This window comes from Sphingomonas sp. DBB INV C78 (assembly GCF_042693015.1).
In the GTDB taxonomy this organism is placed as follows: domain Bacteria; phylum Pseudomonadota; class Alphaproteobacteria; order Sphingomonadales; family Sphingomonadaceae; genus Sphingomonas_E.
In genome coordinates this window covers 4,008,490-4,065,212 of sequence record NZ_CP170544.1, presented here as the reverse complement: position 1 = coordinate 4,065,212, position 56,723 = coordinate 4,008,490, and the positions used below count along the sequence as shown (strand labels likewise).

Below are 56,723 nucleotides of genomic sequence, written 5' to 3'. Positions count from 1 at the left end.
GAGGATAAGCCACAGCAAGCCGCGGAGCAGGTGGATGAAACGCATCGTGCCTAATAGCGTTCGCAAGCCTATCCTGTTGCAATGATTCGGAGTCGTTGATGCCCGCCACTCGCCTCACCACCAAGCGCGTCGAAAAGCCTTGGGGCCGCACCAAGCTGTGGCCGGGTTTCGACGATGTCGCGGCCGGTGACGATCCGGTCGGCGAAATCTGGTTCGAAACGCCGGGCGGCGGCGATCCCGAACTGCTCGTCAAATATCTCTTCACCAGCGAGAAATTGTCGATCCAGGTCCATCCCGACGATGCCGAGGCGCAGGCGCATGGCTATCCGCGCGGAAAGGACGAGGCCTGGGTGGTGCTGGCGGCCGAGCCACATGCGACGATCGCGATCGGCACGCGATCGCCGATGACACGCGAGGAACTGCGCGAATCGGCGCTTGATGGATCGATCGAGGACAAGGTGTTCTGGAAGCCGGTGATGGGCGGCGACGTCTTCTATTCGCCCGCCGGCACCGTCCACGCGATCGGCGAAGGGCTGACGCTGGTCGAGGTACAGCAGAATGTCGACTGCACCTATCGGCTCTATGATTATGGCCGCCCGCGGGAATTGCATCTGGAGGCCGGCGTCGCCGCGTCCGATCCGGTGCCTTATGTTGCGCCGCATATCCCGCGCGATATGGGCGGCGGCCGCACCGTGCTCGCTTATGGTCCTGCTTTCGTGCTCGAACGCTGGGCCGGCGCGCGACGGACCGCAGTGAAGGCGGGCGAGGGCCGGCCGATCTGGCTGATCCCGATCAGCGGCAAGGGCAGCGTCGATGGCGAGCCGCTGGAGCCGGGCGGGGTGTGGATGGTCGAGGACGATGCGACAATCGACGTCGACGCCGCCACCAATATCCTCGTCGCCTATCCCGGCGCGGAGATTATCGGTGCTTGATCCTTAGCGCCGAGCGATCGGCAGCGAGATCCACCACCAGATCGGCGCGATCCGGCATCTCGATGATGATGTGCCGCGTCAGCCGCTCATAATGCGCGATGAAGCGGCTGATCTCGGCATCGGACATGACGCCGGGGCCGTCGCCGACGCGGGCGCGCAGCTCTTGCTCCTGCTGGGTCCGCCAGACGCGAACGACGTCGAAACTGGGCGCAGCGAGCAGGATCAATCGGTCGATCCGGCCGAAGAGTTGCTGATAATCCCCGGCCAACGCCGTGTTGACGAAGCGCCGCCAGCGCCCGTCCGCATCCTCGCTCTGCTCCAGCGCGTTGATCGAATCGACGAGCGCCGCATCCGGCTCGGGCCGCGCGCCGACGCACCAGCCTTCGAGGATCAGGAGCGTCGTGCCCGGCTCGGCGCGATCCCATTCCGTTTCCGGTCGACGATCGTCGCGGGCCTTGTCGAAGCGCGGCAGTGGTGCCGCCTCGCCACGTTCCAGCGCCGCGATCAGGTTCAGGCCGAGCGCCACATCATGCGTCCCAGGCACGCCGCGGGTGCGAAGCAGGGGATGCACCTGCCGCGCCAGGCCCTCGCGCGCTGCACGGCCGAGATAGAGGTCGTCGAGCGAGAGGATCGCCGTGCGCGTCCCGCCTTGTTCGAAGCGCTCGGCCAAGGCCGCCGCCAGCGTCGATTTGCCGCTGCCCTGCGCGCCGCAAATGCCCACCACCAGCAGCCCGCCTGCCGTCTGGGCCAGGGCGTCGCGAACCAAATCCTCTGCTGCCTCCAGCGTCGCGGGGGCGGTTGCGTTGCTCACGCCGCGGTTTCCAGCTCCTCGCTGGCGGCCATCCAGTCGGCCTCGGCCGCTTCCAGCTTGGCTTCGACGTCGGCGCGGCGCTTCATCAAGGCGGTCATCGTCTGGTCGCAATCCTGCGGGTCGGCGCTGGCGGGATCGAACATCGCGCGATCGAGCGCGGAACGGCGGGCGCCCAAGGTCTTGATCGCGTCCTCGGCCGCCTTGATCCGCTTGCGCAGACCCGCCGAGCGTTCGCGCGCCTCGGCGGCCGCACGCCGATCATCCTTGCGGCTGGACTTGGGCTCTGCGGCGCTGCCTGCCCTGGCCTGCTCGCCGCGGCCCAGCACCATATCGGTATAGTCGTCGAGCGTGCCGGCAAATTCCCGCGCCGCGCCGGCATCGACCAGCACGAGGCGGTCGGCGGTCAGCTCCAGCATGTGGCGATCGTGGCTGACGACGACGACCGCGCCCTCATAATTGTTGAGCGCCTGCACCAGCGCCTCGCGCGCATCGACGTCGAGGTGGTTGGTCGGTTCGTCGAGGATCAGCATATGCGGCGCCTCGCGGGTGATGAGCGCGAGCGCGAGGCGCGCTCGTTCGCCGCCGGAAAGCTTGCCGACCTCGATCGTCGCCTTGTCGCCCGAGAAGCCGAAGCGGCCGAGCTGCGCGCGCACAGCCGCCGGCTTCGCATCGGGCATCAGCCGCGCCATGTGCTGGAGCGGCGTATCCTCGACGTCGAGTTCCTCGACCTGATATTGGGTGAAATAGCCGACCCGCATCCGGCCCGCGGTGGTGACCGTCCCGTCCATCGGCACGAGCTGCGCCGCCAGCAACCGCGCGAGCGTCGTCTTGCCATTGCCGTTGCGACCGAGGAGCGCGATGCGATCATCAGGATCGAGGCGGAGGTTGAGGCGCGAGAGCACCGGCGTCTCGCCATAGCCGACCGTCGCCATGTCGAGCGTGATCAGCGGCGGCTTCAGCGGATTTTCCGGGCTCGGGAAATCGAAGCTCATCGTCGGATCCTCGACCACCGCCGCGATCGGCTCCATCTTGGCAAGCGCCTTCAGGCGGCTCTGTGCTTGCTTGGCCTTGGTTGCCTTGGCACGCCAACGATCGACGAAGGCCTGCATCTTCTGGCGCTGGGCAAGCTGCTTCTCGCGCGCGCTGGCCTGCAGCGCCAGCCGTTCGGCCCGCTGACGTTCGAACGCATCATAGCCGCCAGGATAGAGCGTCACCCGCCCCTTATCGAGGTGGAGGATATGGTCGACGACATTGTTCAACAGGTCGCGTTCATGGCTGACGACCAGGATGGTCGCGCGATAGGTCTTGAGGAAATTCTCAAGCCACAACGTCGCTTCGAGATCGAGGTGGTTCGAAGGCTCGTCGAGCAGCAGCAGATCGGGCTCGGAAAACAGCAGCGCGGCCAGCGCCACGCGCATCCGCCAGCCGCCCGAGAAACTGTCGAGCGGGCGTTGCTGCATCTCCTCGTCAAAACCAAGGCCGATCAGGATCTTGGCGGCGCGCGCCGGTGCGGCATGGGCATCAATGGCGTTCAGCCGCTCATGGATCTCACCCAGCCGGTCGGGATCATGGCTGTGCTCAGCCTCCTCCAGCAGCGCCGCGCGTTCGAGATCGGCGGCGAGCACGGTTTCGAACGGCGTCGCCGCTCCGGCCGGCGCTTCCTGCGCGATATAGCCGAGCCGCGCGCCCCTGGGCATGTCGACCGAGCCGCTGTCCGCTTCGCCCTGGCCGGCGATCACGCGCATCAGCGTCGACTTGCCGGCGCCGTTGCGTCCGATCAGCCCCACCCGGCTGCGCGGGGGCAGCGCCGTGGTCGCGTTATCGAGGATGAGGCGGCCACCCAGCCGCACGGTGATTCCGGAAATCGTCAACATGGCGCGGCCGATAGCAGGCCGGGACCGCGGCGACAAAGGCAAAGCCTACTCCGTGGCGCCGCGGAAAACGCCGTTCATCTGCGCGAAAGTAACGGCGAGCCGAGTGGCGGGGTCCGACGAGCCGAAGCGATTGCAGGAACTGCAAGCCCCGCCGGCATGTTGTCGCGCCGTAGCAGCAAGGGAGTTTCCACTATGCGAGCCAATAGTATCAAGCGGGGGGCGTTGATCGGTCTGGCAATCATTGGCCTGACGCTTCCCGCGACCGCGATGGCGGGTGACGAGGATCGCGCGCGGGCGGCTGTCGCCGAAGCGCGCGGCAAGATCGAAGCGGCTGAAAAGGCCGGCGTCGGCGGCGAGGCGGCCGATGGCCTGGCGCGGGCGCGCGCTGCGCTCGAACGCGCCCAGAAGGCAGTGCGCGACGATAATGAGGACGCCGCCTATCATGACGCCAAGGAGGCCGACGCTTTGGCGGATCTAGCCAGCGCGACTTCCGAACTGCGGAAGCTCGAAACCGAGCGCCAGCAGCTCGCCGGCAAGTAAGCAGACTCATTTACAGGAGATAATGCGATGAAACGCATCAGTATGCGCCTGTTGGGCGCCACGGCACTGCTCGCCCTTTCGGCGCCGGCCTTTGCCGACAAGGTAGACCGTCTGCTGGTTGATCAGGAGCGTGAGAAGATTTCCGCGGCGCGCGCCGAGCCCGGAATAGCCCAATATGGCGCGGCAGAGCTCGACCAGGCCAACACTGCGCTAACCGATCTTGCGGACAATCTCGACGATAATGAAGCGGGCCAGGCCAAGGCGATCAGCGCGCGCATCGATGCGCTGATCGAGACGGCGCGCACCCGCGCCACGATCGCCCAGCTCAAGACCGAGACCGCTGACATGCGTTCGGAGGCCAAGACCGAGGTGGCGGATGCCCAGGCAGCCGCGCAGAATGCGCAGGCCGATGCCGCTTCGGCCCGCGCCGAGGCCGATCGGCTGAAGGCGCAGATGCGCGACTATCAGCTCAAGCAGACCCAGCTCGGCGCGACGCTGGTGTTGCAGGATGTCGTCTTCGAAACCGGCAAGGCGGACTTGAAGCCGGGGGCGGCGGAGCGCCTGCGTCCGCTCGCCAAATATCTGGCGGCCAACCCGCAGGTCCGCGTGCGGATCGACGGCCATACCGACTCGCAGGGTGCCGACGCCTATAACCAGACCTTGTCGAACCAGCGCGCCGAGGCGGTGCGGACGGCGCTGGCCGGCATGGGCGTCACCGCGGATCGCATCCAGGCGGTCGGCCATGGCGAGGCCCAGCCGGTTGCCAGCAACGCCAACCAGGCCGGCCGCCAGCAGAACCGTCGTGTCGAAGTGACGCTGATGGGCCAGCAGGCGTCCAGCTTCGCCGCGCTGCAATAAGCGCGCGGCGGACGGGGCGGCGGTCGGGCCGCCCCGTCACCCTTCCTATTGGGCCGCCTGCGGTATTGCCTCGGCGAGCGCGGCGGCGGCATCATGCCCGATCAGGCGATCATAATTCTGGTGCATGCGTAGCACATTCTGCTCGCGCCGCCCGAGGATGATCGACGGCACCGCGCCCGCTTCCATCATCACCTGCGAGTTGGACTGGATCTTCATATCCTCGTCCATCGCCACCTTGATCAGCATGTCGGCGACATAATCGTCGCGCGCGCGCTCCTCGTCGGTCGGGTTCTTGCCCCAGCCATAAAGGCGGAAGATGTAGTTGCACTCGCCGGGATTATCGGCCGGGTCGCTGCGCTGGAAGATCGCCATCGCCTCGCCCGCGATCACCACGCTGTTGGGGAAGATCGCGTTCGATACCGAGAAGTGGCAATATTCCGGCCATTCCTCCTCGGGCTTGTCCTTCAACTCCATGATCTGCGGCGTCACTGAAACCAGCGTGTGATGCAGCCCATGATCGAGATGGACGAACTGCTGCAGCGTCATCGGCCCCACCGTTTCGGGATGGAGGAAGGGCACATGATAGCCCTCGACCCCGCCGTCCACGGCATGCTTCCAGTTGATCCGCGCCTTGGTGCTGAACTCCTTCACCAGCCGCAGATTTTCGAAATGATAGCCGGCAAGCATGTCCTTGATCGAGCCAAAGAACTCGTCGACATGGATCGCACCCTCAGGTTGCGGATGAACGAGCAGGAAGCCCATCGTCTCGACGCAGGGCAGTTCGATCAGCCCGCGATCCTCAAGCAGGCCGTCGAACGCCTTGCGGTTCGGCACGCCGACCAGATCGCCGTTCAGCGCGAAGGTCCAGGCATGATAGGGGCAGACGAAGCTCGCCGCCTTGCCGCAGCCTTCGGCCAGTTGCACGCCGCGATGGCGGCAGGCGTTGAGGAAGGCGCGCGCCAAGCCATCGCGGCCGCGGGCGAGCAGGATGGGCTTGCCGGCGATCTCGGTCGCATAATAATCGCCCGGGTCGGGGATATCCGCGCTGTAGGCAAGCAGTTGCGCGCGGTTGTGGAAGAAGACGTCCCGTTCCTTCTCGAACCGATCGCGATCGACGAAGCGGCCGATATCGAGCTCGACCGCGGGCTCGTCACAATATTCCAGTTCATTATTGTCGACCATAGCGATGATGCGCTTGGCCAATTCGATCCGTTTGGCGCGATCCATTTTTTACCTCTCCGATTGCGCACAAGCCGATAGGGACCGGTCTTTTCGTGCGACTTCGCGAGGAAGGTGTCGGGCCCCGCGATTATGCGCAACCCTTAACTTAATACCCGTAACTAAATAGCTGACGGAGCGTTGAGGATCGGTGCAGCGGCAGCCAGGCCAGGCAACGGATTGCTACTCCACCAGTTCCGCCGCACGCTCGGCCTGCTGGCGCGCCCACATTTCGGCGTAGGTGCCGCGCGCTTCGAGCAAAGCGGCGTGGCTGCCGCGCTCCACCACCTGGCCCGCTTCCAGAACGACGATCTCGTCGGCGTGGACGACGGTGGAAAGGCGATGGGCGATAATGATCGTCGTGCGGCGTTCGGAAATATCGTCGAGCGTCGCCTGAATCTCATCCTCGGTGCGGCTGTCGAGCGCGCTGGTCGCTTCGTCGAGGATCAGGATCGGTGGGTTCTTGAGCAAGGTGCGGGCGATCGCTACGCGCTGCTTCTCGCCGCCGGAAAGCTTGAGGCCGCGTTCGCCGACGCGGGTGTCATAGCCCTGCGGCAATGATCGGATGAAGCCGTCGATCGCGGCGCCGCGGGCAGCGGCTTCCACCTCCGCCTGGCTCGAGCCGTCGCGGCCATAAGCGATGTTGTAGCCGATCGTGTCGTTGAACAGCACGGTATCCTGCGGGACGATGCCGATCTGACGGCGCAGGCTCGATTGGCTGACCTCACGCACATCCTGCCCATCAATGGTGATGCGCCCGCCGGTCACTTCGTAGAAGCGGTAGATCAGCCGCGCGAGCGTCGACTTCCCCGCCCCCGACGGGCCGACCACGGCGAGCGTGCCGCCCGCCGGGATCGCGAAGCTCACCCCCTTCAGGATCTGGCGATCGGGATCATAGGCGAAGCGGACATCCTCGAAGCGAAGCGCGCCGCCATTCACATGGAGATCGGGCGCGCCGGCCTTGTCGATCACCTCGGGCGGGGTGTCGATCAGCTTGAACATCGCCTCCATGTCGATCAGCCCCTGGCGGATCTCGCGATAGACCATGCCGAGCATGTCGAGCGGACGGAAAAGCTGGGCGAGCAATGTGTTGACCAGCACCACGTCGCCGGTGGTGAACAGGCCTGTGCTCCACCCCCAAACGGTATAGCCCATCGCGCCCGCCATCATCAGGTTGGTGATGAGCGACTGGCCGATGTTGAGAACCGCCAGCGAGGATTCCACCTTCACCGTCGTGTCGGTCAGCTTCTGGACGGCCTTGGCGTAGCGGCGCTGCTCCACCTCTTCGGCGTTGAAATATTTCACCGTCTCATAGTTGAGGAGCGAATCCACCGCGCGCTGGGTGGCATAGCCATCATGTTCGGCCCATTCGCGGCGCACCTTCATCCGCCATTCGGTGATGCGGCGGGTGAACAGGATATAGGCCGCGACCATGATGAGGGTTGCGGCGACCATTCCCCAGCCGAACTTGACGAGGAAGATTACGCAGACCGCGGTCAGCTCGATGATGGTGGGCGCGATGTTGAACAGGATGAAATAGAGCATCGTATCGATGCTCTTGGTGCCGCGCTCGACGATGCGGGTCAGCGCGCCGGTGCGCCGTTCGAGATGGTAGCGCAGCGACAGCGCATGGAGGTGGCGGAACACATCCTCGCTCAGGCGTCGCGCCGCATCCTGGCCGACGCGCTCGAAGATGGCGTTGCGGATATTGTCGAACAGGACGCCGCCGAAGCGTGCGCCGGCATAAGCGACGACCAAAGCGACCGCGAGCATCACCGCCGGCTCCAGCCCCGGCGCCATCCGGTCCACCGCGGCCTTGTAGGCGAAGGGCATGGCGAGCGTCAGCGCCTTGGCGAACAGGACGAGCGCGAGCGAGACGACGACGCGCAGGCGCAGCGCCGGATTATCCGCCGGCCACAGATAGGGCAGGAAACGGCGCAGCGCGGCGAAGCGGGCTTCGGGATGGGCGGTGTCGGATGGGCGATCGGGCGGCATGGAAGCGCCTAGATAGGCCCGGCTCCGCAAAACACCAATGCTGTGGCCGCGATCACAGCGGAACCGCCTTCACGCCCAAAGGTTGGATAATGAAAGGAGCGAGCGTCCGATGATGGGTGCGGCATTCTATGTGATGGCTATTCTGGGCTGTGCCGACGATGCGGCTACGTGCCAGGATGTGCGGCTGATCGAGACCCGCTACGCGACCGCGGACGCCTGTGCGGCGGCGACATCGGAAATGCTGCTGGCCAATAGCGACGCATCTTTCCCGACGCTGATGGCGCAATGCCGCCCCGGCAGCGCGATCATGGCCGACGCGAAGATGGCCAAGCCCGGCGGCTGATATCGAAAAATGGGAAGCCAGTTCCGGCTGCGGCCCTGTGGGGGTGGACCGCAGCCGGGAGAGCGAGCCGGTTGATGCGCTTGTCCGTTCCGTGGGGGCAGAACATTGGCCATGCGCTCGACCACTCTGGGGTGGTGACTTTCACCAATCGGCATCGGGACCAGAACCTAGCCAATCGGTGTCATGAAAGATCACCGGTGCCTCGGCGTTTCCACCTCGGCGCTGTCCTATGTGCCGAATCGCGCCGTTAAACTTAAGGTTGAGACCGCATTTTACCCCCGCGCCGGCCCCTTTGCTGCAGCGCCGCTAAGCCACGTGACACATTCGATTTTGCGGTTTATCCTTCGGCAACTCTCAAGGTGTTACCGTTACATTGAGCGCTGGAAGACCAGATCCAGTTGCAGATGAGCGCCGGGAAGTGGGGGATTGTGGCGGGCGATGATCCCGAAACAGTGACGCGCGAACGCGTGGAAGGGGAACGGGCGCGAATCAGTGCCGCGCCGGATTTCGTCCGTGCGCCTGTGATGCGTCGCTTGCTGGATTATCTGGTTGCGGAGACGTTGGCCGGTCGCGGCGACACGCTGAAGGCCTATGCCGTCGCGGTCGATGGCCTGGGCCGCGCCGAAGATTTCGATGCCCAGGCGGACAGCTATCCCCGGGTTCAGGTCGGCCGCCTGCGCCGCATGCTCGATGCCTTCTATGCGCGCGACGGCGTCGTCGACGACTTCCGTTTCAATATCCCGCCAGGCCAGTATCGGGTCTTCTTTGATCCGGCCGATGCATCGACAAATGTCGCGGCCGAGGTTGTGACAGGCTCGGAGACAGAACCAGGCGACGATTCGCCGAAGAGTTCGCTGTCCCGCTGGCCGTGGTTCGCAGTGCTGGTCGCGATCGTTGTCGTCATGCTGATCGGCGGGGCCTTGTCGCTGCGCGATGGCGGTGCCGACGCCACGACGTCGGAATTGACGTTGCCGCCGGTGCTGCGCCTCGCTGCGATCAAGACGACCCCGTCGATGCAGGCCACGGGTCAGGCGGTTGATGCCACACTGGTCGATGGTCTGCGCCGAAGCTGGCTGATCCGGCTGCATGACGAGCGGGACAGCAAGGTCAAGGAAATCGCCTTGCCGCGGGCGCGGCGTGACGCGCTACCTTCCTACCGCCTGACGGGCGAAATCGGCGGGACGACCAAGCCGCAATTACAGCTACGCCTGGCCAATGCCAGCACCGGACAGGTGCTGTGGAGCAGCCAGATAGACCTTCCGTCAGACCCGGCAGAGCTGCGCGAGACGCTGTCGCCGGCCATGTCCGAACTTGTCCAGGCCTATGGCGTTATCGCGACCGATGAACGCGCGGTGGAGGGCGACCGCTTTGCGCCCGGTCAGCGCTGCGTACTGGAGTTCGATCGCTACCGCCGGGACCGTTCCAAGCCGGTTTTTACGCTGCTCACCCGCTGCCTCGACAGGACATTGGAACTCGACCCGGGCCACGCCATGGCGCTGGCGGCCAAATCCTTTATCGAGTTGGACAAATCGCTCTATCGTTTCGAGCCGAATGCGCCTGACACGGCGCGGACGGCCTTTGCGCTTGCCCGGCGGGGCGTTGCGGCGGACCCCTATAATGCCTTCACCCAACTCGCCCTCGGCCGGGCGGCGCAGTATAGTGTTGGCTGCGGACTGACGGTGCGCAGCGTTCGGCAGGCGATCGGGCTCAATCCGTTCGACGCCGATTTGTTGGGTGTATCCGGTGTTCTCTTGTTGAATTGCGGTCAGCCCGATGGCGAAGCTTTGTTGCGCCGCTCGATTGCGCTGGACGCCAATGCTCCCACCCCAATTCGGTCCTGGCTCATCTATGCGGCGCTCGACCGTGGCGACGTGGCGGACGCGCAAGGGCAACTTGAAGACATGCCCGCACCCGCCGCTGCGGGCGAGGGACCGGCGGCGCTGCTACGGGCCACGGTTGCCGCCAGTGCCGGCAATGTTGGCGAAGCCCGCCAGATCTGGGCGCGTCTGTGGCAGCTCGATCCGCAAATAGCGCGCGATCCCAACAGCCTGTATGAGCGTCAGAACCTGCCCAAGGCCTATCGAGAAAGGAGCTTGGCCGCGTTGGTGCGCGCGGGGCTCATCCCGCCAGCCTCCCGGCCTGTCGCAACGCCCTGAACCTGCACGGCGCTGTCCGGTTCTCTCCTTGTCCCCGACAAGGAGAAGTGCATGACCGATCACCCTGCCGAGCCGATGATCCATGAAGATCCGTTGCCGGGCAGCGAGGCACGGCTTGATCCGCAACCCGAATGGATGCCCCGTTATCCCGGATCGGGCCGGCTCGATGGCAAGGTGGCGCTGATAACCGGTGCCGACAGCGGCATCGGCCGCGCGGTCGCGGCCCTGTTCGCGCGGGAGGGCGCCGATGTCGCCATCCTCTATCTCTGCGAGCATGAGGATGCCGAGCAGACTGCCAAGATCGTCCGCATCGAAGGGCGGCGGGTGATGACGATCGCCGGCGATGTCGGTGACAAACAATTCTGCGATCGCGCCGTGGGCGAGGTGATCGAATCGCTGGGCGGGATCGACATCCTGGTCAACAATGCGGGCGAGCAGCATCCCGATCAGGACATCACCGATATCAGTGAGGAGCAGCTTCGCCGGACATTCCAGACCAACATCTTCGGCATGTTCTTCATGACGCAGGCCGCACGCCCGCACCTGAAATCGGGCGCGACCATCATCAACTGCACGTCGGTGACGAGCTATCAGGGGTCGAAGGAGCTGCTCGATTACAGCTCGACCAAAGGGGCGATCACCGCCTTCACGCGGGCCTTGTCGGAAAATCTGGTGGGGGACGGGATACGCGTGAATGCGGTGGCGCCTGGCCCGATCTGGACGCCACTCAACCCCTGCGGCGGGGCTTCGCCGGAAAAGCTCGCCAATTTCGGTGAGGATACGCCGATGGGCCGGCCGGGTCAGCCCAACGAGGTAGCGCCATCCTTCCTGTTCCTGGCGTGCGAGGACGGCAGCTATATGTCCGGCCAGGTGCTCCACCCCAATGGCGGAACGATAGTAAACGGTTGACGGTAAGGGCCCCGAGGACGGGAGGGCGATCAGAAGGCGATGATCAGATCGGTGGAGAAAACGACGCCGTCGCCACCCACCGTCTGCGGAAGGGCGGTGCCGCCGACGGGCGAGTCGTTCAGGAACAGCAGTTGCGTGTTGAGGCGCACTTCCTTGCGGCGGAAGGGGAACCAATTCAGGCCCAGGCTGAACTCCGTCGGGTCACCATATTCGCCGTATATTTTGGACGCCGTTCCATATGCCTGCAAGACGTCGCGGACCACCATGGTCGACCCTTGGATGGTGAAGCCATTGTCATAGAGCTTATCCACCGGCAAGGGGCCGCTCGCCTTGAAGTTATCGACCCAGCGGAAATAATATTCCCCCTCCAGGTGCCAGCCTTTATATTTGAACCCGCCGTTCAGCGCGAGCATCTTGTACGTCGCTTTTTCTATGTTGACGCCGACGTTGAAGGGATCGGGGCTGAACAATCGGGTGCCATCCGAAAGCCTGATCTGTGAATTATCGAATACGTCCACATCGGGCTGCCCCTGGGCATCTTCCCGGCTGTGCGTGAAGTGGACCGAGAACAATGTCGCCAACTGCTTGTGATATTCATAATCGCCGATGCCGAAGGACGGTCCATATTCGTGGGTCGTCGGCATCCACCACAAGGCGATCGATTGGGTGTTGAGATCCGAATCGAGTTCCTTGGCGCTGACGCCCAGTGCGCTAAGATTATTGGCCAGCGACGCGCGATAGCGCAGGCCGGGCAGTATCTCGCCCGTCGCCTCGATGCCCTGCGTGTAGGAACCGCGGAAGAATTCGTCCGCCATCACGCGGTTGTCGTTCCTGAGCCAGTTGGGAAAGCTCCAGTTGGTGCTGTGGGTGGTGGGCAATGGGACGATGCCGACCGTCACGTTCAGCCATTTGGAGAATTCATACGCCACCCAGCCGCCGATCACGACCTGCGCGCCGTCGCCCTGCGCGGGATTGTTGGTCCAGAAGAACAGATAGTAACGGAACTTGGGGTCGAACAGCCAACCCTTCATGTTCATGCTGACTTTCTGGAACTCGATGTCGTTGCGTCGATCGATCGACTGGGTGCGCCCGAACGCATCGACATAGCTTTTGTTGAGATCCATCTGGTTGAGGTAACGCGCATAGGTATAGAGGCCGACGCCAAGCTCGCCCTCGTCATCGCGAACCAGCACGAAGCCGCGGCCAGGCTCATAGACCGAGGATTGCCCTTTGACCGGCGTCGGCACTTCCTGACCGGCAATCTCGACATCCTCACCGGAAATATCGGGCGCCTTGGAAGGAGCTTCTCTGGTCGCGGATACCGCCGGGACAGGGGCCACGTTGACCGGCCCGCCGGCGGGCGGCACCGCCCCCGACGGACTGGTCGCGCCAAGCCCGCTTTCCAGAGTCCGGATACGGCTGTCGAACTCACCCATCTGGCGCTGCAGATCCTGCCGCATCGCCCGCAGTTCCTGAAGCTCGCGGGTGACATCCTCACGCGGCGGAGCCGGAGCGGGAGCTGCGTCCTGCGCCAAAACCGGGGAAACGAGGAACGAGGTCAGCAATAGGCCGACGAGCGAAAGGCGCCGGTCAGCGCGAGTTCTTGGACGCAACATTCACTCGCTCCCACTGCCGCACCTTCACGCGGGCCGCGTCGAACAGCCGTTCATAATTGCCGCGGCGAACCGCCAGGCTGGCTTCCGGGCTCAACTGCCGGAAGACCGGGTCCCACAGGTGAAAGACGCGCAGTTGCGTGGCCTGATCAGCTGGTGCGACATTGTCGGTGCCGAACAGGAAGCGATCCGAATTGCGTTCAAGCGCAGCGGCTACCCGCTTTTCCACTTCCGGGGAGGAGATGGCGTATTTCGCCACCTCATCCCACGAGATATCGAAATAGACGTGGCGCAACGTCGGATCGGCCAGCATCTGCTCCAGGATCTCGAGATGGTTGGGGCTGCGCTCGGCTGTGTCGGAAGTCGCCTGCGACACCGCCGGATGCACCACCCGGCCAAGGCCGGTATGCGCCCAGATGATCACCGTCTTCGGATGGCGACGCAGCAGGTCTTTCATCTGCTTGAGATAGACCGGCTCGGTGTTCGCTTTGGCGAACGGCATGTCGATGTCGCTGTGCAGGATGACGACCAGGCCCACTTCGGCCGCGAAATCGAGGATGCGATCGAGCGCCGGATCGGTCAGGCTGGCGACGTCGCCGGCCACCTTCGACGATACGAACTCCTTGTGGATCGAGAATTCGCCGATGCCCGAAAAGACCCCGGGAAAGGTCTCCAGCACGCGGCGGATATGGTCCACCGCATACATGTCTGACGGGTTGAATCCGGTGATCATCGGATCGAGGCGCTGCCGCGACTCCGGTGGTAGCGAAAGATAGGCGCTGGCGATAAACGCGTCGGTGAAGGAATAATAATAAAGCGGCGCGTCGCTCTGCAGATAATAGGTCGGCGCATAGTCGCCCGAATTCTCATACGACCAAGTCTGCTGGAGCGGGATGCCGAACAGGGTCGAACGGCCGACCTTGTCGCCCATGATCTCCAGATAGGCGTTTATGTCCGTTCCCTTCTGGACATAGTTGGTCAGATGGAAATGGGAGTCATTGAACAGATAAGCTGTGCCCTGCTGCGTGGCCGCTGTTCGGGCTGCGGCGGGCGAGCAGACCAGGGCCGCCGCAATGAGGAGCAGTCCGCGCATCGCCCTGCTCAGCCGAACTGCGCATAAGGGTTGGCGTTGAGCGCCTGGACGATGTCGGTGATCGCGCGCTGCCCGCGAACGCTGTTGCCGGCGGCGTCGAGCGGCGGTGCGAAGGTGCCGATACCGAACTTGCCCGGCGCCGCACTGACGAGCCCGCCGCCGACGCCGCTCTTGGTCGGCAGGCCGGTGTGGAACAGCCATTTGCCGCTGTCGTCATACATGCCGGCGGTCGCCATGATCGCGAGCAGGCCGGGCACATGCTTGCTGTCGATGACCTGCTTCTTGGTGACCGGGTTGCGGCCGCCGAACGCCAAGGTCGCGCCCATCACTGCGAGATCGCGCGCCGAGACGTTGATCGAGCATTGCCGCGTATAGAGATCGACTGCGACCGCAGGGTCCCCCGGAAAGCGCTCATAAGCGGACATCAAAGCGCTGATCGCGCGATTGCGCTGGTTGGTGTCGCTTTCCGACTTGTAGACTGGCTGGTTCACGTCGAGCTGACGTCCGGCGAAATCGGAATGGATCTTCAGGATTTTGCCCCATACCTCATCGGGTGATCCGCCTTTGACATTGCCCACCGTGGCGATGGCGCCGGGGTTGACGAAGGGGTTCATCTCCTTGCCGCGATATTGTTCGACCGCGACGATCGAGTTGAACACCGCGCCGGTGGCATCGACGCCGACACTATCCTCGATCTTCTGGTCGCCGGATTCCTGCATCACAAGGGCGGCCGTGAAGACCTTGGAGATCGACTGGATCGAGAAAAGCTGCTGGGTGTCGCCGGCCTCGTGCAGCTTGCCGTCGGCCCCGACCAGCGCGATCCCGAAATATTGCGACGGCACCTCGGCGAGCGCCGGGATATAATCGGCATTCTTGCCTTCAGTGAGGCCGCGATATTTCGAATGGGCGGCATTGACCGCGGCATCGATCTGCGCGCCGCCGGGCGCACCGCCGCTCTTCTGGGCAAAGGCCGGGGCCACATCGGCCATCGCTCCCAGGCCGACGGCACCCGCGGCAAGGCCGGCGACAAGGCCGCGACGGCTCAGCGACACATCCTGCATTTCCGCTCTCCCCTGTTCGAATTTACTGGCCCCACACATCCTTGCTGGAGAAGGACACCTTGACGGTGAACTGCAGGCGCTTGTCCTCGCCGCTGTCGCCATCATTGTCGGTGCGCTTGCCCCACAGGAATTCGGCGCCCGTCAGCACGCGATCGACCGGCGACCAGAGCAGGTTGCCCGAGGCGTAGTCGCCCGCATGATAGGAATCCCCGGTCTGGAAATTGGTGTTGTCCACCTCCGTCCGGCTGTAGCCGAAGGAGGAGCTCAATTGCGGCGTCCATTGCAGATCGACATAAGCCGTGACGCCCCACAGCGGCACCGCCTTGGCTTCCAGAAGCTGGTTGAGCGGCGGAAGTGGAGGCGGCGCTGGCACCAGTTCCGCCTTCGGTGCCAGATCCATGCCGCCATCGTTCATATAGCTGGCAATGCCCTGGCCATAGACGCCGCCGATGCGGAAGGTCGCGAGCTCCCACTTGAAGACCGTGCCGAGCATCAGGCCCCAGCCGAACTCACTCCCGGTCGGCTCATTGTCCACCGTGCCGACGGTGTCGAAGCCGACCTTCCGGGCGATGCCGGAAAGCTGCACATGCCCCCAATCGCCGTCATAACGCACCATCGCGGTGAGATCCGGCAGCTCCTCGTCGCCCTTGATATTGGTCGCGAGATCCGGATCGATCAGGCGGAGGGCTCCAGCGTCGATATCGTTCGACGGAAGCTCCAGCGCCGCCGCTACCGTCCATCCGCCATTGTTCACGAAGGTGTAGCGGAGCTGCGGGGTGCGTACGAACACCATGCCCGTCGGCCCCCAATAGTCGATCGTGTTGGGGAAGAGATCGCCGTCCATGAACAGGCTGTTGGTCTGGCCTGCCAGGATCGGGCCCCAGCGGCCATAGGCATGGCGCAGCCGGAACGTCGTCTGCCCGGCATCGACGCCCACCCCGTAGAGATCGAACTCGAACTTGGCTTCATAATCCTTGCCGCCAAGTTCGCCACGCGCGACCGCACCGAGACGGGATTGGCGGACGCTGACGATCGACTGGCCGTCGCTCCCGAACTGCCCCTTGGTAGTGGGGATCTTTGAGGGACGCAGTGTCGCATCCCAGCTTGGATCGACCCGATCGAAATCCTGAACCACGTCGGCCTGCGCGAAGCCATACAACTCCATGGTGTGATTGCCGGAGTTCGCGGGCTTCTGGGCAGCGATCGTCGGTTCGGCCGCGGGTGCGGCAGCGGTGGCGGCAGGTGCGGGCGCAGCCTGGCCCGGCGTGCGACCAAGCTCTGCCTCAAGGCTTTCCAAGCGGCCGCGAAGCTCCTGAATTTCGCTCAGAATGCGTGCGCGCTGCGCCGCATCCGCGGGTGGCGCGGCATCCTGGGCAAAGGCGGGAGACGCTAACAATAGAACTGAAAGTGCCACGGCGCGGTCGTACATCGCTGGCTCCCCATATCAGCGGGTGGGTCCGCAATTTCGATCCTACACGCGGCTTTAGCGGGGTGAACTCGGGTTAAATCCGGAGACCGCGCCGGAATATTACTTAGGTGATCATCCGCGATTGGCAGCATTCATGTGCCGCTGCGTGGCAAGGCAACTGGCCTCAAGCTTCAAAGTTCTTAATTTTCATGGATATAGGGGGAGGGAATATCCCTGCTGTATCGCGGGTTCTCTTGGAAAATCGGATTGCCTTCAAATCCACCCATGAAACTACCGATACCGCGGGCCATTGGCCGATCCTATCCTTCGCCGTGAAGAGTTTGGGAGCGGTCGCCATGCCTCTCACCCCGGCCGAGGCCTTCGTCTATCTTTCGCCGCGCTGGATGATCGTCCTTACGGTCATCGTGCTCAGCCTATTGGCCTTTGTCGGTGGCCGGATGCTGGCGCGTCTGCACAACTCCGCCGACAAGGAAGCAGGCGCCCGCGGCATAGGGCAGTTCGGCATCGCGCCGTCGCTGGCCTTGTTCTCCCTTCTCGTCAGCTTCACGCTGTCGATGGCGGTGGATCGCTTCGATCGGCGCCGTTCGCTGCTGGTGGACGAATCCACGGCCATCACCCGCACCTACGTTGCCGGTCAATTCCTGCCGGCTGCGCGCCGGCACGCGCTGCGCCACGTGCTGATCGCTTATGCGGATGCCCGGCTGGGTGCGAAGCGTGTCGCCGAATCCGTCAGTGGCGTCGACGAAGGATTGCTCGCCAATGCAACGGCACGGCGGCGCATTCAGGATCAATTGTGGAAACTGGCACTGCTGCCCATGCCCGGCCACGAACGACAGAGCAGTGCGCTGCTCGACGCCGCCAACCAGTTGGACGACGTGTCGTCGCACCGGATCGCCGTGCGGCTCGCTCACGTGCCTTTGCAGGTGCACGGAGTGTTGCTTGCCGTATTGATGATCGCTGCGGCGCTGATGGGCTTTGCCTGTACGCGGCCACGCGACCGCACCGTGGCGTTCATGCTGTTGCTTGCCGCCAATCTGGCGCTGATCCTGACATGGGACATCGATCGCCCGGTCCGCAGCGCAATCGAAGAATCGCAGGCGCCGCTGGAATCCGTGCGACTCTATCTCCTGGCCGATCCGTTGGGGCACAGCTTGCAGCCGATCGGGCGATAAGCGGCCAATTGCTCCGGCCGTTTCCAATGTCGACGAAGCAGGCCGGGCGGCTGCCCGGCCTGTCCCCCCCCCGGGAAACCTATTTCAGAAGCAGTTCCTGGAACTGCATATAGCCAAGCACCTTGCGGAAGGAGCCGCGGTCTCCGGATTCCTTTTCCATCCGCCTGGAATCCTTCTGGACATAGGCCTCATATTCCTTCTGACGAGCGATCTGCTCGGCTGCGCTCGGCACGGTCTTGTAACGGGTCAGGACATAGATGTCGGCTTCGCCCGGGCGGCTATAGCCGTTGGCGAGGACGTGATATTCGACGATCCATCCCTTCGCTTTCGCGAAATCCTGGTTCTTCTTCCATTCGCCCGCGAGCCAATCGGTGTAAGTTTCCGACTGGCCGGGCGTCACCTGCACCATGGTGACGTCCCAATAGTCGCCGGGCGCGTAGGACGAAGCCTGGGCGGCCACGCTTGAAGGCAAGGCGGCCGCTGCCAGGGCCAGACTGGCCGAAACTGCAAGAAACTTCCCGATCATGATTTCCCCGCTGATGATCCCGATGGTCTGCCGGCCATGCAACCGGCTGGCATCGGATAGTGCGCGAGACGGACCCGCTGTCCAGCCGGCCCCGCCGCCGGAACGCGGATGAAATGCTGATGATTTGCGGATGATGGACCCGCGGGTGCGTGCGGGCGGCATCACCATTCGAAGCGCGCGATCGGGCCTTCCGCTTGACCTGCCGTTTCTTCCGCGGAATGATACTTCGGTCTTGGGGGGACGGTCATGTCATTGGATGTGTTGATGGGGTCCCTCGTGGGGGCTTGTTGACGTCATGAGCTCGTTCAGCGCTTCGACGTCTCCGGGGGATGCGTCGGAATGGCGACAGATCATCCTGCCGAAGCAGCCTCCCTTCCGCCTGGGCGAAGTGGAGGTCGAACCTGCCCTCCGCAGGATGCGGCATGATGACGGTCGCGAACTTGTGATCGAACCGCGGGTCATGGAGGTCATGGTCGCGCTCTGGCACGCGAACGGCGCGCTGGTGTCGCGCCAGGATCTGCTCGATTGCTGCTGGGCAGGCAGAACGGTCAGCAAGGATGCGGTGAACCGCGTCATCTCGCAAATTCGCGGTCTGGCGACAGGCATCGCCGCCGGCAGCTTTGAAATCATCACCGTCAACAAGGTGGGATATCGGTTGACGACAGCGGCCACGGCCATTCCGTCTGCTCGTTCGGCGCCACCGGAGCCAGGAGCAAACCGGCGACACGCTCTCTTGCTCGGCGCTGGCATGCTTGCGGCATCGGCGATGGCGGGCGGGATCGCCTATTTTCGTGGGCAGCCCACGGACCAGCGGCGAAAGATGCCGACAATCGCGGTGATGCCCTTCGATGAACGGGGCTCCGTTCCCGACTTTGCCGGGCCTGGAATGGCGCGCGAGGTCCGTCAGGCGCTTTCCCGAATTGGCGGCATAAGGGTGATCAGCGATGCTTCGTCGCTTCAACTCGCGCAGGACAAGCTTCAGCCGGCCGAACTCGGCAGACGGCTTGGCGCGGACATCATCATATTCGGAAGCCTGACCCGGGAAGGCGGCGGCCTTACGGGACGAGCCGAGCTTGTCGAAGCGAAGACGCAAACCCAGGAATTGAGTTTTGTAGAAGCCGTCGCTGGACCGGATGTGATGGCGCTCGCCGATGCGTTGGCCGGCCGCTTGGTCGAGGAGGCGATCACGCGACTGGTGCCTCTTGCATCACCTGCGCAACTGCCGCCGCGACGACGCCTCGATCCCAGAGCCTATCCCCACATGCTGAAGGCCGAGCAGGCGTTTTTGCTGACTCGATCGCTGCGGGTCGGCGGCAACGTCGCAGTGGCAGCGGCGCAGGCGGAAGAAGCCTTTGACCAGGCAATGGCGGCGCTGGCGATTGATCCGAATGATGTACGGTCGCTGTTGGTGCTCTGGCGGCTGGCGCGGAACGGGTGGTCGCAACGGTTATACGCCGTGCAACCGGCGGGTGCGGATCGCGCCTCCGCCGCTACCCATTATGTGCGGCGCGCGCTGGCCGCCGATCCCAATGATCCGGCGGCGCTCGCGGCCCTTGCGGATTGTTACCGCAGATATGAATGGCGATGGCAAGACGCTGAGGCGCTTCTCAAGCGCGCGATCGCCGCAGATCCGGGGCTGCTTGAGGCGCGATGGGCCTATGGCACCTTGCTGGGCGTGTTGAACCGGGCGCCGGAGGGAGTGTCGCACGCCGAGGAAATTCATCTGCTCGACCCGACGAATGCTACGCTCCGCGGTTATCTGCGGCCCCGGCTCACCTACGCGGCCGGCGTGAAGACGGTGGCGCTGCGGCAGTATGACGCGCTGTTGAACAGCGATCCCGCGGGCGCATTCATCACTCGCGAAATCTATATGACTCACTTGACCGCTGGAGATGCAAGCGGACTGGATCGGCTCCTTGGCACGGTCGGGAAGCAGCCAAGCGCGAAAGCCGATGCCCGCAATATCATGGGACGCATCCACGCGGCGGCAGAGGCGTTGCGAGGCAGGCCCGGCGGGTTTCGCGACTTGCTCGACGGCGAAATGCGGCGAACAACTGGAGAAAGCCCAACATCTGAAGGGCGTATCGACAACGACAGATTGTTTCTCGCTGCGCTCGAGTTCGGATGGGCCGGGGATGCCGTCGCGTCGATTGACCTTCTCGGCAGGGCTCTAAATGCGGGCTCTCTCAACTGGATCGCGTCCTTGCCATATGGCGTTAGCCCGTTACCACGCGCGGTGAAGGATGACGCTCGCTTCACCGCCCTGTGGCGGCGCGATCCTCGCCTGATGGAACTCATGTCCATCCGACGCGAAAATCTCGGGCGGGGGTTGGCCCGAACGATTGCCTGAAGCCGCGGAACTGGCGCTTTTCGGTGGAATTAGCTGAGGATCCGCATCGCATTCTTCAACATCTGCTTCTGCGAAGCGGGTGACAGCAGGTTGGGCGAGACGATTTCGGAGATGGCGATTCCCGCCACAGTCGCGATAATGCCGCGATAGAATTGGGTGAGGTTGATGCCTGTGCGCACGGCGCCCGCCGCTTGGGCCTGGCGTAGATCGCCCACCGCCTCGCGCACGGCGATGCCGACATGGCGGGCGATATATTCCTGCATCCGCGGGTTGAGCGCGGCGCGCACATAGAAGGCCATGCGGACGACCCATTCCTCGCGCATCGCGGGCGTCAGCGGCAGGATGGCGACGAGCCGCGCCTCGACCTTGGCCAACCCTTCCAGCCCCTCGACGACGGCCCGTTCGCGCGCAGCATATTGCTCCGTCACCCACAGGAGCGCGCCGAACAGCAGCTCCTCCTTGTCGGTGAAATAATGCTGCACCATGCCCTTGGAGCAGCCATGGGCGGCCGCGACATTGCGGAGCGACAGCGTCTCGATGCCGTTGCGGGCAATCCAGATGGCCGCCTGCGCCGCTATGCCGGCCCGCTGTTCGTCGACGTCGACTATCTTCGGCACGGTCTTACTCGATCCCCCTGGCTTGCCTGTCGCCTATCAGTCCCCAAGGACGGGTCAAGCCGGTGCCAGGGCGTGGCGCAGCGCTTCGTGGAAGCGGCGCCAGTCGTCCGGATACCAGGTGTCCTGAAGCTCGCCGATCCCAGAGCAGCCATCGGCCGTCCAATCGGCCAGGCAGGACCAATTGAACATGCCCGGATAGGGTTGATAGGCGAACCAGGTGGAGGAGGTGCCGACGGCGTGCATCGTCCGGCCAAGCTCATCCGTCGCGTCGATCGTGCAGGCGACGGGCCGCCCGTCCGCATCGCGGCCGAGCGCGGCGCTGCCTTCCGCCAGCGCCGACCAGGTGCCGTCGCGCAGCAGGTAGCCGTTGACGATCGGCGCGGCATCGCCCGTCGCCCGCGCGGCATCCGATACCGCGAGGAACGCATCGCCGGCCGTGAAGGTCGCGTGGAAATAGCCGACATGCATGCCGACATTGTTGGGCTGGCGCACACCCCAGGACCGGTCGCGCATCGAGAAGCAGTCGACGGCGATGCGTTCGCCGCGCAGCACGATATGCCCTTCCACCTTGCCGCACTGGTCGATCCGCCCCGCGAAGAGCTGCGACGCACCGACCGCGCGCGTCACGACATTGGCCGGCTGGGTGGCGGTGAAGTGGATGTCGATCGACAGCAGTTCATGGTCGTAGCGCACGCGATAGCGCGTGTCGGGCTCGATCGTGTCGATGCGGATGCCCTGCGGCAGTTCGAGCGTGGCACCATCGACATGCGCCGCGGGGTCGCGGAATGGCAGGTGCCAGGCATAATCATTGTGGACGATGTTCCAGGGTTCATAGGCGCCGCCGTCCCAGGCGACCACGCCGCCCCCGGCTAGGCCCATATTCGCCCGGAACCATGGGTAGATATAGACCATGAGCTGGCGTTCGGGGACGAAGAAGGAGAACCAGAAAGCTTCGAACCACCAGAGATCCGGCCCGGGCGCGTGGAACACGTCATGTTCGGATTGCAGCTCTACGCTCATCCTGCTTCCTTCCTTCAGATTTCGAGCCGGCGATCGAACATCGGCCCCAGCGCGTCGCGCATCAGCCGGTGCTTCTGCTCGGAGATGCCGAACAGCCGCGCCAGCATGTCGCGCCGGGCATTGTCGTCGGCCGCGGCGATCCACGCAGCGAAGTCCGCGGGCAGGTCGGTCGCGAAACCGGTCGGCGGGACGAGCGCTCGGTCGCGAAGGTAACGGAGCAGATCGGCAGCGCCGCGCATCCGGTGGGCGGTGAAGGCGTCGTCGGTGCCCTCCGCGCCGCTGCCCAGAACGCCGATGGCAAAGTCGTAGAGCATGGCGAGTTCGTCGTCCTGCGCGATTTCCTCTGGCTCGCCCTTGTGGCTCAGCCCCTCGGCCTCCATCAGCAGCGACACGAGCGCGTGCAGGTTGACCTGCCGGAACTTGACGAGGATCGGCACGTCGAGCGTCGTGCCGCCACGCGCCATGGCGATGGCGATCCCGATCGAGAAGCGGGCGAGGACGAGGATCAGGCAGTAGCGCAGCTCGCTCCGGTCCACGGCCATGCCGCTGGCCGCTGCATAATCGGCGATCAAGCTTTCCGGCGTGCCGAACGGGACGCCCAGGGTCCGCGCGATGATGCAGGCAACATCCTCCAGCGGGTGGCCGGGATGGGCGATCTCCCAATCGATCAATGCGGTGATGCCCGACTGGTCGAACATGAAATTTCCCGGCCCGATATCGCCATGGATGATGACAGGCCGGCGATCACCGCCCGGCGCGTGGCGCTCGAGCCAGTCGAGCGCGAACAGGATGAGCGGATCGGGATCGGGCACCTGCTGCTCCAACATCCCCCGCCAGGTCGCCAGATCGTCGCGCAGCACGTCGCCGATGGTCCCGGCAACATGGCCGCCAAAGGCCGCGCCGACATCCACGTCCAGGCCGTGCAGCGTCGCGAGCTGATCGATCAGCTCGCGTTCGATCTGCCGGCGTGCGGCGGGATCGGTGAGGCTGCCATAGTCGGAACTGCCGGCCACGCATTCCATCAGGATCGCATCGAGCTCGGCGCTTGCGGCGTGAATGTGGGCGACGCGCACCGCGGTGCCGGCCAGGCCTTCGAGCAGGCGGGCCTCGCGCTGGAGCGTGAAGATGGTGTCGGACATCGGCCCGCCGCCATGGTCGGATCGCAGGAACGCCGTGCCGCCGATCGCGGAGGGCTTGGCGAAAGTCAGGATATAACTCTGCCGCGAAGCGCCGCCCGGAATCGGCCGGACATGGGTGATGGCAGCGCCCGCCACGCCTTCCGCCCAGGCCACGACTTTGCCGTCCAGCTGACCTTGCACCGCGCCCACGCAACCTCCGATGTCATCCTCGTCTGGCTCTCAGCTTAAAATCCATTCGGAATGTAAAAACAAGCATCAAAGCGAAATTGGCTTTGTAGCCCTATGCAGATACGCGAATATATCGGCGCATTTCAGCCAATGTTGACGATCGCGCGAACGAGGCATATCGTTCTAAAAAGTCCAATTGGAATGTAATGGAGAGGATCAACCGTCTCCAGCATTGGGAAGGGGAGGTTGTTTTGATGGATCGCGTGATTCGCCGTGGCCTGGCGGCCAGTGCATTGCCGATGGTGCTGGCGGCGCTTTCGGGTGGCCCCGCCTTCGCCCAGTCCGCCGCGCCGGAAAATGAGACGGCGAGCCAGAGCGGGCTGGCGGACATCGTCGTCACCGCGCAGCGCCGCGAAGAGAAACTGATCGACACGCCGATCTCGGTCACTGCCTTCACCTCGGCGGACCTCGAGGCGCATGAGGCGGTCAATTTCGTCGACGTCGCCCAATATACGCCCAACTTCACCGCGCTGACGACGACGGGCAGCAACCATAATGTCGGCGCGGGCATCCGCGGCATATCCAGCCAGGAACCCGCGCTGGCGCAGGACCCGCGCGTCGGCTTCTATCTCGACGGCGTCTATCTCGCGAAGAATTCGGGCGCGGTCTTCTCGATCGCCGACCTTGAACGGATCGAGGTACTGCGCGGGCCGCAGGGCACGCTCTACGGCAAGAACACCACCGGCGGCGCGATCAACCTCGTCACTGCCAAGCCCTCGGGCGAGTTCGGCTTCGAGCAGAAATTCACCTTCGGCAATTATGATCGCTTCACGTCGCGCACGATCATCGACCTGCCGGAAACCGGCGGGTTCAGCCTGAAGCTCTCCTACCTCAAGAGCGATCGGGACGGTTTCTTCAAGAATGACAATCCCGGCACCCAGGTGCGCGAGATGGACGACGAGAATACCGATGCCGTCCGCGTGGCGTTGCGTTTCCAGCCGATCGACTGGTTCACCGCCGATTATGCGATGGACTGGACGCGGTCGAAGTCCGTCGCCAAGCCGCCGCAGATTTCGACGGTGATCCCCGGCTATGCCGATGTGCCGGTCGTCACCAGTTTCACGCCCTTCACGCTCGCGCCCGACAATCCCTTCCGCCAGCTGATCGCCGCGGGCGTGGTTTCACCGGACAAGCGCCTCAAGCATTTCAGCCTCGATGGCGTCCAGCCGGAGCTGGTCCATGTCTATGGCCATGCGCTCAACCTGAAGGCCGATCTCGGCAATGCCGAGCTGCGCTCGATCAGCGCATGGCGCGCCTACCGTTCGAAGGCCGAACCGGGCCTCAACGACGCCTTCGATTTCGACGGTGGCGCCTGGGTCGAGCCGATCTTCCACAACGGCACGGTCGCGTCGAACGGCATCCACAAGAAGCAGGACCAGTTCAGTCAGGAATTCCAGGTGCTCGGCACCGCCTTCGACGAGCGGCTGCAATATACCGCCGGCCTCTATTATTTCCGCGAGACCGGCCAGGAGCTCAGCAATCAGTGGAACGCGCTGATCTTCCTGCCGGCCAATACCATCCCCGGCCTCAATTTCGACGCGCTCTACCGCCAGGAACTCATCCTCGGTGGGCCGCCCGGTGGGCTTGGCGAGAATTATTCGATCCGCAACACATCGAAGGCGGCCTATGGCCAGCTGACCTACACGCCGCCCTGGCTCGACGGCCGGCTGAGTTTCACCGGCGGCCTGCGCTACACGAAGGACAAGCGCAAGGCATCGGTGCTCGATGCCGATCCGATCTGGACCACCAGCAAGAGCTTCGACAATCTTTCGCCGAGCTTCACCATGGCCTTTGCGCCGAACTCCGACCTGAACCTCTATGCGAAGATTTCCACCGGCTATAATGCCGGCAGCATCCCGGTGCGGGCATCGACGCAAGCCGCGTTCAATACGCCGGTCGGTGACGAGAAGCTGACGGCATATGAAATCGGCATCAAATCCGAATGGCTCGATCGCCGGCTGCGTCTGAACGCCGCGGCCTTCTATTATGATTATGACGATCTGCAGGTGAGCGATTTCCAGGAGGGATCGACGATCCTGACCAATGCCGGCAAGGCCCGCATCACCGGCTTCGAGGTCGAGTTCGCGGCGGTGCCCGTCGATGGTTTCACGGTCACCGCCAATTATGGCTACACCGATTTCAAATATCGCGAATTCATCGTCGGTGGCGTCGACGTGGCGGACATCGCCAAGCCGCCTTATGCGCCCAAGCATACGGCGAGCGGTGCGCTGGAATATGTGTTCCCCGCTTTCTCGATCGGGGAGCTTTCGGCGCGGCTCGACGCGTCCTACCGATCGAAGCTGACCTTCGATCCGTTCCAGTTCGTCAACACCGCCGCCGACGCCCGCACGCTGCTCGATGCGCGGGTGGCGCTGTCGAACATCGAGCTCGGCCGCACCCGGCTGGAGATCGCCGGCTGGGTGAAGAATCTGACAGACGAGGAATATCGCGATTTCGGCGTCGACTTCGGTTCGATCGGCATTGCGGTGAACACCTGGGGCGATCCGCGAACCTTCGGACTGGATCTCACCCTTGCCTTCTGATGCGCCGCTCGGCCGCGACGATCTGATTTTCTACAGCGCCACCCTTTTCGGGAGCCCGCTGGAAGAAAAATTGATCGCCGCGGAAAGCGGGGGCTTTGCCGGCATCGGCCTGTGGGCGAGCGACGTCACGGCCGCCCGCACCGCGGGGCTGTCAGATGGCGACGTTCGGCAGATGCTGGCTGATCGCAACCTGCACTGCGCCGGCATGGACTGCCTGTTCGGCTGGGCAGGCGGCGAGAGCCTGCCCCCCGACCCCGCATTCAACATCGGCGTCGAAGCGATCATCGATGCGGCGTCGGCATTAGGGGCGCCGGCCATCAATCTCGCCCATGCCTTCGGCGACCGGATCGACGCCGTGGCTGCACCCGAACGCCTAGCCCAAATCTGCGATCGCGCCGGCGCGGCGGGACTGGAGGTATTGATCGAACCGATCCCCTGGGGCGGCATCCCGACGATTCATGCCGCCCGCGCGCTGATCGTGGCGAGCGGAGCGACCAACGCGCGGCTGACGATCGACGCCTGGCATTTCTTCCGCGCCGGCTGGCAACCCGACGACATCGCCGCGCTACCACCCACCCTGTTCGGCGCGATCCAGTTCTGCGACGCCGCCAGCACGGCCGGTGTGGATCATTGGGCGGACACCAGCGACCGCAATCTGCCGATGCACGGCGAACTGGCGGTCGCGGAGCTCGCAACCATGCTGCGGCGGATCGGCTATGCCGGCCCCTTCGGCATCGAATGCCCGTCGCTTGCGTGGAATGATCTCGATGCCGCGACGGTCGGCCAGCGCTGCGGGGATGCCATGCGCCGGCTGTGCGATCATGCTACCGCGCGCTGAGTGACAGAAAGACGGGCGCATGGACCATCGCCGCCTCGGACATTCCGGCCTGCGCGTGCCCGCGCTCAGCTTCGGCACCGGCACCTTCGGTGGCGGCGATGATTTCTTCCGCGCCTGGGGTTCGACCGATGCGGCGGGCGCGGAGCGGCTGGTGGATATCTGCATCGATCATGGCGTCACCCTGTTCGACAGCGCCGACGTCTATTCGGGCGGGCTGGCAGAGATGATCCTGGGCGAGGCGATCAAGGGGAAGCGCGATCGCGTCCTGATTTCGACCAAGGCCAATCTGCCCCACGGCGATGGCCCCAATGATTATGGCTCGTCGCGCCAACATCTGATCGCCGCGGTCGATGCGGCGCTTACGCGCCTCAAGATCGACCATATCGACCTCTTCCAGTTGCACGGCCAGGACAGCAATGTGCCGGTGGAAGAGACACTCGCGACGCTCGATCAGCTCATGCGGGCGGGCAAGCTCCGTTATGTCGGCGTCTCCAACGCATCGGGCTGGCATTTGATGAAGTCGCTGGCGGCGAGCGACCGCCATGGCTGGGCGCGCTTCATCGCCCATCAGGTCCATTATTCGCTGCTCTGTCGCGATTATGAGTGGGAGCTGATGCCGCTCGGCCTGGATCAGGGCGTCGGCGCGATCGTGTGGAGCCCGCTGAGCTGGGGCCGCCTGTCGGGCAGGATCAGGTGCGACAATGCCGGTGCAGCGGGCACGCGGGCGCACGCGATGGCCGGCTCCGGCCCACCTTATGAGGAGGAGCGGCTGTACCGTATCGTCGACCAGCTCGACGCCATTGCCGGCGAAACCGGCCGTACCGTGCCCCAGATCGCGCTCAACTGGCTGCTCGCCAAGGCCAGCGTCTCAAGCGTCATAATCGGCGCCCGGAACGAGACCCAGCTTGTCGAGAATATCGGCGCGGTCGGATGGCGTCTGTCCGACGAGCATAGGACGGCGCTCGACGCGGCGAGCGCGACCGCGCCACCCTATCCCGTGTGGCATCAGCAGACTTTTCCGATGCTGCATGAAGAAAGAGGGCAGTTGGCGTAGCTCGGGAATCATTGCCTACCAGCGGAGCGGAGATCGCGCCAATATCGAAATCCCAGCCATCCCAATTACGCGATTCGCGGCGTGGAGGCAGGAAGCCACAGCGAAAATGCCGGCAAGAAATCCCGGCACGCCTGCGGACGTGCCGATCGGAATATTCGATGAATATGGGTCGCTCGGTTTCACAAGCTATTGAAAAGCTTGGTGACCCCTACGGGAATCGAACCCGTGTTTCAGCCGTGAAAGGGCCGCGTCCTAACCGCTAGACGAAGGGGCCGTCAGCGAGACCGCGCCCCTAAAGCAGGTCCGTTCGATGGTCAACCCGGCCGTGACGAAAATCAGCGAACGTCGGCCCAGGCGGCGTCTTCCAGATGCAGTTCGGCGGCCGGGCGGCTGCCCCAGTCGTCCAGCTTGGGGCGCCCGGCCACCCATAGCCGGCGGTCGGGGCCGGCGCTGAGCAGGGCCTGGCCGAGCGGGCTGTCCGCCTGGCGGAAGGCGATGGTCTTGATCGAACGGCCGTCGTCCCCCGCGACGATCGCGCGGACATGGCCCTGACCGACGACATCGGCCTTGATGATGCGCACCGGCCCCGCCGCCACCCGCGGCGCCGGCCAGCCCGCGCCATAAGGGCCGCCCGCGTCGAGCGCGCCGATCAGCGCCGGATTGACGCCGCCCGGGCTCAGCACCGCATCGAGCAGCAGGGCGCGATCGTCGCGCGCCTTCGTAATGTCCTCGCCCAACCGGGCGTCGAGAAACGCCGCCAGGGCGTCGACCTTGTCGGCGGCGATGGTGAGTCCTGCCGCCATGGCATGGCCGCCGCCGGCCACCAGCAGGCCCATATCCTTGGCCGCCAGCACCGCCGCGCCGAGATCGACGCCGCCGATCGAGCGGCCCGATCCCTTGCCGGTGCCGTCCTCGTCGATCGCGATGACGATGGCCGGTCGCCCCAGCCGTTCCTTCAGGCGGCCGGCGACGATGCCGATCACGCCGGGGTGCCAGCCGTGCCCGGCCACCACTGCGACCGCGCGATTGCCCTGGCCGGTGGCGGCGGCTTCGGCGGCCTCCGTCACCAGCATCTCGATCGCGCGGCGTTCCTCGTTCAGCCGGTCGAGTTCGGCGGCGATGGCGCGCGCTTCTTCGGCATCTTCGGTGGTGAGCAGGCGCACGCCGAGATCTGACTTGCCGACGCGCCCGCCGGCGTTGATGCGCGGGCCGAGCGCAAAACCCAGATCGGTGCAGGTCGGCGCGCGATCGAGGCGCGCCGCCTGGGTAAGCGCGGCGAGGCCGACATTGCGACGGTTCGCCATCACCTTCAGCCCCTGGGCGACGAAGGCGCGGTTGAGGCCCTTCAATGCAGCAACATCCGCCACGGTGCCGAGCGCCACGAGATCGAGCAGCTCGATCAGCCGCGGTTCCGCCCGATCGGCGAACCAGCCGCGCGCACGCAATGTCCTGAGCAGCGCCGCGCCCAGCAGGAAGGCGACGCCAACCGCCGCCAGATGGCCGTGCGCGGCGCCGTCGCCTTCGTCCAGGCGATTCGGATTGACCAGCGCCAGCGCCGGCGGCAGCGCGGCGGCGCATTTGTGATGATCGACGACGATCACGTCGACGCCGGCACCCTTGGCCATTTCCAGCGCCTCGAACGCCTGCGCGCCGCAATCGACGGTGACGATCAGTCGCGCCCCTCCGGCGGCGATCCGCACCAGCGCCTCGCCCGACGGGCCATAGCCTTCCATCAGTCGATCGGGGATATAGGCTTGCGGATCTAGGCTGAGATCGCGGAGCAGCCGGATCAGCAGCGCGGCCGATGTCGCGCCATCGACGTCATAATCGCCGAAGATGGTGACGGCTTCGCCCGCCGCCACGGCATCGGCCAGCCGCTCAGCCGCGCGATCCATGTCGCGGAAGATCGATGGATCGGGCATGAAACCGCGGATGGTGGGCTCGCGATGCGCCTCCACCTCGTCCCGCGCGACGCCGCGCGCCATCAGCAGCCCGGCCACCAGGTCGTCCGGCTGGAAACCGGGATCGCGGGCGTCGCTACCCGCCCCGCGCCAGCGCCAGGGCTGGCCGAGGATCGAGTGGGAGATGTTGAGGACGGCGGTCATGCCCCGGCTCTAGCCGATCGGGACACGCGCGTGAATCGTCTTCGCGAGCGAGCGGCCTCAGCCGCCCTTGTGATGTTCGCCCTTCACCCAGCGGACGGTGCCGGAGCTGGCGCGCATCACCACGCTTTCGGTGGTCATCACGCCATTCTTCCGGCGCTTCACGCCTTCGAGCAGCGATCCGTCGGTGACGCCGGTGGCGGCGAAGATGGCGTCGCCCTTCACCAGATCTTCCAGATCATAGATCCGGTCGAGATCGGTGACGCCCCACTTGCGGGCGCGGCCGCGTTCGTCGTCGTTGCGGAACAGCAGGCGGCCCTGGAACTGGCCGCCGACGCAGCGCAGCGCCGCCGCGGCAAGCACGCCTTCCGGCGCGCCGCCCGAACCCATATAGATGTCGATCGTGGTGTCGGGATCGGTGACGGCGATCACGCCGGCGACGTCGCCGTCCGGGATCAGGATGATGCCGCAGCCGATCTGGCGCAGTTCGGCGATCAGCTTTTCATGGCGCGGACGATCGAGCACGCAGGCCATGATCTCGCTCGGCTGCACGCCCTTGGCCTCGGCGAGAGCATTGATATTTTCGGTCGGGGTGCGATCGAGGTTGACCAGCCCCTTGGGATAGCCCGGCCCGATCGCCAGCTTGTCCATATAGACATCGGGCGCGTTGAGCAGGCCGCCTTCCTCGGCGATGGCGAGCACGGCAAGCGCATTGGGGCCGGCCTTGGCGGTGATGGTGGTGCCTTCGAGCGGATCGAGCGCGATGTCGATCTTGGGGCCGGTGCCGATCGCGGCGCCGACCTTCTCGCCGATATAGAGCATCGGCGCTTCGTCGCGCTCGCCCTCACCGATGACGACGGTGCCGTCGAACTCCAGGCCGTTGAAGGCAAGGCGCATCGCTTCGACCGCGGCGGCATCGGCTGCCTTCTCGTCGCCGCGGCCGATCAGCTTGGATGCGGCGATCGCCGCCGCTTCGGTGACACGCACCATTTCGAGAACGAGCACGCGATCGAGCGCCTTGCTTGCCTTCACCATCAATCCACGCCTTTCAAATTATTTGCGGCCGGATAGGCAATGCTGGTGACAAAGTCGAGAATCCATCGTCGGATCGCGCGCGATCGGCGCTGAATCCCCCGCTTTACCTTTGATTCATCGGTTGAAATTACCATGTCCAGCTTGAGGACGAGGTAGCGGGAGATCGACATGAGCCTCGCGGCCAAGCTGCGCCAGACATTTGACGACGAGGAACGCCGTTCGACGCGCACGCGTCTGCGCCTCGACGCGGGCGTGCGCCATGGGTCCGACAGCTTCTCCGACATTATAGTGCATGATTTGTCGGCAGACGGCTTTCGTGCCGAATCCATGATGGAATTGTCGCCCGGCACCACGGTCGAGGTGGAGCTTCCCGGCATCGGCGTCTGCGAAGCCGACGTGATGTGGGCCGGCCATCCCTATGCCGGTTGCGCCTTCGCCCACCCGTTGTTGCGCGAACAGGTGCGCGCGGCGCTGGCGCATAGCCCGGTCGTCTGGGGTGAGTTCGGCGATGAGCCGGCGTCGGCGCAGTCGCGCGGCCTCTATTTCGACGATTATGCGATCACCGCCGAAATCGAGGCGGCCGAGGCGCAGGCGGCTGCGCTTGCCATGCCGCCTTTGCCGCTCGGCAATCGCCTCCGTGCGATCTTCGGCATCAACACCCTGCTCTGGGCTGTCGTTGCCGGCCTCGCCTGGGCCGTGTTCGCCTGAATTCGCCGCCGGGCGCCTTCCGCCCGGTCAGATGTCCAGAATGTGCATCAGCATCGGCTCGCCCAGTAGGCTTGCCGATCCCTTGAGGCGATCGAGCGCGTCGGCGACCGCGGCTTCCGGGCAGTCATGCGTCACCATCACCAGCAGCACGCCGCCATCGGCGGCCGCGCCGCGCTGGATCAGGCTCTCGATCGACACGCCGGCATCGCGCATCGCGGCGGTGATCTCCGCCAGCACGCCCGGCCGGTCGGCGACGGTGAAGCGCAGATAGGCGCGGCCGCGGCGTTCGCCCGCGACCGCCGGCTTCAGCTTGGCAAGGCTCGCCACGGGCATGGCGAAGGCCGGGCCATATTCGCCACGGGCGATGTCGATCAGGTCGGCGACGACCGCCGATGCCGTCGGGCCTTCGCCGGCGCCGCGGCCCTCGAAGAACAAGCGGCCGACGAAATTGCCCTCGGCGACGACCGCGTTCAGCGATCCCACGACATGGGCGAGCGGGTGGCTCATCGGCACCAGGCAGGCGTGGACGCGCTGGAACAGGCCGCCCTCATTGGCTTCGGCCAGGCCGACCAGGCGGACGCGGAAGCCGAGGCCCGCCGCCTCCGCAATGTCCGCGGCGATGACATGGCGGATGCCGGAAATCGCCACCGCATCGAAATCGAGCGTGGTGCCGAAGGCGAGGCTCGCCAGGATCGACAATTTGTGCGCGGCGTCGACGCCGTCGATGTCGAAGCTCGGATCGGCCTCGGCATAGCCCAGCGTCTGCGCCTCGGCGAGCACGTCGGCGAAGTCGAGCTTCTCCTGCTCCATCTTGGTCAGGATATAATTGCAGGTGCCGTTCAGGATGCCATAGACATGGCCGATCTCATTGGCGGCAGCACCTTCGCGCAGCCCTTTGATGACCGGGATGCCGCCGGCGACCGCGGCTTCATATTTCAGCGCCGCATCCGCCGTTTCGGCCGCTTTCGCCAGTTCGACGCCATGATGCGCGATCATCGCCTTGTTGGCGGTGACGAAGGCCTTGCCCGCCGCCAGCGTGGCGCGCGCCAGGGTCAGCGCCGGGCCGTCGGCGCCGCCGATCAGTTCGACGACGACGTCGACATCGTCCCGCGTCGCGAGCGTGGTGGCATCGTCCACCCAAGCGAAGCCGGAAAGGTCGACGCCGCGATCGCACGTCCGGTCCCGCGCCGAAATCGCAGTGATCGCGATTGGGCGGCCGGCCCGCCGCTCGATAAGGGCGCGATTGACTTCGAGCAGCTTCACCACCCCGCCACCAACGGTGCCAAGCCCTGCGAGCGCGATACGCAACGGCTGCGTCATGAACCTATTCTCCAGGCAATATCCACGCAGCCTCCTAGTCGCGCGAGGGGGCGCTTGCCAAGCAGCGCTGCCTATCCGTGGCCAAGCAATTGCTTTGGTCCCCGAAAGCGGGCCGGGTCTTGCAAATGCGTCCCGTGCAATCGCGGCGCGGCACTACGCACTTGCCGAATTGCTGCGTTGCAACATAACTCGGTGTCAGGAGAGGGCCTGATCGAAACCCATCAGGAGTTCGTTCGATGCGCTTTCTCAAGATCGCGGCTATCTTTGCCGCCCTCGCCCCCGCAGTTTTTGGCGTCGCCCCGGCGTCCGCTCGGACCGAATGGACCGAAAGCCGGTTCGAACGGGATGGCGAACAATATGTCGTCAAGACCGCGCAGGCGGGCGATACGACGCGGCTGAAGGGCTATGTCGTCGGCACGCCCGTGACATTCGATCTCCGTGTTCGCGGGGACCGCGTGTCCGGTACGGTCAACAACCGCAACGTCGAATTCCGACGCCAGGACGCGCCCCGGCTTGCGAGCCGCTGACGATTTCGGCCCGCAGTCGTTTTGAAGGCGGGCCGTTTCGTTTGCAAAACGTCGCATTTCTGCGGCTTTCTCCCGGTTGAACAGGAACGTGTTGGCCGTGGCAGTGTTCACTCCTCGCCCCTCAGGGCTTGTGAAAGGAGTAGGACATGCCGAACCAGAATAAGGGCGGCCAAGGCGGCAACCAGGAGCGCGAGAAACAGCAGCAGACCGAGCGCCAGCAACAGGCGCAGCGCGATCAGCAGCAGAGTGATCGCGGCCGCCAGCCGGGCGGAACGGATCGCGACAAACAGGATCGCGATCGTCAGCGCTGACCTTCCCTGATCAACCTGAAAGGGCCGTCCCCGCGGGGGCGGCCCTTTCTGTAATTAGATCCAAAAGGGATAAGAAAGTCCCGCACAGATCGTGCAATCGCGTAAAGATATGGCTAGCTTGGAGCGTAAGGCTGACAAAACATAAGAGTTCTGGTCCTAACATGCGTAATTTTCTCGATTCCGCCGAACGGGAGCGCAGGGACGCCCTACGCCTCGCCCGCGGGCTGATGGTGGATGCCCTCGATCGGCTCGACACCCACTCCCATTCACCGGCGGCCGCCACGCTCTCCCTGGCGCTTCACCATCTGGATCGCGAACTTGAGATGAAACGCCGCGCCGCTTGAGCCGATCCTGCTTGCCCGCGACACCCCGGATCGTCCAAAGGCAAAGGCGTGACGATCAAGATCGAGATGGGAAATGACGCTACCGGCCGCCCGGTGGCGATGGACGTGGAGGAGCTGCTGGCCACCCGTTTGCTCGTTCAGGGCAATTCGGGTTCGGGCAAGTCGCACCTCTTGCGCCGCATGCTCGAAGAAAGCGCCGGTGTCGTCCAGCAGATCGTGATCGACCCGGAAGGCGATTTCGTCACGCTCGCCGGGCCTTATGGCCATCTACCGATCGAAGCCGGTGATTATAGCGAGGGGGAAATTGCTCGCGTTGCGGCGCGCATACGCGAACATCGCGTCTCGGTGGTGCTCAGCCTGGAAGGGTTGGAGCTCGAGGCACAGATGCGCTGCGCCGCCACCTTCCTCTCCGCCTTGTTCGATGCCCCACGCGACCATTGGTATCCCGCCCTCGTCGTGGTCGACGAAGCGCAGCTCTTCGCCCCCGCCGTCGCTGGAGAAGTTTCGGACGAGGCGCGCCGCGCCTCGCTCGGCGCGATGACCAACCTGATGTGCCGCGGCCGCAAGCGCGGGCTCGCCGGGGTCATCGCCACCCAGCGGCTTGCGAAGCTCGCCAAGAATGTCGCGGCCGAGGCCTCCAATTTTTTGATGGGACGCACCTTCCTCGACATCGACATGGCGCGTGCGGCCGATCTCCTGGGCATGGAGCGGCGGCAGGCCGAGCAGATCCGGGATCTGGCCCGCGGTCAGTTCCTGGCGCTCGGCCCTGCGGTGTCGCGCCGGCCGGTCGCGGTCAATATCGGCGCGGTGCAGACGTCGGCGCGCAGCGGCAGCCCCAAGCTGGTGCCGCTGCCCACTGCGCCTGCGGCAGACGTCGGATCGCTGATCTTCGCACGCGACGATGCGCCGCCGCCTCCACCCCCGCCACCGCGCGCACCGGTGCCGTCGGAGGAACTCATCCGTACCATTGCCAGGCCCCAGCTCGCGCCGGCTGCCGATGCTCCGTCCGTTCCGGCCATGGCTGAGGATGAGCGGGCCGCAATCGTGGCGGCAGTGCTTGCTGACGTTGCAGCCGATCCCGAAGCCTCTTTCCGGCCGATCGCCGTGCTGTTCCAGGATTTCCAGCTTCGCTGCCGGATGCGGCGCCTGAGCGATTCCGAGATCGATCTCACCGCCTTCCGCCGCCGCATGGCCATGGCTCGCGCCGGCTTGTTCAGCGATGCAGAGGAAGGCTGGGAGGAAGCCCTGTCACTGGCGGCGGAGCTGCCCGAAGATATGCTGGGCGCCTTCCTGCTGATTGCGCGCGCGGCGCGCGAAGGGTGTGAGGCGCCGGACGAAAATGCGCTGGCCGAAGTCTATGGCACGCGCTCGCTCGGTCGTGTCCGTCGGCTGATTTCCTATATGGAAACGCGCGACCTGATCGTCGTGCGCACCGATCTCGGCGGCAAGCGCTCGATCGCGATCCCGCGGCTCGGCTGGTCGACGGCCGCCACCGCCCCCGAAGCGGAGGTGGCGGGCAAGCCGATGGCTCGCCCTGCTGAAAACGCCACCCTCTTCTAGGGTTTCGCCGACGGCGCGGGCTTGACGATCCGGTAAAGCACGCCCCGTTCGCGCCCGTGCCAGATCGGCACCAGATCGGGCTCGTGCGGCCAGCGATCTCGCTCCATGTCGATCAGCCAGAAATAGTCGTAGGCCGCGCGCGGGAAGTGAGCGAGCGTGTCTTCCCAGATCGGCTCGTTGCGGCCGCGGCAGTTGCGCGGACGCAGGAGCTGGGTCGGATCCTTGGCGAAGCGGCCGGCCGCTTGATAATTCACCGACAGCAATTGCGCGCCGGCCATCGCCCACTGTCCGTTGGCGAAGGCATCGCGACGGACGATTACCTGGCTGCCCAGATGGTCCATGCGCGATGTCATCCAGTGCGACTGGCATTTCAGGCTGACCATCACCATCACCGCCGATCCCGGCCGGATATGGTCGATAGCGGTCAATTGATCGTCATAGGCGCGGGAAAATTGCGCGAAACTCCAAGTCGTAGTGCTGATCCGGACGACGCAGAACAGACAGGCCGCGATGGCCAACCCGGCGGCAACGGCGCGGCCGGTCGTTTCGCGCGGGCGCAAGGCGATGATCCCGATGGCGAGCGCATAAGGCACCAGCCGCATATCGGCATAAGCCGATCCCAACAGGATGCGGGGCAGCAGGATGAAGGTCGCCGCCAGGATCAAAGTGGCGATGCCCAGCATCTTGTCGAAGCGGATCTTGTAGCGGATCAGGCCGACAAGCAGCAGGCCGCAAAGCAATATGACGCTGCCGATGTCGAACCATTCCCACCTCTCGCGCAAGGCGTTGGTGAGCCAGGTGAACTTAGACCACCAATTGAACCAGTCCCCCGTCGTGCCGGCGACATTGCCGCTGCGCCAGGCCAGCATCAGCGCGGCGGGGGGCCAAAGCGGCCAGGTCGAAAGCCCTGCACGCCAGAGGGCATGGAAACGGGTGCCGCCATGGCCGCGATCGCGCACAAGCTCGGCAGAGAAAGCCAGCAGCCCCAGCACCCCCCAGCCGAAGCTGTGGACTAGCCAAATCGCACTGCCCAGCGGCACGAAGAGCGCCCCACGCAAGGCCCAGCGCTCGGCACGCGCCAGCCTGAGCCAGAGGCCGAACGCCAGGAAAGCGAGCGCCATCGACAGCGCATAGTTCAGGAAGCCGAACTGAAAAGGATAGCCGAAGGCCAAAGGCAGCGCGAACGCGGCGGTTGGGGGAATGCGGTCGTGCACCTCGCGTGCGATCCATAGCAGGCCGGCTGCTGTCAGCGGCGGTACGGCGAGCGCGATCAGCTTCACCGACAATTGCAGCCCAAAGATCTTGGACATCGGGACGACCAGCAGGTCGACACCGAGATTGCCCAGCAGTGCCCATTCGAAACCGAAATAGCGTGACAGATAGGGCGAGGTGTCGATGTTCAGCTGCACATGATAACGCGCGAGATGGCCGAGAACATCGGTCAATGGCGGCAGCGGCGGATAGATCAGCGGCACGGCGCACAGCAGCACCAGGGCTGCTGCGTAGCGCCAATCGGCCCACCAGCTTCTGGCATAGGTCGGGGAGGGGGAAGTCATGCGCGGGCCTTATTGTGCCCCGCGCCCTCGCCCGCAAGCGATTCAAGGCCGGACGACGATGATTTATACGATGCCGCCGGTCGCGCTAAGCCCGCTTCAAATCGGCCATGCAAGCCTCTACACGCAGCTTGTGACCCTGTATCGCCGCTCCGCGATCGCATCGCTTGCGATCCTCGCCCTCATCGTCGCCGCAACCTGGTTCCGCATTCGCGGCACGTTGATTGAGCCGCTGTGGCTCGACGAGGCTTACAGTGCCTATGCGGCATCCAAGGGCTTTCATTTTCTCTGGAACGTGGTGCCGCTCTACGAAACGCACCCGCCCTTTTATTACTCGCTGCTGCGGGTCTGGACGCTGGGTTTCGGTGATTCGCTGACGGCGTTGCGCGCGCTGGGCATCGTCTGCGGGCTGCTGACGCTTCCTGTCGCGGTGCTGGCGCTGCGAGAAGTCGTCCGCGACAAAAGGCCGGCGGGGGTTGCGATCATCGCGGCGCTCGCGCTTGTCTCGCTCTCGCCGCCTCTGGTCGAGATGTCGCGCGAGGTGCGGCCCTATCCCGTCCTGATCCTCGTCTATTCCATCGCTACCGCCATGCTGTTGCGATTGGGTCGGATCGCGGCGGCCGAGCATCGGATCGCGCGTGCGCCCTTCATCATCTACCTGATCTGTCAGGCGCTGATGCTGTGGCTCCACAATCTGGGCCCGCTCTATGCCGCTGCGCTCGGCCTCGCCTTCCTCGTGCTCGTCGCCCGGCCCGGCCTTGCTCGCGCCGACTGGATCTGGTTTTTCGTCGGCCATGCACTGGTGGCGCTGGTCTATCTTCCCGGTCTGTGGATCCTGCTCGATCAGGCGCCGACGTGGGTTCGGTCTACCTGGCTCCGGTTCAATCCCGGCCTGCTCGGCGCGCGCCTCCAGTTTCTCTATGCCGCCGGCGGATGGCCGGCCGCCATCGCTGCCGCAGCCCTGTTGGTGCTGGCAGCGATGACGCTCTGGCGGGATTCGCAAGGCCGGAGAGTGCTGATAGGACTGCTGTTGCTGGCCCTGTTGCCCACCGCAGCCTCGATCCTCATCTCGATGACGATCGCGCCGGTCTTCATCGTTCGCACCCTCACCGCCACCGCCCTGCCCATGCTGTTGTTGTTCGCGATCGGCATTGGCCTGAATTTCGGCAGGGAAAGGGCGATCGGGTTGGGGGCTTTGCTGATCCTCCTTACGATCATGGCGATCGGCGACTATCGCGAGCGCGAGCGAGGGCCGATGCAGGATTGGTATGCGGCGCTCAAATGGCTGGGTGAACGCTACCGGCCGGGGGATGTGGTCTGGGCCTATCCCAATGAAGGGGCGCTCCCCTTCGATTATGCGGTGCGCGATCTTGGCATGAAGGTGGTGACCCGGCCGATCCCGACCGCGATTCCGACGCTCGACGGTGGGCCTGGCGCATGGAACCCCACGGGCAGCCGCGGCGTCGTCTCGCTGCCGGCCGATCGGCTGAAGACGCTGGCCGATGCCCCCGAGGCGCGGGCTGTGCCGACGATCTGGCTGCTGCGGCTGGGCGCCAACGCCTATGACAAGGGCGATCATCTGCTCCACGCGCTCGAAGCAAATCGCGTCCGCGTCGCCGATTGCGAGACCTATCCGATCGACGTCATCGGCCTCGCCCGGCCCGATGTCGCCGGCACGCCGCCCACCTTCCCGGCTAAGCGCGCGCCCTGCGTTCCGGGCAAATAAAAGCCCCGCCGTCCGGGTGGACGACGGGGCTCCAAAACCCGAGCTGACTGCGATCAGCGGCCGTCGCGGCGGCCCAGCAGGCGCAGGCGCAGCGCATTCAATTTGATGAAGCCCGCCGCGTCGCGCTGGTCATAGGCGCCGGCATCGTCCTCGAACGTCACCACCTTCTCGCTGTAGAGCGTGTTGGGTGACTTGCGGCCGATCACATAGACGCCGCCCTTGTAGAGCTTGAGGCGGACGGTGCCCGTCACCTTGTCCTGGCTATGATCGATCGCGGCCTGCAGCATCTCGCGCTCGGGCGAGAACCAGAAGCCGTTATAGATCAGCTCGGCATAACGCGGCGCGAGCTCGTCCTTGAGGTGGGCGGCGCCACGATCGAGCGTGATCTGCTCGATACCGCGATGGGCGAGGTGATAGATGGTGCCGCCCGGCGTCTCATACATGCCGCGGCTCTTCATGCCGACAAAGCGGTTCTCGACGAGATCGAGCCGGCCGATGCCATGCTTGCGGCCGAGATCGTTGAGCTTGGCGAGGAGCGTCGCCGGGCTCATCGCCTCGCCATTGATCGCGACGCCGTCGCCGCGCTCGAAATCGATCGTGATGATCTCGGGCTGATCGGGCGCGTCCTCCGGGTTGACGGTGCGTGAGAAGACATAATCGGGCACCTCCTCCCACGGATCTTCCAGCACCTTGCCCTCGGATGAGGTGTGGAGAAGGTTCGCGTCGGTCGAGAAGGGCGATTCGCCGCGTTTGTCCTTGGGCACCGGGATCTGGTGCTTTTCGGCGAAGTCGATCAAGGCGGTGCGGCTGGTCAGGTCCCATTCGCGCCACGGCGCGATCACCTTGATGTCGGGCGACAGCGCATAATAGCCAAGCTCGAAGCGGACCTGGTCATTGCCCTTGCCGGTTGCGCCATGGCTGACGGCGTCGGCGCCCACCATCTTCGCGATCTCGATCTGGCGCTTGGCGATCAGCGGCCGGGCGATCGAGGTGCCGAGCAGATAAAGCCCTTCGTAGAGCGCGTTGGCGCGCATCATCGGGAACACATAATCCTTCACGAACTCCTCGCGGAGATCGTCGATGAAGATATGCTCGTCCTTGATGCCCATCAGCTTGGCCTTGGCGCGGGCGGGCTCCAGCTCCTCGCCCTGGCCGAGATCGGCGGTGAAGGTCACGACCTCGCAGCCATAGGTCTGCTGCAGCCATTTCAGGATGACGCTCGTGTCGAGCCCACCCGAATAGGCCAGCACCACGCGCTTGATCCTGTCGCTCATTATCGCTTCCTTGATCGCTTGGGGGGAATCGGCTGCGCGACTATGCGCTAATGGCGCCGCGCGCAACCTTGCTTAAGGAGGGCTGGGATGGCGCGCGCGAACAAGACACAGGAGACGGAAGCCAACGTCGAAGCTTTCCTCGCCGCGGTCGAGCCGGCGTCCCGCCGCGCCGATGCGTTGCGGCTCGCCGAAATGTTCGAGGAGGTGTCGGGTGATCCGCCCAGGCTGTGGGGGCCGAGCATCATCGGCTATGGCTCCTACCATTATCGCTACGACAGCGGCCATGAGGGGGACATGGCACGGATCAGCTTCTCGCCGCGCAAGAATGCCCTCGTCCTCTACATCATGGGCGGATTCCCGCGGCATCAGGAACTGATGGACCGGCTCGGCACGTACAAGACCGGCAAGTCCTGCCTCTATCTGAAGGCGCTGGCGGACGTGGACGAGGCTGTCCTGATCGAACTGATGCGCGAATCCTTGGCTTATATGGCCGCTACCTACCCGGATTGAGCCCGTTCAAGCGCGATACACATGGCCCACGCAAAGATTGCAGCGTTGAAACTTGCTTTCAGGGTCGAACATCGGCGGCAACATGCCCCTGCGAATCAGGGACCGTGCAGAACAGATCGCACGATTCGATCGACAGGACGGAAGGAACAACCCCATGAAGAAATTCGCAATCGGCGCGTCGCTTATGGCCCTGGTCGCGGTCCCCGCGCTCGCCTGGCAGGCTTCGCCCCAGGGCGGCCCGCGCGGCTTCGACCAGCCGGAAACCCGCGCGCAGGTCGAGGCCAGCGTCAAGGATCATTTCGCCAAGATGGACCTCAACAAGGACGGCGCGGTCACCGAAGCCGAGATCAGGCAGGGTCGCGATGCGCGGATGAAGGCGCGCGCCGACGAACGCTTCGCCGCGCTCGATAGCGACAAGAACGGCCAGATCAGTCGCGCCGAATTCGATGCCGGCCATGACAAGGCGCGCGAAATGCGTGGCGATCGCGGGCCGGGCGGCCATGGCGGCAAGGGCAAGCATGGCATGCGCGGCCATCGCGGCGGCGGTGACTTCGGCGGCCGGATGTTCGCCACGGCGGACGCAAACAAGGACGGCAAGGTGACGCTGGCCGAAGCGTCGACGGCGCGCCTGCAGTGGTTCGACAAGGTCGATATCAACAAGGACGGCACGATCACCCCGGAAGAGCGCAAGGCCGCCTTCGCCTCCTTCCGTGAAGAGCGGAAGGCCGTTCGCAACTGAGGACCAAGCCGCCGGCTATTCGGCCGGCGGCACCCGCACGACGAGACCGTCGAGGGCCTCGTTCATCTGCACCTGACAGCCCAGCCGGCTGTTCGGTTGCCGGTGGGCGAGGCCCTCGATCATATCGGCCTCCTCGGCCTCCGGCGCCGGCAGTTGGTCCACCCATTCCGGTTCGATCCAGACATGGCAGGTGGCGCAGGAACAGATGCCGCCGCAGGTGCCGATGATCCCCTCGACATTGCCCATCAGCGCCGTTTCCATCAGCGTCATCATCGGGAAGGCATCGGCGGAGACGGCTTCGCCATCCTGCTGAATGTAAGTGATCCGCGGCATCAGGCGCGCCCTCCCGCAAACGTGACCGGGACATGGGTGAAGCCGCGCACCTGTGGCGAATGCATGCGTTGCAGCCTCGCTTCCTCGACCGCGAAATCCCCCGTCATCGCCAGCAACTCTTCCATAGCGACCTTCGCTTCGAGCCGGGCGAGCGCGGCGCCGAGGCAGGCGTGCAGGCCCCCGCCGAAGCCCAGATGGTCGCGCGGGTTGCGGCGGATGTCATAGACCTCGGCCCGCTCATATTTGCGCTCGTCGCGATTGGCACAGGTGAAGAGCAGAGCCACCTTCGCCCCCTTGGGGATGATGCGATCGTGCAGCGGCACATCCTGCGTCGTCGTTCGCGCCATCATCTGCGTTGGCCCGTCGAAGCGCATCGTCTCCTCCACGGCCGATGGCAGCAGGTCCGGCTCGGCATGGAGCAACGCAAGCTGGTCGGGGTGGCGATGGAGCTGGAACATCATGTTGCCGATCAGCTTGGTCGTCGTCTCGTTGCCGGCGATCGACAGGATGAAGATATAGCCCAGCACCTCCTCATGGCTGAGCTCGCCCGCCGCCTCGGCCGCCATGAGCGCGGCAATGATGTCGTCGCGGGGCGGTTCGGCGGCGCGTCGCTTCATGTCCTCGGCGAAATAGCCGTAGAGCGCATAGCTTGCGTGCATGCCTTCGTCGGGCATCTCGAACACGCCTTCGTCGCGGTGGACCACGGTGTCGGTCCAGTTGCGCAGCATGTCCTCGTCCGCCTTCGGGAAGCCGAGCAGCCGGCAGATGATCGCCATCGGCAGCTTCGCGGCGAAATCGGTGATGACGTCGATCCGGCCCGTCTCGCGATGCGGCGCCAGCAGCTCGCGCGCGAGGTCGCGGACGCCCTGTTCCAGCACCGCCACCTTGGCCGGGGTGAACATGCCCGCGATCAGGTGACGCATCTTGGTATGCACCGGCGGATCGGCGTTGATCAGCGTCGGCACTTCCGCCTTGATCGGCTCCAGCGTCGTCCCTTGAGCGCTGGAAAATAATGTGAAGTTGCGCACCGCCGCCTGGCAGTCGGCATAACGCGACAGTGCCCAGAAATCGAACTTGCGGTTGTGGAAGACCGGCTCCTCGTCCCGCAGCCGGCGATAGGTGGCATAGGGATCGTCGTGCAGCGCATAATCAAAGGGATCATAATCGAGCATCGCCGGTCCTCTTCCGCCACCGGCGATTCTCTGTCGTGATCGCTTGTGGGAGACACTGGATAGACGGGCGGCCGCGCGGGGTTAAACGGCGGTCAGGTCGCTTATCGGGCCGATTTTACCATAACGGCCATCAATCGCCGTCAGGCGCGCGCTTCGGGCCCCAAAGCGGGGTCGAGATCGCGGGGGCGGATGAAGCGCGCGAGATGTCCCGCGCCTGCCTTTATGTCCACCCAATGATCGACATGGAATTCGATCTCGGCGAGGGCCGCGGTGGGGAATTTCTCCTCCACCTGATCGCGCGCCTCATCATCGGCACGATCGGGCACCAGCATCAGCACCAATTCTTCCATGCCGGGATTATGGCCGCTCATCAAAATGGCGTCGGCTGTGTCGGGCGCTTCGTGGATGACGTCGAGCAAAGAGGCCGACGACGCCAGATAGATCCGTTTGTCGAGCTCGACATGGATCGACCGGCCATAGCCTTCCCACAATTCGTCCAACGTCTCGACGACGCGGACCGCGGGGGAGGCGAGCACCAGATCGTAGCGCAGCCCAAGGTCGCGCATATGCATGCCCATCAACCGCGCGCCGCGGCGGCCGCGCCCGTTCAGCGGACGATCGAAATCGCGGGCGACCGGATCGTCCCAGCTCGACTTCGCATGGCGCAGCAGCGTCAGCCTCTTCATTCCCTCTCCGCTCGTCCGGCTTCATCCAGCCTGATGCCGGAAACTTGTTGCGGTGAAAAGATATCGGGGACGAAAGCGTTGATCTCCGCGACGCGCGCGACAGCATCGTCCAGGGTCAGCCGCCGCACCGGCACCCCCGCGGGGAAGGCATCGAGCAGGCGCGTGGGCGTCGCGGCCGACAGCAGCACGAAGGCGCCACGATCGTCGGCGCGGCGGATCAGCCGGCCGAACGCCTGCGCCAGCCGCGCCCGCACCACCCGATCGTCATAAGCGGCACCGCCGCCGGCGGCGCGGCGCGCGGCGTGCAGCACCGTCGGGCGCGGCCAGGGCACGCCCTCCATCACCACCAACCGCAGCGATTCGCCCGGCACGTCGACACCGTCGCGCAGCGCATCGGTGCCGAGCAGGGATGCCCGGCGATCGTCGCGGAAGATATCGACGAGGGTGCCGGTGTCGATCGGGTCGACATGCTGGGCATAAAGCGGCAGCCGATCGCGAGCGAGCCGATCGGCAATGCGCGCATGCACCGCCTTCAGCCGCTGGATCGCGGTGAACAGGCCCAGTGTCCCCCCGCCCGCCGCTGCAATCAGCCGTGCATAGGCAAGGCCCAACGAGGCGAGGTCGCCGCGCTTGAGATCGGTGACGATCAGCACCTCCGCGCGCGACGCATAATCGAACGGGCTCTCAGCCTCGAACAGGCGAACCGGCTGGTCGAGATGGATCGCCCCCGTCCGCGCCTCGGCCGCCGCCCAATCCTCGCTACCGCGCAGGGTCGCCGAAGTGACGAGCACGCCGTGTGCCGGCTTCAAAACGGTTTCGGCCAGCGGGCGGGTCGGGTCCAGCCAGTGGCGGTGAAGGCCGATGTCGAACTCGCGACCTTCGATCCGGTCGATCGCCAGCCAGTCGACGAAATCGGGGTCGACCGGTCCGCCCAGCCGGGCAAGCAGCGACACCCAGGCGCCGAGCAGCTGGTTGCGGTTGGCAAGCCCGGCGATCGAGCCCTCGATCCGCGCGCGCGCCGGCCCGTCGAGCCAGTCCGGCCCATCCTCCAGCACCGCCTCCAGCCGCTGGCGCAACCGCGCGAGCGGACGGACGAGCGCTTCCAGCGCCTGGGCCGCGGGCGCCGCTGCCTCGATCAGCGCCGGGTCCAGTTCCGCGGCTTCCGTCTCCAGGCCATAGCCCGCATCGGCTGCCGACGAGCGGGCGTAGACGGTGTCGCGCACGGCGGAGAGCAATTTCTCGATCGGCCCCATCGGCGCGCCTTCGCCCAACCGGCCGAGCCAACTGTCGGCGGGGAGTACCCCCGCTGCGCCGATCGCGGCGTCGATCGCCAGCGCGCCCTCCTCGTCATAGGAGGCGACGTCGGACAGGCGCGCGGCCAGCCCGCGCCTGCGCCCACGGGATTTGCCTTCGGGGCCGATGATCCAGCGGCGCAGCTCGATCGTCTCCTGCCCGGTCAGCGCCGCGGCGAAGGTCGAATCGGCGGCGTCGAACAGATGATGGCCTTCGTCGAACACCATACGGGCGAGCGGCGCACCTTCCTCGCGGCGGCGCTGGGCCAGGATCATCACCAGCGCATGGTTGGCGATGACGAGATCGGCCCCCTCGGCCGCGCGCGCCGAGCGTTCGATGAAGCATTTTCGGTAATGCGGGCAGCCGGCATAGACGCACTCGCCCCGCCGGTCGGTCAGCGCGGTCGATCCGGCGCGGCGGAACAAAGCGGGCAGCCAGCCGGGCAGGTCGCCGCCCACCATGTCGCCGTCGCGGCTATAGGCCGCCCAGCGCGCCACCAGTTGCGCCAGGATCGCCGCACGGCCCTGAAAACCGCCCTGCAGCGCATCCTCAAGATTGAGCAGGCAGAGATAATTTTCGCGGCCCTTGCGCACCACGACGCGCCGCGCGCGGTCGATCGGCTTGGGGAAGATCCGCTCGGTCTCGCGGTCGAGCTGGCGTTGCAGCGCCTTGGTATAGGTCGAAACCCAGACCGTGCCGTCCGCCTGATCGGCCCACAAGGCGGCGGGCGCCAGATAACCGAGCGTCTTGCCGATGCCCGTTCCGGCTTCCGCCAACACGATGTTCGGTCGCCCCTCCGCGACGCGCGGATCGAATACCCGCGCTGTCGCCGCGGCATAGGCACGCTGCCCTTCGCGCGGCTCGGCGCCGTCGCCCACCAGCCGTGCGAGCATCGTGTCGGTCTCGGCGGCGTTCAGCACCACAGGCCGCGGTTGCGGTCGCGGCGGCGCTTCCTCCCATTCCGGCAGCTTCGAAAACAGCCAGCGTTCGGCGCGGTCGGGCTGGGCGATGCGATCGGTAACGGCCTTGGCCCAGGGCCAGCGCAGGCGGAACAAGGCCTGCCCCGTCGTCCACGCGCCTTCGCGCTCCGCCCAGTCGCTGGACTCCAGTCGATCGAGCAGCATCTGCGCCGCCCGCAGCAGGAAAGCGGGGGCCGCTATATCATCCGCGGGCGGCTCAAGCTCCAGCGCCCGCGCCATTCCTGCTGGCGTCGGCACGGCGAAGCGGCCCGGATGGACGAAGGCGAACAGTTCGAGCAGGTCGAGGCCCGAAAGCTCGCCATAGCCGAGCCGCGTTGCGGTGACGGGCGCGTTCAGCAGCACTGCCGGCGTCTCGGCGGCGAGCGCGATGGCCTCGCCACGCCCGGCGCTGCGGGTCACGCCATCCGGAAATGCGATCCAGATGCCGCCATGGGTGGCGTGGATGGCAGGCCAGGGGAGGGAAGCGGACACGAACCTTCTCTAGCGCCCGGCGAACGATTGGGGAACGGCAACTCGCGGGGACGATCGCGTCGTCCACATCATGTCGTTTACGAAACGATAGCAGGCTTCTGGGAAAACATGATAATGAAAAAATCGGGTCGCGTCAGAGAGGGAGAGTTGAATGTTCGGACCGACGAGACTGACGAATCAACAGCGCGCAATATTGGCCCAGCGCAACGGCGCCGGCGGCCCCTGCGAGACCTGCGAATGCACCGAATTCCGTAGCGGCGATCCTGAAACGGCATGCATCAATTGTGGCCATCACGTCGACGAGCATGATCTAGACTGACGCTCTTTTGCGTCGTCTAGATCGGTGATTGCCGCTCCTCGCGCCGCTACCGCGCGAGGGCGGCGACGAACTGCTCCACCTGGGGCAGATGATCGAAATGGATATTGCCGTCCACGTCGGCGGCAGGGTCGCCATGGATCAGGATCATCGCCGCATTGCCGCGGCCCTTGCCGTCCACCGCGCCCAATATGCCGCCCAAAATGCGCTCGCGGCCGATCTCCATCAGCGGATGGCGGTGCCAGGGCAGGCTCCACACCACCCGCCGGTCGGTGACGGTCAGGCGGATGAAGGGCGCGCGGGCAACGCCCAGCACGAAACCGGGAAAACGCCGCATCAGCAGCAGGGCGACGAGCAGCACCAGCAGCGCGATCGTCACCGTCCCGCCAATTGCGAAGGCGAGCAGCCGGGGCGTCTGCGGGGTCGGCCACCACATCGCCCAGAGCAGGAAGCTCAGGGTCCAGAGCTGGAGCATGAAGCAGCCTGCCATGATCAGGCTGCCCGAAGGCATCGCCCGCAGGCCCGGCCGCGCCACATAAAGCGATCGTTCGGGTATCGGGTCGAGCCGGCGCATATAGGCGACCGGCAATTGCGCCGCGGCGTCGATGATCTCGGGCTTCGCGGTGGACATCCGATACCCTCGCTTCGCGCCCTCAAGCGGCCGAATGTTTCCATCCGGCGCGGAATCGCTCTAAGGCGTCGCCGAACACGCTAATCGACACGGGAACCCATGGCAAACGACCTCCGCGCAAGCGCCCTCGACAGCAAGGCATGGCCCTTTGAGGAAGCCCGCAAGCTCCTCAAGCGCTATCCGAACGGCGCGCCGGAAAAGGGCCATGTGCTGTTCGAGACCGGCTATGGCCCGTCGGGCCTGCCGCATATCGGCACCTTCAACGAAGTGCTGCGCACCACCATGGTCCGCCGCGCGTTCGAGGCGATGTCGGACGTGCCGACGCGGCTGATCGCCTTCTCCGATGACATGGACGGCCTGCGCAAGGTGCCGGACAATGTGCCGAACAAGGCAATGCTGGCCGAATATCTCGGCAAACCGCTGACCAAGGTGCCCGATCCGTTCGAGAAGTTTGAGAGCTTCGCGCATCACAACAATGCGATGCTGCGCGAATTCCTCGATCGCTTCGGCTTCGAATATGAATTCCTGTCGGCGACCGAACAATATGCCTCGGGCCGGTTCGACGAGACGCTGAAGAGCGTTCTTCGCCACTATCAGGGCATCATGGACGTGATGCTGCCGACACTCCGCAAGGAACGGCAGGCGACCTATTCACCGGTGCTGCCGATCAGCGCGAAGACAGGCATCGTCCTCCAGGTGCCGGTGGAGGTGGTTGATGCCGATCAGGGCCTCGTCCGCTTCGAGGATGAGGGCGAGACGATCACCCAGTCGATTCTCGGCGGGCGGGCCAAGCTACAGTGGAAGGTCGATTGGGCGATGCGCTGGGTCGCGCTCGGCGTCGATTATGAGATGGCGGGCAAGGACCTGATCGATTCGGTCACGCAATCCGGCAAGATCTGCCGCGTGCTCGGCGCCCGCCCGCCCGAAGGCTTCAATTATGAGATGTTCCTCGACGAGAAGGGCGAGAAGATCTCCAAATCCAAGGGCAATGGCCTGTCACTGGAGCAGTGGCTGACCTACGGCCCCGAGGAGAGCCTGGCCTTCTTCGCCTATCGCGAGCCCAAGAAGGCGAAGTCGCTGCACATGGGCGTGATCCCGCGCGCGGTGGACGATTATTGGCAGTTCCGCGCCAATTACCCCACCCAGCCGATCGAACAGAAGCTCGGCAACCCCGTCCACCACATCCACAATGGCGATGTGCCGGCGGAGCCGCTGCCGATCAGCTTCGGCCTGCTCCTCAACCTCGTCGGCGTGCTCGGTGAGGCGGATGAGGCGCAGGTGTGGGGCTATCTCGGCAATTATCTGCCGGATGCGAACGCGACGACCTATCCCGAGCTTGCCCGGCTGATTGGTCACGCGCTTGCCTACCATCGCGATTTCGTCGCCCCCACGCTCGTCCGCCGCAAGCCGGACGCGAAGGAGGCGGCCGCGCTCAAGGAACTGGACGACAAGCTGGCAGCGCTCGGCGACGCGGCCGATGCCGAGGCGATCCAGAATGAGGTCTATGAGATCGGCAAGGCGCATTTCGGCAAGGAGGCGCTGCGCGATTGGTTCAAGGCGCTCTACGAGACCTTGCTCGGCACCAGCCAGGGACCGCGCATGGGGAGCTTCATCAAGCTCTACGGCCTCGCCAACAGCCGCCGGCTGATCGCCGAGGCGCTGGCCTGATCGATATAGCGGGAACAGGCGTGTGACCGACCTGCCGATCCACGCCGTCCTGCCCGATCTCATCGGCGCGCTGCGCGATGCGTCCTCGGCGGTGCTGGTCGCCCCGCCGGGCGCGGGCAAGACGACCGCAGTCGCGCCAGCGCTGCTTCGGGAAGCATGGTGCGACGGGCAGATATTGCTGCTGTCGCCCCGCCGCCTCGCCGCGCGTGCTGCGGCTGAGCGCATGGCCTTCCTCGCCGGCGAGCCGGTGGGTCGGACGATCGGCTATGCGACGCGCCTCGATAGCAAGCAGTCCGCCGCGACGCGCATCCTCGTCCTCACCGAGGGCATTTTCCGCAACCGCATCCAGGCCGATCCCGAACTCCCCGGCGTCTCCGCCGTGCTGTTCGACGAGGTTCACGAACGCAGCCTCGACAGCGATTTCGGCCTGGCGCTAGCGCTCGATGCACAAGCCGCGCTTCGCCCCGATCTCCGCCTGGTGGCGATGTCCGCCACGCTCGACGGCGCCCGCTTCGCCGCGTTGATGGATGGCGCGCCTGTCATCGAATCCGAAGGCCGCAGCTACCCGCTCGATCTCCGCCATATCGGCCGCCGCGCCGAAGCGCGGATCGAGGATGAAATGGCCGCGGCCATCCGCCGCGCGCTGAGCGAGGAAGCGACGGGCAGCCTGCTCGCCTTCCTTCCCGGTGTCGCCGAGATCGAGCGCACTGCCGAGCGCCTCGCCAACCTGCCCGCCGAGATCGAGATCCACCGCCTCCACGGCACGCTGGAGCCGGCCGAGCAGCGCGCCGCCATCGCTGCGTCACCCGCCGGCATCCGCAAGATCGTACTGGCAACCAGCATCGCCGAGACCAGCCTGACGCTCGATGGCGTTCGTATCGTGGTCGATTCCGGCCTCGCCCGCCGCCCGCGTTACGATCGCGCTGCCGGCGTCACCCGCCTTTCCACCGAACGCGTCAGCCAGGCGGCCGCCACCCAGCGCGCCGGCCGCGCCGCTCGCCAGTCACCGGGCGTCGCCTATCGGCTTTGGGAAGAAGCGGCGACCGCCGGTCTTCCTCGCTTCGACCCGCCGGAGATATTGGAGGCCGACCTTTCCGCACTCCTCCTCGATTGCGCGATCTGGGGCGTGGCCGATCCCGCCAGCCTACGCTGGATCGATCCCCCGCCCGCCGCTGCCGTCGCGGAGGCGAGGACCCGGCTGACATCCTTGGACGCGATCGATGCCGACGGCCGCCCCACGCCGCACGGCAAGGCGATCGCCGCGCTGCCGCTGCCCCCGCGCCTCGCCCATATGCTGGTCGAAGCGCAAGCCCGCGGCTGGGCCGACACCGCTGCCGAAGTCGCGGTGCTGCTCTCCGAGCGTGGCCTTGGCGGCAATGATGCGGACCTCGAACTCCGCCTCCGCCGCTGGCGCAGCGAACGTGGCAAGCGCGCCGAGGCTGCGCGCAGACTCGCAAAACGGTGGCGCCGCCTTCTCACTCCCCTCCCTGTAAGGGAGGGGTTGGGGGAGGGTCTCGCCGACGCAGGCGGCGATCTTGCCGAACGGTCGGGAAGCTCGCTCCGCTCGCCACCCACCCCCAGCCCCTCCCTTAGAGGGAGGGGAGAAGAGCTAGCCCCCTCCGTCGCGCTTGCTTTCCCCGATCGCGTCGCCCGCCGCCGCGACGCCTCGGGTGAGAATTGGATCGCTGTCGGCGGCCGGGGCTTCAGGCTCGATCCGCTCTCCCCGCTTGCTCGTCACGAATGGCTGGCGGTTGCCGAAACCCAGGGGTCGGCCGCCGGCGCGCGTATCCTCTCTGCTGCCGCGATCGACCAGGCCGATGTCGAGGCGCTGTTCGCCGATCGCATCCAGATGGTTCGCGACGTCCGCTTCGATCCTGCGACCGGTGGCGTCATCGCACGCCGCGAACGCCGGCTCGGCGCGGTGCGGCTTGGCGGCGGGCCGGACGATGCGCCAGACAAGGAGGCGATCGCCGCCGCTCTTGTTGAAGGCGTCCGCCAACATGGTCTTGCCTTGCTTCCCTGGTCCGAAGCTGGGGAGGCGCTGCGTCAGCGTGCCGCCTTCGCCCGCCCGCACGATCCCGCACTCCCCGATCTGTCGGACGAGGCGCTGATCGCCGTGCTCGACGATTGGCTCACCCCGCTCGTCGCCGGCAAGCGCCGTCTCGATGCGGTGCAGCCGGGGGATCTCACCCAGGCGCTCGAAAATCTGCTGGGCTGGGAAGGCGGCCGCGCCGTCGACCGGCTCGCCCCCGCCCGCCTCTCGACCCCCGCCGGCTCGAGTCACGCGATCGATTATGCCGCGGACGGCGGCCCCGCCGTCGAACTCCGCCCGCAGGCGTTGTTCGGGCTCACCCGCCATCCGATGCTCGCCGATGGCCGCGTGCCGCTGGTGCTGCGTCTCACCTCGCCGGCCGGCCGGCCGATCCAGACGACGCGCGACCTGCCCGGCTTCTGGTCGGGCAGTTGGGCCGCCGTCGCCAAGGAAATGCGCGGCCGCTACCCCCGCCACCCGTGGCCCGATGATCCCGCCGGTGCCGATCCGACACTCCGCACCAAGAAGGCCAGCGGGCGATAGCTCCCTATATCGTCATCCCAGCGGAAGCTGGGATGACGGAATTGATCTCAATGCAGGTGGCGCAGTTTGTCCGGGTTGCGCATCACATAAATCGCGGTGATCCGGTCGCCTTCGATCTCGAAAGCGGTGGTCTGAAGCTCGCCATCCGCCTCGCGGGTGACGATGCCGGGCAGGCCGTTGATCAGGCCGGTATGGACCAAGGTCGAGCCATGCTTGCCGTACAGGACGGCGAGCGCCTTGTGCAGCTGAACGACCTGACGGGCGCCGATGACCAGCTTGTCCGCCGCTGGCCGCTTCCCGCCGCCATCGGCATGCATGCTGACATCGTCCGCCAGCATGGTGCCCAGCGCGCTCATGTCGCCGCTGCGGGATGCGGCGAAGAAGGCGGCCGCCAATTCCAATCCACGCTGCTTTTCCACCTGAAAACGAGGACGGGCATCACGGACATGCGCGCGTGCCCGCGCGGCAAGCTGCCGGCACGCCGCGGGATCGCGCTGGATCGTTTTCGCCACCTCGTCGAAGCCCAATCCGAATACGTCGTGCAGCAGGAAGGCAGCGCGTTCGAGTGGGGACAGCCGTTCGAGCGCCAGCATCAGCGGCAGGGTCACGTCGGGTTCCTCATCCTCGTCCTCGACGATCGGATCGGGCAGCCAGGGGCCGACATAGGTTTCGCGCGTCGCCCGCGCGGATTTGAGCTGGTCGAGGCAGAGCCGCGTCACCGTGCGGCGCAGGAAGGCGGCCGGTTCGCGCACCTCGGCTCGGTCGGCCCCCATCCAGCGGATGAAGGCCTCCTGCACCATATCCTCGGCATCGGCGACCGAGCCGAGCATGCGATAGGCGACGCGGGTGAGCATGGGCCGCAGCGGATCGAAACTCGCCGCCGCGTCGGCGTGGCTCACCGCGCCGGTCATTAGGCGGTCGCCTTCGCGGGCACGCCATTCTCGTACCAGAGGCCGAAGCCCACGGCGATGCGATTCCAGCCGTTGATGATGTTGATCATCAGGGTCAACTTCACCTGCTCCTCCTCGCTGAATTCGGCCTTCAGCGCCTCATAGGCCGCTTCATGCGCATGGCCTTCGGAAAGCCGGGTCAGGGCCTCGGTCCAGCCGAGCGCGGCCCGCTCGCGCGGGGTATAATAAGGCGCCTCGCGCCACGCCGACAGCAGATAGATGCGCTGTTCGGTTTCGCCTTTCTCGCGGGCTTCGGCGGTGTGCATGTTGATGCAGTTGGCGCACTGGTTGATCTGCGACGCGCGGATCTTCACCAGTTCGATCAGGCTGGGTTCAAGGCTGGCGGCAACGGAAATGGACAGCGCCGTCCAGCTCTTCATCAACTGGGGGGCAGCGGTATAAGGGTCGAGCTTGGCAGTCATGGTCGGAAGTCCTTTCCTTGGTTCCGATGCCTTGACGAGCGAGCTCTATCCGCTGTGACATTGCCTGCGAAAAATTTGGGATCACGGACCCGCCCGATCCAACGGAGCGTCACGCTCTGTTGGGTTCGGCCCGGGTCACCGTCGCTGTCCTACGGCCCCGCCCTCACGTTAGGAATGTCAGAGAAGCACGGAATTTCCGTTGCTTGCCGCTCTTTGCCATCGTTGGAAACATCGCATCGGGGAGAAGTTGAGGAAGCGCATGGCAATCCTCAACTTCCTCAACTTCGTCCCCTTTCGGGATGCGGTCAGGCCCCGAAGGAGAGGCTGAACGGCCCGCCCTTGGTGACTGCCCTTTGCCATGCGGCACGCGCTTCCATCCGCGCGACGAAGTCCAGCAGGATCGGCTGATCGTCGATCTGCCCCTGCGCCTTCAGGAATTGCAGCTCGTGCGTCAGTTGCAGGTCGGCGGCGGTGAAGCTGTCGCCGATCAGATGGCCGCTCTCCTTCAGCATCGCGTTCAGATGCTCGATCTGCACCGAAAGCCCATGGTTCGCATAGCCCTCCAGCATGGGCGCGCTCACCCCGAACAGCCGGATGAACAAGGGCAGCAGGGTCCGCAGCGCCAGCGAGGATTCCGGGTAATGCAGCAACTCCAGGAACTTCGCATAGTCGGGCGAGTCCATCGGCGGGGCCAGCCGGCCCTTGCCGTAGCGCATCAGCACATATTGGATGATCGCCGCGGACTCGGCCATCACCAGCCCGTCAATCTCCACCGACGGCGCCTTGCCGAGCGGGTGGACCCTGGTCATTTCGGGGGGAGCGGCCCCCATCATCCGTTGGTAGCGAACCACCTCATAGGGCAGTTCCAGTTCCTCGAGCAGCCAGAGGATGCGCTGCGATTTCGAGTTTTCGAGATGATGAACGACGATGTTCGCCACGGTGGTTCCCCCCTTTGTCCTCTAACCGGACTGCGAGGGAGGCTAGGCCCCCGCCGCCCCGGCCCCCAAGCGGAATCGCGATGGCGGTGGGGCGGGGGAAGGAAAAAGCGTCACGGAACGCGCGTCGCCACGCGCGTTCCGCGCAAAATTGCGATCAATCCCGCAGCAGCTCGTTGATCCCCGTCTTGGCGCGCGTCTGCGCATCCACCCGCTTCACGATCACGGCGCAATAAAGCGACGGCCCCGGTGTGCCATCCGGTAGCGGCTTGCCCGGCAGATTGCCCGGAACGACGACGGCATAATCGGGCACGCGGCCGACGAAAATCTCGCCGGTCGCGCGGTCGATGATCTTGGTCGAGGCGCCGAGATAGACGCCCATGGAGAGCACCGCGCCCTCGCCGACGATCACGCCTTCGGCCACTTCCGCGCGGGCACCGATGAAGGCGCCGTCGCCGATCACGACCGGGTTGGCCTGCAACGGTTCCAGCACGCCGCCGATGCCGACACCGCCCGAAAGATGGACGTTGCGGCCGATCTGCGCGCAGCTACCTACGGTGGCCCAAGTGTCGACCATCGAGCCTTCACCGACAAAAGCGCCAATATTCACGAAGCTCGGCATCAGCACGACGCCCTTGGAGATATGCGCGCCGCGTCGCACGACGGCACCCGGCACCGAGCGGAAGCCGGCGGCACGATATTCGGCCTCGCCCCAGCCGGAAAATTTGCTCGGCACCTTGTCCCACCAGTTCGCCTCGCCCGGCGCGCCGGCGATCAGCGCGTTGTCGTTCAGGCGGAAGGAGAGCAGCACGGCCTTCTTGAGCCACTGGTGGACGATCACCTCGCCATCCACCGTCTCGGCGACACGCGCGGTGCCGGCATCGAGCTGCGCCAGCGCCGCATCGACGGCGGTGCGAACCTCGCCTTTGGTGTCGAAACCCAGCGTGTCGCGCGCTTCCCACGCGGCCTCGATCGTCTGCGCCAGATCGCTCATCACTTCGTCCCCAATATTGTTTGCAGCCATTCGCCGACTTCGGCGATTTCGAAATCGATGTAATCGGGATGGTGCTGGTGCGCGCCAAAATCCGATCCGTTGTTCACCCACACCGTCGTCATCCCCAGTGCCTTGGCGGGCTTGAGGTTGCGGGCCATGTCTTCCACGAAAAGCGCGGTTTCCGGCCGTACGCCGAGCGCGCGGCACATCATGTCGTAGCTCCGGGGATCGGGCTTCGGCTGATAGGCGCAGGCGTGGATGTCGTGGATCGCCTCGAAGCTTTCCGACAGGCCGAGCTTGCCCAGCACGCGGCGGGCATAGGTCTCGTCGCCATTGGTGAAGATCAGCTTCCGGCCGGGCAACTGTGCCACGGCTTCCACCAGCCGGCGGTCCTCGGCGATCGCGTCCATTTCGATGTCGTGGACGAAGTCGAGAAACGCATGCGGGTCGATGTCATGCGCCGTCATCAGGCCGCTCAAGGTCGTGCCATGTTCGACGAAATAGCTTTTCTGGATGCGCCGCGCCTCGACCGGGTCGACGCCGAGCAGATTTTGGATGAACTGCCCCATGCGGATGTCGATGAGGCCGAACAGATCCGCCGACGCTGGGTAGAGCGTATTGTCCAGATCGAAGATCCAGCAATCGACATGGGCGAGGGCGGGCAGCATGGCGCCGCGGGGTCTAGCGGCGTGGCGACGCCGGGGCAACCGGCGCCTTTGCGGCAAATCCTCCCCAGGCCGGAGCCCGGGGAGGGGAAGGCATTACATGCCGGTGATGACGACCGTCACCGCCCGACGATTCTGCGCCCAGGCGCTCTCGTCGGAACCCGGCACTTCCGGGCGTTCCTTGCCGTAGCTCACGGTCGAGATGCGGGCGGCGTCGATCCGGCTCGCGAAATAATTCTTCGCCGAATTGGCGCGGCGGTCGCCGAGCGCAAGGTTATATTCGCGCGTGCCGCGTTCGTCGGCATGGCCTTCGATCGTGATGCGCACGTTGGGATATTTGGCGAGCCACTGGGCCTGACGGTCGAGCGTCGCCCGTGCCTCATCGTTCAGATCATATTTGTCGGTGTCGAACAACACGCGATCCGAGCCGACCTGCTGGAGGAAATCTTCCTTCGATCCCGGGACCACGGTCGAGCCGACCGGGCCTTCCGGCTGCGTCGTCTGCGCGGGCGGCGCGGTCTCCGTCGGGGCAGGCGGCAGCGTCTCCGGCGGCTTCTTGGCGCAACCGGCCACGGCGACGAAGGCTGCCGCCACGAGCAGCTTT

Annotated in this window: 49 protein-coding genes, 1 tRNA gene and 1 pseudogene (2 of these 51 only partly in view); 21 read left to right on the top strand and 30 right to left on the bottom strand. The window is 65.3% G+C overall.

The genetic code is table 11. From position 1 onward, the window contains the following. A pseudogene (locus ACFB49_RS19260) lies at positions 1 to 45 on the bottom strand (extensin family protein) (it extends 688 nt beyond the left edge of the window). A 53-nt stretch (positions 46 to 98) separates the two neighbouring features. On the opposite strand from ACFB49_RS19260, the gene ACFB49_RS19255 reads away from it, so the two are divergent. Next, complete coding sequence (locus ACFB49_RS19255; RefSeq protein WP_380872941.1) at positions 99 to 932, top strand: class I mannose-6-phosphate isomerase; 834 nt, start codon at positions 99 to 101, stop codon at positions 930 to 932. Here ACFB49_RS19255 and ACFB49_RS19250 read toward each other — a convergent pair. After that, entirely contained in the window at positions 919 to 1,743 is an 825-nt protein-coding gene (locus ACFB49_RS19250) for a kinase (RefSeq protein WP_380872940.1), read from the bottom strand. The genes ACFB49_RS19255 and ACFB49_RS19250 overlap by 14 nt on opposite strands. Continuing rightward, positions 1,740 to 3,617: an ABC-F family ATP-binding cassette domain-containing protein gene (locus tag ACFB49_RS19245; RefSeq protein WP_380872939.1), complete on the bottom strand. Its 1,878-nt coding sequence runs from the start codon at positions 3,615 to 3,617 to the stop codon at positions 1,740 to 1,742. The genes ACFB49_RS19250 and ACFB49_RS19245 overlap by 4 nt, the downstream gene beginning before the upstream one ends. Positions 3,618 to 3,809: 192 nt before the next feature. On the opposite strand from ACFB49_RS19245, the gene ACFB49_RS19240 reads away from it, so the two are divergent. Further along, a complete protein-coding gene (locus tag ACFB49_RS19240) occupies positions 3,810 to 4,157 on the top strand; it encodes a DUF4398 domain-containing protein (protein WP_380872938.1) in 348 nt (115 codons plus the stop codon). 27 nt (positions 4,158 to 4,184) lie between these two features. Next, complete coding sequence (locus ACFB49_RS19235; RefSeq protein ID WP_380872937.1) at positions 4,185 to 5,015, top strand: OmpA family protein; 831 nt, start codon at positions 4,185 to 4,187, stop codon at positions 5,013 to 5,015. A gap of 45 nt (positions 5,016 to 5,060) precedes the next feature. Here ACFB49_RS19235 and ACFB49_RS19230 read toward each other — a convergent pair whose 3' ends face one another. Both ACFB49_RS19230 and ACFB49_RS19225 read right to left on the bottom strand, forming a co-directional pair. After that, positions 5,061 to 6,242 (bottom strand): aromatic ring-hydroxylating dioxygenase subunit alpha, encoded by a 1,182-nt coding sequence (locus ACFB49_RS19230; protein WP_380872936.1) that lies wholly within the window; start codon positions 6,240 to 6,242, stop codon positions 5,061 to 5,063. Positions 6,243 to 6,416: 174 nt separating this feature from the next. Continuing rightward, positions 6,417 to 8,228, bottom strand: coding sequence for an ABCB family ABC transporter ATP-binding protein/permease (locus ACFB49_RS19225; protein WP_380872935.1), 1,812 nt, complete (start codon positions 8,226 to 8,228; stop codon positions 6,417 to 6,419). 109 nt (positions 8,229 to 8,337) lie between these two features. Between ACFB49_RS19225 and ACFB49_RS19220 the strand changes: the two genes are divergently transcribed. The 3 genes from ACFB49_RS19220 to ACFB49_RS19210 all read left to right on the top strand — a co-directional run bounded on the left by ACFB49_RS19220 (position 8,338) and on the right by ACFB49_RS19210 (position 11,636). After that, the gene (locus tag ACFB49_RS19220) at positions 8,338 to 8,571 is read left to right on the top strand and encodes a hypothetical protein (RefSeq protein WP_380872933.1); all 234 of its coding nucleotides are present in this window, start codon (positions 8,338 to 8,340) and stop codon (positions 8,569 to 8,571) included. Positions 8,572 to 8,975: 404 nt separating this feature from the next. Further along, positions 8,976 to 10,727, top strand: coding sequence for a hypothetical protein (locus ACFB49_RS19215; RefSeq protein WP_380872932.1), 1,752 nt, complete (start codon positions 8,976 to 8,978; stop codon positions 10,725 to 10,727). A 51-nt stretch (positions 10,728 to 10,778) separates the two neighbouring features. Then, a complete protein-coding gene (locus ACFB49_RS19210; protein ID WP_380872931.1) occupies positions 10,779 to 11,636 on the top strand; it encodes an SDR family oxidoreductase in 858 nt (285 codons plus the stop codon). 29 nt (positions 11,637 to 11,665) lie between these two features. Here ACFB49_RS19210 and ACFB49_RS19205 read toward each other — a convergent pair whose 3' ends face one another. Genes ACFB49_RS19205 through ACFB49_RS19190 form a run of 4 tightly spaced genes read right to left on the bottom strand, consistent with a single transcriptional unit; the run spans position 11,666 to position 16,832 of the window. Beyond that, positions 11,666 to 13,252, bottom strand: coding sequence for a hypothetical protein (locus ACFB49_RS19205; protein WP_380872930.1), 1,587 nt, complete (start codon positions 13,250 to 13,252; stop codon positions 11,666 to 11,668). Continuing rightward, complete coding sequence (locus ACFB49_RS19200; protein WP_380872929.1) at positions 13,227 to 14,342, bottom strand: amidohydrolase family protein; 1,116 nt, start codon at positions 14,340 to 14,342, stop codon at positions 13,227 to 13,229. The genes ACFB49_RS19205 and ACFB49_RS19200 overlap by 26 nt, the downstream gene beginning before the upstream one ends. A gap of 8 nt (positions 14,343 to 14,350) precedes the next feature. After that, on the bottom strand, positions 14,351 to 15,403 hold the full coding sequence (glsA, locus tag ACFB49_RS19195) for a glutaminase A (protein WP_380872928.1): 1,053 nt from the start codon (positions 15,401 to 15,403) through the stop codon (positions 14,351 to 14,353). Between the two features lie 22 nt (positions 15,404 to 15,425). Then, positions 15,426 to 16,832, bottom strand: a complete 1,407-nt coding sequence (locus tag ACFB49_RS19190) for a DcaP family trimeric outer membrane transporter (RefSeq protein ID WP_380872927.1) — start codon at positions 16,830 to 16,832, stop codon at positions 15,426 to 15,428. A gap of 107 nt (positions 16,833 to 16,939) precedes the next feature. On the opposite strand from ACFB49_RS19190, the gene ACFB49_RS19185 reads away from it, so the two are divergent. Continuing rightward, positions 16,940 to 18,004 (top strand): hypothetical protein, encoded by a 1,065-nt coding sequence (locus ACFB49_RS19185; protein WP_380872926.1) that lies wholly within the window; start codon positions 16,940 to 16,942, stop codon positions 18,002 to 18,004. A 79-nt stretch (positions 18,005 to 18,083) separates the two neighbouring features. Here ACFB49_RS19185 and ACFB49_RS19180 read toward each other — a convergent pair whose 3' ends face one another. Further along, complete coding sequence (locus ACFB49_RS19180; RefSeq protein ID WP_380872925.1) at positions 18,084 to 18,530, bottom strand: hypothetical protein; 447 nt, start codon at positions 18,528 to 18,530, stop codon at positions 18,084 to 18,086. A 295-nt stretch (positions 18,531 to 18,825) separates the two neighbouring features. On the opposite strand from ACFB49_RS19180, the gene ACFB49_RS19175 reads away from it, so the two are divergent. Beyond that, complete coding sequence (locus ACFB49_RS19175) at positions 18,826 to 20,880, top strand: winged helix-turn-helix domain-containing protein (protein WP_380872924.1); 2,055 nt, start codon at positions 18,826 to 18,828, stop codon at positions 20,878 to 20,880. A 29-nt stretch (positions 20,881 to 20,909) separates the two neighbouring features. Here the strand turns inward: ACFB49_RS19175 and ACFB49_RS19170 are convergent, their stop codons facing one another. Genes ACFB49_RS19170 through ACFB49_RS19160 form a run of 3 tightly spaced genes read right to left on the bottom strand, consistent with a single transcriptional unit; the run spans position 20,910 to position 23,845 of the window. Then, positions 20,910 to 21,497 (bottom strand): TetR/AcrR family transcriptional regulator, encoded by a 588-nt coding sequence (locus ACFB49_RS19170; protein ID WP_380872923.1) that lies wholly within the window; start codon positions 21,495 to 21,497, stop codon positions 20,910 to 20,912. Positions 21,498 to 21,551: 54 nt separating this feature from the next. Beyond that, positions 21,552 to 22,517 carry a hypothetical protein gene (locus ACFB49_RS19165; protein ID WP_380872921.1) on the bottom strand — a complete coding sequence of 322 codons (966 nt, stop codon included), beginning with the start codon at positions 22,515 to 22,517 and terminating at the stop codon, positions 21,552 to 21,554. A gap of 14 nt (positions 22,518 to 22,531) precedes the next feature. Then, positions 22,532 to 23,845, bottom strand: coding sequence for a phosphotransferase family protein (locus tag ACFB49_RS19160; RefSeq protein WP_380872920.1), 1,314 nt, complete (start codon positions 23,843 to 23,845; stop codon positions 22,532 to 22,534). Positions 23,846 to 24,078: 233 nt separating this feature from the next. Between ACFB49_RS19160 and ACFB49_RS19155 the strand changes: the two genes are divergently transcribed. The 3 genes from ACFB49_RS19155 to ACFB49_RS19145 are packed head-to-tail and all read left to right on the top strand — an operon-like array spanning position 24,079 to position 28,319. Continuing rightward, on the top strand, positions 24,079 to 26,427 hold the full coding sequence (locus ACFB49_RS19155) for a TonB-dependent receptor (RefSeq protein WP_380872919.1): 2,349 nt from the start codon (positions 24,079 to 24,081) through the stop codon (positions 26,425 to 26,427). Then, complete coding sequence (locus ACFB49_RS19150) at positions 26,417 to 27,265, top strand: sugar phosphate isomerase/epimerase family protein (protein ID WP_380872918.1); 849 nt, start codon at positions 26,417 to 26,419, stop codon at positions 27,263 to 27,265. The genes ACFB49_RS19155 and ACFB49_RS19150 overlap by 11 nt, the downstream gene beginning before the upstream one ends. A gap of 19 nt (positions 27,266 to 27,284) precedes the next feature. Beyond that, on the top strand, positions 27,285 to 28,319 hold the full coding sequence (locus ACFB49_RS19145) for an aldo/keto reductase (protein ID WP_380872917.1): 1,035 nt from the start codon (positions 27,285 to 27,287) through the stop codon (positions 28,317 to 28,319). A 199-nt stretch (positions 28,320 to 28,518) separates the two neighbouring features. Here the strand turns inward: ACFB49_RS19145 and ACFB49_RS19140 are convergent. The 3 genes from ACFB49_RS19140 to glpX all read right to left on the bottom strand — a co-directional run bounded on the left by ACFB49_RS19140 (position 28,519) and on the right by glpX (position 31,456). Next, positions 28,519 to 28,593, bottom strand: a tRNA-Glu gene (locus ACFB49_RS19140). 61 nt (positions 28,594 to 28,654) lie between these two features. Beyond that, entirely contained in the window at positions 28,655 to 30,424 is a 1,770-nt protein-coding gene (gene recJ / locus ACFB49_RS19135; protein WP_380872916.1) for a single-stranded-DNA-specific exonuclease RecJ, read from the bottom strand. Between the two features lie 57 nt (positions 30,425 to 30,481). Further along, on the bottom strand, positions 30,482 to 31,456 hold the full coding sequence (gene glpX, locus ACFB49_RS19130) for a class II fructose-bisphosphatase (protein WP_380872915.1): 975 nt from the start codon (positions 31,454 to 31,456) through the stop codon (positions 30,482 to 30,484). A 168-nt stretch (positions 31,457 to 31,624) separates the two neighbouring features. On the opposite strand from glpX, the gene ACFB49_RS19125 reads away from it, so the two are divergent. Continuing rightward, complete coding sequence (locus ACFB49_RS19125) at positions 31,625 to 32,164, top strand: PilZ domain-containing protein (RefSeq protein ID WP_380872914.1); 540 nt, start codon at positions 31,625 to 31,627, stop codon at positions 32,162 to 32,164. 27 nt (positions 32,165 to 32,191) lie between these two features. Here the strand turns inward: ACFB49_RS19125 and ACFB49_RS19120 are convergent, their stop codons facing one another. Continuing rightward, complete coding sequence (locus ACFB49_RS19120; protein WP_380872913.1) at positions 32,192 to 33,484, bottom strand: homoserine dehydrogenase; 1,293 nt, start codon at positions 33,482 to 33,484, stop codon at positions 32,192 to 32,194. Positions 33,485 to 33,720: 236 nt separating this feature from the next. Here ACFB49_RS19120 and ACFB49_RS19115 point away from each other — a divergent pair, with 236 nt between their 5' ends. From ACFB49_RS19115 to ACFB49_RS19100, 4 genes are all read left to right on the top strand, one after another. Then, positions 33,721 to 34,011 carry a hypothetical protein gene (locus tag ACFB49_RS19115; protein ID WP_380872912.1) on the top strand — a complete coding sequence of 97 codons (291 nt, stop codon included), beginning with the start codon at positions 33,721 to 33,723 and terminating at the stop codon, positions 34,009 to 34,011. Between the two features lie 146 nt (positions 34,012 to 34,157). Beyond that, positions 34,158 to 34,322, top strand: coding sequence for a hypothetical protein (locus ACFB49_RS19110; RefSeq protein WP_380872911.1), 165 nt, complete (start codon positions 34,158 to 34,160; stop codon positions 34,320 to 34,322). Positions 34,323 to 34,483: 161 nt separating this feature from the next. Next, entirely contained in the window at positions 34,484 to 34,666 is a 183-nt protein-coding gene (locus ACFB49_RS19105) for a hypothetical protein (protein ID WP_380872910.1), read from the top strand. Between the two features lie 48 nt (positions 34,667 to 34,714). After that, a complete protein-coding gene (locus tag ACFB49_RS19100) occupies positions 34,715 to 36,226 on the top strand; it encodes an ATP-binding protein (RefSeq protein ID WP_380872909.1) in 1,512 nt (503 codons plus the stop codon). Here the strand turns inward: ACFB49_RS19100 and ACFB49_RS19095 are convergent. Then, positions 36,223 to 37,782 (bottom strand): hypothetical protein, encoded by a 1,560-nt coding sequence (locus ACFB49_RS19095; protein WP_380872908.1) that lies wholly within the window; start codon positions 37,780 to 37,782, stop codon positions 36,223 to 36,225. The two genes, ACFB49_RS19100 and ACFB49_RS19095, sit on opposite strands and share 4 nt — an antisense overlap. A 58-nt stretch (positions 37,783 to 37,840) precedes the next feature. Between ACFB49_RS19095 and ACFB49_RS19090 the strand changes: the two genes are divergently transcribed. Further along, a complete protein-coding gene (locus ACFB49_RS19090) occupies positions 37,841 to 39,505 on the top strand; it encodes a hypothetical protein (protein ID WP_380872907.1) in 1,665 nt (554 codons plus the stop codon). A gap of 53 nt (positions 39,506 to 39,558) precedes the next feature. Here ACFB49_RS19090 and ACFB49_RS19085 read toward each other — a convergent pair whose 3' ends face one another. Next, positions 39,559 to 40,779 carry an argininosuccinate synthase gene (locus tag ACFB49_RS19085; RefSeq protein ID WP_380872906.1) on the bottom strand — a complete coding sequence of 407 codons (1,221 nt, stop codon included), beginning with the start codon at positions 40,777 to 40,779 and terminating at the stop codon, positions 39,559 to 39,561. Positions 40,780 to 40,866: 87 nt separating this feature from the next. On the opposite strand from ACFB49_RS19085, the gene ACFB49_RS19080 reads away from it, so the two are divergent. Both ACFB49_RS19080 and ACFB49_RS19075 read left to right on the top strand, forming a co-directional pair. Next, on the top strand, positions 40,867 to 41,289 hold the full coding sequence (locus ACFB49_RS19080) for a DUF1801 domain-containing protein (RefSeq protein WP_380872905.1): 423 nt from the start codon (positions 40,867 to 40,869) through the stop codon (positions 41,287 to 41,289). A 154-nt stretch (positions 41,290 to 41,443) separates the two neighbouring features. Next, positions 41,444 to 42,028 (top strand): calcium-binding protein, encoded by a 585-nt coding sequence (locus ACFB49_RS19075; RefSeq protein ID WP_380872904.1) that lies wholly within the window; start codon positions 41,444 to 41,446, stop codon positions 42,026 to 42,028. A 15-nt stretch (positions 42,029 to 42,043) separates the two neighbouring features. On the opposite strand, the gene ACFB49_RS19070 is transcribed toward ACFB49_RS19075, so the two are convergent. The 5 genes from ACFB49_RS19070 to ACFB49_RS19050 form a co-directional block, all read right to left on the bottom strand. Further along, positions 42,044 to 42,361, bottom strand: a complete 318-nt coding sequence (locus ACFB49_RS19070; protein ID WP_380872903.1) for a 2Fe-2S iron-sulfur cluster-binding protein — start codon at positions 42,359 to 42,361, stop codon at positions 42,044 to 42,046. Then, positions 42,361 to 43,533 carry a cytochrome P450 gene (locus ACFB49_RS19065; protein ID WP_380872901.1) on the bottom strand — a complete coding sequence of 391 codons (1,173 nt, stop codon included), beginning with the start codon at positions 43,531 to 43,533 and terminating at the stop codon, positions 42,361 to 42,363. The genes ACFB49_RS19070 and ACFB49_RS19065 overlap by 1 nt, the downstream gene beginning before the upstream one ends. A 140-nt stretch (positions 43,534 to 43,673) precedes the next feature. Next, positions 43,674 to 44,219: a SixA phosphatase family protein gene (locus tag ACFB49_RS19060; RefSeq protein WP_380872900.1), complete on the bottom strand. Its 546-nt coding sequence runs from the start codon at positions 44,217 to 44,219 to the stop codon at positions 43,674 to 43,676. Further along, positions 44,216 to 46,963, bottom strand: a complete 2,748-nt coding sequence (locus ACFB49_RS19055; RefSeq protein WP_380872899.1) for an ATP-dependent DNA helicase — start codon at positions 46,961 to 46,963, stop codon at positions 44,216 to 44,218. Before ACFB49_RS19055 ends, ACFB49_RS19060 begins: the two co-directional genes overlap by 4 nt. A 365-nt stretch (positions 46,964 to 47,328) precedes the next feature. Beyond that, complete coding sequence (locus ACFB49_RS19050) at positions 47,329 to 47,910, bottom strand: hypothetical protein (RefSeq protein ID WP_380872898.1); 582 nt, start codon at positions 47,908 to 47,910, stop codon at positions 47,329 to 47,331. A gap of 99 nt (positions 47,911 to 48,009) precedes the next feature. On the opposite strand from ACFB49_RS19050, the gene ACFB49_RS19045 reads away from it, so the two are divergent. Both ACFB49_RS19045 and hrpB read left to right on the top strand, forming a co-directional pair. After that, on the top strand, positions 48,010 to 49,578 hold the full coding sequence (locus tag ACFB49_RS19045) for a lysine--tRNA ligase (protein WP_380872897.1): 1,569 nt from the start codon (positions 48,010 to 48,012) through the stop codon (positions 49,576 to 49,578). Positions 49,579 to 49,600: 22 nt separating this feature from the next. Continuing rightward, the gene (gene hrpB / locus ACFB49_RS19040; protein ID WP_380872895.1) at positions 49,601 to 52,153 is read left to right on the top strand and encodes an ATP-dependent helicase HrpB; all 2,553 of its coding nucleotides are present in this window, start codon (positions 49,601 to 49,603) and stop codon (positions 52,151 to 52,153) included. Between the two features lie 47 nt (positions 52,154 to 52,200). Here hrpB and ACFB49_RS19035 read toward each other — a convergent pair whose 3' ends face one another. The 6 genes from ACFB49_RS19035 to pal form a co-directional block, all read right to left on the bottom strand. Then, positions 52,201 to 53,064: a sigma-70 family RNA polymerase sigma factor gene (locus ACFB49_RS19035; RefSeq protein ID WP_380872894.1), complete on the bottom strand. Its 864-nt coding sequence runs from the start codon at positions 53,062 to 53,064 to the stop codon at positions 52,201 to 52,203. Further along, the gene (locus tag ACFB49_RS19030; protein WP_380872893.1) at positions 53,064 to 53,525 is read right to left on the bottom strand and encodes a carboxymuconolactone decarboxylase family protein; all 462 of its coding nucleotides are present in this window, start codon (positions 53,523 to 53,525) and stop codon (positions 53,064 to 53,066) included. The genes ACFB49_RS19035 and ACFB49_RS19030 overlap by 1 nt, the downstream gene beginning before the upstream one ends. Positions 53,526 to 53,830: 305 nt before the next feature. After that, on the bottom strand, positions 53,831 to 54,463 hold the full coding sequence (locus ACFB49_RS19025) for a glutathione S-transferase family protein (protein WP_380872892.1): 633 nt from the start codon (positions 54,461 to 54,463) through the stop codon (positions 53,831 to 53,833). A 154-nt stretch (positions 54,464 to 54,617) separates the two neighbouring features. Further along, positions 54,618 to 55,454: a 2,3,4,5-tetrahydropyridine-2,6-dicarboxylate N-succinyltransferase gene (dapD, locus tag ACFB49_RS19020; RefSeq protein WP_380872891.1), complete on the bottom strand. Its 837-nt coding sequence runs from the start codon at positions 55,452 to 55,454 to the stop codon at positions 54,618 to 54,620. After that, positions 55,454 to 56,122 carry a pyrimidine 5'-nucleotidase gene (locus ACFB49_RS19015; RefSeq protein WP_380872890.1) on the bottom strand — a complete coding sequence of 223 codons (669 nt, stop codon included), beginning with the start codon at positions 56,120 to 56,122 and terminating at the stop codon, positions 55,454 to 55,456. The genes dapD and ACFB49_RS19015 overlap by 1 nt, the downstream gene beginning before the upstream one ends. 93 nt (positions 56,123 to 56,215) lie before the next feature. Beyond that, positions 56,216 to 56,723 carry the 3' portion of a peptidoglycan-associated lipoprotein Pal gene (gene pal / locus ACFB49_RS19010; RefSeq protein ID WP_380872889.1) on the bottom strand. It continues 17 nt past the right edge of the window, so 508 of the gene's 525 nt are visible here — the last part of the coding sequence; its start codon lies off the right edge, out of view; it ends in the stop codon at positions 56,216 to 56,218.

Excerpts from the sequence above, each read along its gene's own strand:
- ACFB49_RS19145 (WP_380872917.1), top strand. The coding sequence starts at position 27,285 with ATGGACCATCGCCGCCTCGGACATTCCGGCCTGCGCGTGCCCGCGCTC.
- ACFB49_RS19015 (WP_380872890.1), bottom strand. The coding sequence starts at position 56,122 with ATGCTGCCCGCCCTCGCCCATGTCGATTGCTGGATCTTCGATCTGGAC.
- ACFB49_RS19075 (WP_380872904.1), top strand. The coding sequence starts at position 41,444 with ATGAAGAAATTCGCAATCGGCGCGTCGCTTATGGCCCTGGTCGCGGTC.
- ACFB49_RS19045 (WP_380872897.1), top strand. The coding sequence starts at position 48,010 with ATGGCAAACGACCTCCGCGCAAGCGCCCTCGACAGCAAGGCATGGCCC.
- ACFB49_RS19230 (WP_380872936.1), bottom strand. The coding sequence starts at position 6,242 with ATGGATCGCGCCAAACGGATCGAATTGGCCAAGCGCATCATCGCTATG.
- ACFB49_RS19060 (WP_380872900.1), bottom strand. The coding sequence starts at position 44,219 with ATGAAGAGGCTGACGCTGCTGCGCCATGCGAAGTCGAGCTGGGACGAT.
- ACFB49_RS19215 (WP_380872932.1), top strand. The coding sequence starts at position 8,976 with ATGAGCGCCGGGAAGTGGGGGATTGTGGCGGGCGATGATCCCGAAACA.
- ACFB49_RS19085 (WP_380872906.1), bottom strand. The coding sequence starts at position 40,779 with ATGAGCGACAGGATCAAGCGCGTGGTGCTGGCCTATTCGGGTGGGCTC.
- ACFB49_RS19115 (WP_380872912.1), top strand. The coding sequence starts at position 33,721 with ATGCGCTTTCTCAAGATCGCGGCTATCTTTGCCGCCCTCGCCCCCGCA.
- ACFB49_RS19235 (WP_380872937.1), top strand. The coding sequence starts at position 4,185 with ATGAAACGCATCAGTATGCGCCTGTTGGGCGCCACGGCACTGCTCGCC.
- ACFB49_RS19180 (WP_380872925.1), bottom strand. The coding sequence starts at position 18,530 with ATGATCGGGAAGTTTCTTGCAGTTTCGGCCAGTCTGGCCCTGGCAGCG.
- ACFB49_RS19240 (WP_380872938.1), top strand. The coding sequence starts at position 3,810 with ATGCGAGCCAATAGTATCAAGCGGGGGGCGTTGATCGGTCTGGCAATC.
- ACFB49_RS19165 (WP_380872921.1), bottom strand. The coding sequence starts at position 22,517 with ATGAGCGTAGAGCTGCAATCCGAACATGACGTGTTCCACGCGCCCGGG.
- ACFB49_RS19120 (WP_380872913.1), bottom strand. The coding sequence starts at position 33,484 with ATGACGCAGCCGTTGCGTATCGCGCTCGCAGGGCTTGGCACCGTTGGT.
- ACFB49_RS19030 (WP_380872893.1), bottom strand. The coding sequence starts at position 53,525 with ATGACTGCCAAGCTCGACCCTTATACCGCTGCCCCCCAGTTGATGAAG.
- ACFB49_RS19125 (WP_380872914.1), top strand. The coding sequence starts at position 31,625 with ATGAGCCTCGCGGCCAAGCTGCGCCAGACATTTGACGACGAGGAACGC.
- ACFB49_RS19070 (WP_380872903.1), bottom strand. The coding sequence starts at position 42,361 with ATGCCGCGGATCACTTACATTCAGCAGGATGGCGAAGCCGTCTCCGCC.
- ACFB49_RS19255 (WP_380872941.1), top strand. The coding sequence starts at position 99 with ATGCCCGCCACTCGCCTCACCACCAAGCGCGTCGAAAAGCCTTGGGGC.
- ACFB49_RS19245 (WP_380872939.1), bottom strand. The coding sequence starts at position 3,617 with ATGTTGACGATTTCCGGAATCACCGTGCGGCTGGGTGGCCGCCTCATC.
- ACFB49_RS19105 (WP_380872910.1), top strand. The coding sequence starts at position 34,484 with ATGCGTAATTTTCTCGATTCCGCCGAACGGGAGCGCAGGGACGCCCTA.
- recJ (WP_380872916.1), bottom strand. The coding sequence starts at position 30,424 with ATGACCGCCGTCCTCAACATCTCCCACTCGATCCTCGGCCAGCCCTGG.
- ACFB49_RS19155 (WP_380872919.1), top strand. The coding sequence starts at position 24,079 with ATGGATCGCGTGATTCGCCGTGGCCTGGCGGCCAGTGCATTGCCGATG.
- ACFB49_RS19065 (WP_380872901.1), bottom strand. The coding sequence starts at position 43,533 with ATGCTCGATTATGATCCCTTTGATTATGCGCTGCACGACGATCCCTAT.
- ACFB49_RS19225 (WP_380872935.1), bottom strand. The coding sequence starts at position 8,228 with ATGCCGCCCGATCGCCCATCCGACACCGCCCATCCCGAAGCCCGCTTC.
- glpX (WP_380872915.1), bottom strand. The coding sequence starts at position 31,456 with ATGGTGAAGGCAAGCAAGGCGCTCGATCGCGTGCTCGTTCTCGAAATG.
- ACFB49_RS19095 (WP_380872908.1), bottom strand. The coding sequence starts at position 37,782 with ATGACTTCCCCCTCCCCGACCTATGCCAGAAGCTGGTGGGCCGATTGG.
- ACFB49_RS19080 (WP_380872905.1), top strand. The coding sequence starts at position 40,867 with ATGGCGCGCGCGAACAAGACACAGGAGACGGAAGCCAACGTCGAAGCT.
- ACFB49_RS19190 (WP_380872927.1), bottom strand. The coding sequence starts at position 16,832 with ATGTACGACCGCGCCGTGGCACTTTCAGTTCTATTGTTAGCGTCTCCC.
- ACFB49_RS19110 (WP_380872911.1), top strand. The coding sequence starts at position 34,158 with ATGCCGAACCAGAATAAGGGCGGCCAAGGCGGCAACCAGGAGCGCGAG.
- ACFB49_RS19090 (WP_380872907.1), top strand. The coding sequence starts at position 37,841 with ATGATTTATACGATGCCGCCGGTCGCGCTAAGCCCGCTTCAAATCGGC.
- ACFB49_RS19175 (WP_380872924.1), top strand. The coding sequence starts at position 18,826 with ATGAGCTCGTTCAGCGCTTCGACGTCTCCGGGGGATGCGTCGGAATGG.
- ACFB49_RS19210 (WP_380872931.1), top strand. The coding sequence starts at position 10,779 with ATGACCGATCACCCTGCCGAGCCGATGATCCATGAAGATCCGTTGCCG.
- ACFB49_RS19050 (WP_380872898.1), bottom strand. The coding sequence starts at position 47,910 with ATGTCCACCGCGAAGCCCGAGATCATCGACGCCGCGGCGCAATTGCCG.
- glsA (WP_380872928.1), bottom strand. The coding sequence starts at position 15,403 with ATGCAGGATGTGTCGCTGAGCCGTCGCGGCCTTGTCGCCGGCCTTGCC.
- ACFB49_RS19220 (WP_380872933.1), top strand. The coding sequence starts at position 8,338 with ATGATGGGTGCGGCATTCTATGTGATGGCTATTCTGGGCTGTGCCGAC.
- ACFB49_RS19200 (WP_380872929.1), bottom strand. The coding sequence starts at position 14,342 with ATGCGCGGACTGCTCCTCATTGCGGCGGCCCTGGTCTGCTCGCCCGCC.
- ACFB49_RS19035 (WP_380872894.1), bottom strand. The coding sequence starts at position 53,064 with ATGACCGGCGCGGTGAGCCACGCCGACGCGGCGGCGAGTTTCGATCCG.
- ACFB49_RS19205 (WP_380872930.1), bottom strand. The coding sequence starts at position 13,252 with ATGTTGCGTCCAAGAACTCGCGCTGACCGGCGCCTTTCGCTCGTCGGC.
- dapD (WP_380872891.1), bottom strand. The coding sequence starts at position 55,454 with ATGAGCGATCTGGCGCAGACGATCGAGGCCGCGTGGGAAGCGCGCGAC.